This window comes from Comamonas sp. (genome assembly GCF_036643215.1).
Classification (GTDB): Bacteria; Pseudomonadota; Gammaproteobacteria; order Burkholderiales; family Burkholderiaceae_C; genus Comamonas.
Genome location: NZ_JAVXSJ010000003.1, coordinates 115,344 through 173,014, shown reverse-complemented (window position 1 = coordinate 173,014; position 57,671 = coordinate 115,344). Strand labels below are relative to the sequence as shown.

50 protein-coding genes (2 of these 50 cut by a window edge) are annotated in these 57,671 nt (G+C 61.8%); 29 read left to right on the top strand and 21 right to left on the bottom strand.

Annotated elements, in window-relative coordinates; translation table 11 throughout:
• Positions 1–497: the start of a porin gene (locus RSF91_RS03870; RefSeq protein WP_332567176.1), read on the bottom strand. Its footprint begins 589 nt before the window's first position; the window shows 497 of its 1,086 coding nt (coding positions 1–497); its start codon is at positions 495–497; the stop codon falls past the left edge of the window.
• 325 nt (positions 498–822) lie between these two features.
• Here RSF91_RS03870 and coq7 point away from each other — a divergent pair, with 325 nt between their 5' ends.
• Complete coding sequence (coq7, locus tag RSF91_RS03865; RefSeq protein ID WP_332567175.1) at positions 823–1,440, top strand: 2-polyprenyl-3-methyl-6-methoxy-1,4-benzoquinone monooxygenase; 618 nt, start codon at positions 823–825, stop codon at positions 1,438–1,440.
• A gap of 74 nt (positions 1,441–1,514) precedes the next feature.
• Here coq7 and RSF91_RS03860 read toward each other — a convergent pair whose 3' ends face one another.
• Positions 1,515–1,967 carry an OsmC family protein gene (locus RSF91_RS03860; RefSeq protein WP_332567174.1) on the bottom strand — a complete coding sequence of 151 codons (453 nt, stop codon included), beginning with the start codon at positions 1,965–1,967 and terminating at the stop codon, positions 1,515–1,517.
• A gap of 385 nt (positions 1,968–2,352) precedes the next feature.
• On the opposite strand from RSF91_RS03860, the gene ilvA reads away from it, so the two are divergent.
• Genes ilvA through RSF91_RS03845 form a run of 3 tightly spaced genes read left to right on the top strand, consistent with a single transcriptional unit; the run spans position 2,353 to position 5,352 of the window.
• Complete coding sequence (ilvA, locus tag RSF91_RS03855) at positions 2,353–3,906, top strand: threonine ammonia-lyase, biosynthetic (RefSeq protein ID WP_332567173.1); 1,554 nt, start codon at positions 2,353–2,355, stop codon at positions 3,904–3,906.
• Between the two features lie 55 nt (positions 3,907–3,961).
• Entirely contained in the window at positions 3,962–4,792 is an 831-nt protein-coding gene (locus RSF91_RS03850; RefSeq protein WP_332567172.1) for an adenosylcobinamide-GDP ribazoletransferase, read from the top strand.
• On the top strand, positions 4,789–5,352 hold the full coding sequence (locus tag RSF91_RS03845) for a histidine phosphatase family protein (RefSeq protein WP_332567171.1): 564 nt from the start codon (positions 4,789–4,791) through the stop codon (positions 5,350–5,352). Before RSF91_RS03850 ends, RSF91_RS03845 begins: the two co-directional genes overlap by 4 nt.
• On the opposite strand, the gene RSF91_RS03840 is transcribed toward RSF91_RS03845, so the two are convergent.
• Positions 5,345–5,806, bottom strand: a complete 462-nt coding sequence (locus tag RSF91_RS03840) for a type II secretion system protein N (RefSeq protein WP_332567170.1) — start codon at positions 5,804–5,806, stop codon at positions 5,345–5,347. The two genes, RSF91_RS03845 and RSF91_RS03840, sit on opposite strands and share 8 nt — an antisense overlap.
• Positions 5,807–5,852: 46 nt before the next feature.
• Between RSF91_RS03840 and gspG the strand changes: the two genes are divergently transcribed.
• The 17 genes from gspG to RSF91_RS03755 all read left to right on the top strand — a co-directional run bounded on the left by gspG (position 5,853) and on the right by RSF91_RS03755 (position 21,317).
• Entirely contained in the window at positions 5,853–6,305 is a 453-nt protein-coding gene (gene gspG, locus RSF91_RS03835; RefSeq protein ID WP_332567169.1) for a type II secretion system major pseudopilin GspG, read from the top strand.
• A 166-nt stretch (positions 6,306–6,471) separates the two neighbouring features.
• Entirely contained in the window at positions 6,472–6,912 is a 441-nt protein-coding gene (locus tag RSF91_RS03830) for a prepilin-type N-terminal cleavage/methylation domain-containing protein (protein ID WP_332567259.1), read from the top strand.
• Positions 6,909–7,262 (top strand): type II secretion system minor pseudopilin GspI, encoded by a 354-nt coding sequence (gspI, locus tag RSF91_RS03825; protein WP_332567168.1) that lies wholly within the window; start codon positions 6,909–6,911, stop codon positions 7,260–7,262. Before RSF91_RS03830 ends, gspI begins: the two co-directional genes overlap by 4 nt.
• A 3-nt stretch (positions 7,263–7,265) precedes the next feature.
• Complete coding sequence (locus tag RSF91_RS03820) at positions 7,266–7,952, top strand: prepilin-type N-terminal cleavage/methylation domain-containing protein (protein ID WP_332567167.1); 687 nt, start codon at positions 7,266–7,268, stop codon at positions 7,950–7,952.
• A gap of 137 nt (positions 7,953–8,089) precedes the next feature.
• Positions 8,090–9,016, top strand: coding sequence for a type II secretion system minor pseudopilin GspK (gene gspK, locus RSF91_RS03815; RefSeq protein ID WP_332567258.1), 927 nt, complete (start codon positions 8,090–8,092; stop codon positions 9,014–9,016).
• 42 nt (positions 9,017–9,058) lie between these two features.
• A complete protein-coding gene (gene gspL / locus RSF91_RS03810; RefSeq protein ID WP_332567166.1) occupies positions 9,059–10,285 on the top strand; it encodes a type II secretion system protein GspL in 1,227 nt (408 codons plus the stop codon).
• Entirely contained in the window at positions 10,282–10,824 is a 543-nt protein-coding gene (gene gspM / locus RSF91_RS03805; RefSeq protein ID WP_332567165.1) for a type II secretion system protein GspM, read from the top strand. The genes gspL and gspM overlap by 4 nt, the downstream gene beginning before the upstream one ends.
• A gap of 9 nt (positions 10,825–10,833) precedes the next feature.
• Positions 10,834–11,664, top strand: a complete 831-nt coding sequence (gene gspN, locus RSF91_RS03800) for a type II secretion system protein N (RefSeq protein WP_332567164.1) — start codon at positions 10,834–10,836, stop codon at positions 11,662–11,664.
• Between the two features lie 3 nt (positions 11,665–11,667).
• A complete protein-coding gene (gspD, locus tag RSF91_RS03795; protein ID WP_332567163.1) occupies positions 11,668–14,052 on the top strand; it encodes a type II secretion system secretin GspD in 2,385 nt (794 codons plus the stop codon).
• A gap of 9 nt (positions 14,053–14,061) precedes the next feature.
• Positions 14,062–15,423: a GspE/PulE family protein gene (locus RSF91_RS03790; protein ID WP_332567162.1), complete on the top strand. Its 1,362-nt coding sequence runs from the start codon at positions 14,062–14,064 to the stop codon at positions 15,421–15,423.
• A gap of 73 nt (positions 15,424–15,496) precedes the next feature.
• Complete coding sequence (locus tag RSF91_RS03785) at positions 15,497–15,781, top strand: hypothetical protein (protein WP_332567161.1); 285 nt, start codon at positions 15,497–15,499, stop codon at positions 15,779–15,781.
• Positions 15,782–15,827: 46 nt separating this feature from the next.
• Positions 15,828–16,829, top strand: coding sequence for an LLM class flavin-dependent oxidoreductase (locus RSF91_RS03780; RefSeq protein ID WP_332567160.1), 1,002 nt, complete (start codon positions 15,828–15,830; stop codon positions 16,827–16,829).
• Between the two features lie 8 nt (positions 16,830–16,837).
• Positions 16,838–17,524, top strand: a complete 687-nt coding sequence (locus RSF91_RS03775; RefSeq protein WP_099738822.1) for a helix-turn-helix transcriptional regulator — start codon at positions 16,838–16,840, stop codon at positions 17,522–17,524.
• Between the two features lie 110 nt (positions 17,525–17,634).
• Positions 17,635–18,291 carry a glutathione S-transferase family protein gene (locus tag RSF91_RS03770; protein ID WP_332567159.1) on the top strand — a complete coding sequence of 219 codons (657 nt, stop codon included), beginning with the start codon at positions 17,635–17,637 and terminating at the stop codon, positions 18,289–18,291.
• A gap of 333 nt (positions 18,292–18,624) precedes the next feature.
• Positions 18,625–19,848, top strand: a complete 1,224-nt coding sequence (gspF, locus tag RSF91_RS03765) for a type II secretion system inner membrane protein GspF (protein ID WP_332567158.1) — start codon at positions 18,625–18,627, stop codon at positions 19,846–19,848.
• Between the two features lie 15 nt (positions 19,849–19,863).
• Positions 19,864–20,781 (top strand): 5'-nucleotidase, encoded by a 918-nt coding sequence (locus tag RSF91_RS03760; protein ID WP_332567157.1) that lies wholly within the window; start codon positions 19,864–19,866, stop codon positions 20,779–20,781.
• 71 nt (positions 20,782–20,852) lie between these two features.
• On the top strand, positions 20,853–21,317 hold the full coding sequence (locus tag RSF91_RS03755; protein WP_332567257.1) for an EF-hand domain-containing protein: 465 nt from the start codon (positions 20,853–20,855) through the stop codon (positions 21,315–21,317).
• A 65-nt stretch (positions 21,318–21,382) separates the two neighbouring features.
• Here the strand turns inward: RSF91_RS03755 and RSF91_RS03750 are convergent, their stop codons facing one another.
• The 3 genes from RSF91_RS03750 to RSF91_RS03740 form a co-directional block, all read right to left on the bottom strand.
• Entirely contained in the window at positions 21,383–21,820 is a 438-nt protein-coding gene (locus RSF91_RS03750; protein ID WP_332567156.1) for a hypothetical protein, read from the bottom strand.
• A 208-nt stretch (positions 21,821–22,028) separates the two neighbouring features.
• Complete coding sequence (locus RSF91_RS03745; protein WP_332567155.1) at positions 22,029–22,520, bottom strand: cyanophycin metabolism-associated DUF1854 family protein; 492 nt, start codon at positions 22,518–22,520, stop codon at positions 22,029–22,031.
• A 3-nt stretch (positions 22,521–22,523) separates the two neighbouring features.
• On the bottom strand, positions 22,524–24,815 hold the full coding sequence (locus RSF91_RS03740; protein ID WP_332567154.1) for a cyanophycin metabolism-associated ABC transporter: 2,292 nt from the start codon (positions 24,813–24,815) through the stop codon (positions 22,524–22,526).
• A 225-nt stretch (positions 24,816–25,040) separates the two neighbouring features.
• Here RSF91_RS03740 and RSF91_RS03735 point away from each other — a divergent pair, with 225 nt between their 5' ends.
• From RSF91_RS03735 to RSF91_RS03720, 4 genes are all read left to right on the top strand, one after another.
• Positions 25,041–27,221, top strand: coding sequence for a cyanophycin synthetase (locus tag RSF91_RS03735; protein ID WP_332567153.1), 2,181 nt, complete (start codon positions 25,041–25,043; stop codon positions 27,219–27,221).
• A gap of 95 nt (positions 27,222–27,316) precedes the next feature.
• Positions 27,317–29,887 (top strand): cyanophycin synthetase, encoded by a 2,571-nt coding sequence (cphA, locus tag RSF91_RS03730; RefSeq protein WP_332567152.1) that lies wholly within the window; start codon positions 27,317–27,319, stop codon positions 29,885–29,887.
• Positions 29,888–30,079: 192 nt separating this feature from the next.
• The gene (locus RSF91_RS03725) at positions 30,080–30,463 is read left to right on the top strand and encodes a DUF2946 family protein (protein WP_332567151.1); all 384 of its coding nucleotides are present in this window, start codon (positions 30,080–30,082) and stop codon (positions 30,461–30,463) included.
• Positions 30,464–30,544: 81 nt separating this feature from the next.
• Positions 30,545–32,860 (top strand): TonB-dependent receptor, encoded by a 2,316-nt coding sequence (locus RSF91_RS03720; protein ID WP_332567150.1) that lies wholly within the window; start codon positions 30,545–30,547, stop codon positions 32,858–32,860.
• 32 nt (positions 32,861–32,892) lie between these two features.
• On the opposite strand, the gene RSF91_RS03715 is transcribed toward RSF91_RS03720, so the two are convergent.
• A complete protein-coding gene (locus RSF91_RS03715; protein WP_332567149.1) occupies positions 32,893–34,116 on the bottom strand; it encodes an MFS transporter in 1,224 nt (407 codons plus the stop codon).
• A gap of 312 nt (positions 34,117–34,428) precedes the next feature.
• Here RSF91_RS03715 and RSF91_RS03710 point away from each other — a divergent pair, with 312 nt between their 5' ends.
• Positions 34,429–34,932, top strand: coding sequence for a CreA family protein (locus RSF91_RS03710; protein ID WP_332567148.1), 504 nt, complete (start codon positions 34,429–34,431; stop codon positions 34,930–34,932).
• A gap of 81 nt (positions 34,933–35,013) precedes the next feature.
• Here RSF91_RS03710 and RSF91_RS03705 read toward each other — a convergent pair whose 3' ends face one another.
• Positions 35,014–35,235: a hypothetical protein gene (locus tag RSF91_RS03705; RefSeq protein ID WP_332567147.1), complete on the bottom strand. Its 222-nt coding sequence runs from the start codon at positions 35,233–35,235 to the stop codon at positions 35,014–35,016.
• Between the two features lie 159 nt (positions 35,236–35,394).
• Positions 35,395–36,309: a LysR family transcriptional regulator gene (locus RSF91_RS03700; RefSeq protein WP_332567146.1), complete on the bottom strand. Its 915-nt coding sequence runs from the start codon at positions 36,307–36,309 to the stop codon at positions 35,395–35,397.
• Between the two features lie 284 nt (positions 36,310–36,593).
• On the opposite strand from RSF91_RS03700, the gene RSF91_RS03695 reads away from it, so the two are divergent.
• The 3 genes from RSF91_RS03695 (at position 36,594) to RSF91_RS03685 (ending at position 40,364) form a co-directional block, all read left to right on the top strand.
• A complete protein-coding gene (locus tag RSF91_RS03695) occupies positions 36,594–37,694 on the top strand; it encodes a YeiH family protein (protein WP_332567145.1) in 1,101 nt (366 codons plus the stop codon).
• Between the two features lie 187 nt (positions 37,695–37,881).
• Positions 37,882–38,373: a MarR family winged helix-turn-helix transcriptional regulator gene (locus RSF91_RS03690; protein ID WP_332567144.1), complete on the top strand. Its 492-nt coding sequence runs from the start codon at positions 37,882–37,884 to the stop codon at positions 38,371–38,373.
• Positions 38,370–40,364, top strand: a complete 1,995-nt coding sequence (locus tag RSF91_RS03685) for an FUSC family protein (protein WP_332567143.1) — start codon at positions 38,370–38,372, stop codon at positions 40,362–40,364. Before RSF91_RS03690 ends, RSF91_RS03685 begins: the two co-directional genes overlap by 4 nt.
• A gap of 176 nt (positions 40,365–40,540) precedes the next feature.
• Here RSF91_RS03685 and RSF91_RS03680 read toward each other — a convergent pair whose 3' ends face one another.
• The 12 genes from RSF91_RS03680 to RSF91_RS03625 all read right to left on the bottom strand — a co-directional run.
• The gene (locus tag RSF91_RS03680) at positions 40,541–41,983 is read right to left on the bottom strand and encodes an NAD-dependent succinate-semialdehyde dehydrogenase (RefSeq protein WP_332567142.1); all 1,443 of its coding nucleotides are present in this window, start codon (positions 41,981–41,983) and stop codon (positions 40,541–40,543) included.
• A gap of 178 nt (positions 41,984–42,161) precedes the next feature.
• The gene (cobA, locus tag RSF91_RS03675; protein WP_332567141.1) at positions 42,162–42,986 is read right to left on the bottom strand and encodes a uroporphyrinogen-III C-methyltransferase; all 825 of its coding nucleotides are present in this window, start codon (positions 42,984–42,986) and stop codon (positions 42,162–42,164) included.
• 22 nt (positions 42,987–43,008) lie between these two features.
• Positions 43,009–45,864, bottom strand: coding sequence for a nitrate reductase (locus RSF91_RS03670; protein ID WP_332567140.1), 2,856 nt, complete (start codon positions 45,862–45,864; stop codon positions 43,009–43,011).
• A 79-nt stretch (positions 45,865–45,943) separates the two neighbouring features.
• Positions 45,944–46,342: a nitrite reductase small subunit NirD gene (nirD, locus tag RSF91_RS03665; protein ID WP_332567139.1), complete on the bottom strand. Its 399-nt coding sequence runs from the start codon at positions 46,340–46,342 to the stop codon at positions 45,944–45,946.
• 23 nt (positions 46,343–46,365) lie between these two features.
• Entirely contained in the window at positions 46,366–48,834 is a 2,469-nt protein-coding gene (nirB, locus tag RSF91_RS03660) for a nitrite reductase large subunit NirB (protein ID WP_332567138.1), read from the bottom strand.
• Positions 48,835–49,123: 289 nt separating this feature from the next.
• The gene (locus tag RSF91_RS03655) at positions 49,124–49,936 is read right to left on the bottom strand and encodes an ABC transporter ATP-binding protein (protein WP_332567137.1); all 813 of its coding nucleotides are present in this window, start codon (positions 49,934–49,936) and stop codon (positions 49,124–49,126) included.
• On the bottom strand, positions 49,933–50,925 hold the full coding sequence (ntrB, locus tag RSF91_RS03650) for a nitrate ABC transporter permease (RefSeq protein WP_332567136.1): 993 nt from the start codon (positions 50,923–50,925) through the stop codon (positions 49,933–49,935). The genes RSF91_RS03655 and ntrB overlap by 4 nt, the downstream gene beginning before the upstream one ends.
• 26 nt (positions 50,926–50,951) lie before the next feature.
• Positions 50,952–52,211 (bottom strand): CmpA/NrtA family ABC transporter substrate-binding protein, encoded by a 1,260-nt coding sequence (locus tag RSF91_RS03645; RefSeq protein ID WP_332567135.1) that lies wholly within the window; start codon positions 52,209–52,211, stop codon positions 50,952–50,954.
• Positions 52,212–52,469: 258 nt separating this feature from the next.
• Positions 52,470–53,747, bottom strand: a complete 1,278-nt coding sequence (locus RSF91_RS03640) for a nitrate- and nitrite sensing domain-containing protein (protein WP_332567134.1) — start codon at positions 53,745–53,747, stop codon at positions 52,470–52,472.
• A gap of 57 nt (positions 53,748–53,804) precedes the next feature.
• Positions 53,805–54,224, bottom strand: coding sequence for a ribosomal maturation YjgA family protein (locus RSF91_RS03635; RefSeq protein ID WP_332567133.1), 420 nt, complete (start codon positions 54,222–54,224; stop codon positions 53,805–53,807).
• Positions 54,225–54,276: 52 nt separating this feature from the next.
• On the bottom strand, positions 54,277–57,144 hold the full coding sequence (locus RSF91_RS03630; protein ID WP_332567132.1) for an Hsp70 family protein: 2,868 nt from the start codon (positions 57,142–57,144) through the stop codon (positions 54,277–54,279).
• 281 nt (positions 57,145–57,425) lie between these two features.
• Positions 57,426–57,671, bottom strand: the 3' end of a protein-coding gene (locus RSF91_RS03625) for an Hsp70 family protein (protein ID WP_332567131.1). The gene runs 1,734 nt beyond the window's last position; 246 of the gene's 1,980 nt are visible here — the last part of the coding sequence; the start codon falls outside the window, past its right edge; its stop codon occupies positions 57,426–57,428.

The following is a 57,671-nucleotide window of genomic DNA, read 5'->3' as shown; positions in this document are numbered from 1 at the left end:
GACACCATGTTGTTTGCACGGATGGTGTTGTCATCAGCGCCATAGGCTGCGCCCACGGTGCCGTTCCAGGCCTTGTAACCGTAGAACTGGCCGACACCAGTGGAGCTGAACAGGTCGTACTTGGAACCAGCACGGAAAGTGGGGGTTGTTTCACGACCCAGACGAACTTCACCGAAGTTGCCGGACAGACGCACTGTAGATTCACGCTTGAAGTCCAGGGGACCAGTAGCACCGGAGCCGGCACCAATGTCAGTACCCAGTTCACCTTCCAGCCAGAAGCCAGCCTTCAGACCGCCACCCAGGTCTTCGGTACCGCGCAGGCCCAGACGGCTAGTCTGGTTACCGCTGGTGTGCACGCCGTACTTGTTCACATCGCCAGTAGCGTTGTTCACGTAAGACACGCCAGTGTCAACGATACCGAACAGGGTCACGGAAGATTGAGCCATTGCGGCGCCGGAAGCGGCCAGCACTGCCAGGGCAATCAGGGATTTTTTCATTACGAGTTACTCCAAGGTTTAGAAGGGCGCCGGTCTATGGGAGAGAGACTTGAGCCTCGAGCTCCACCGGTTTCCCGCGCCAACCTCCTGGTGGGGAAGTTGGGTCTATTGCACCAGACCCCCGCACCCAGCGCAAAGGAATTCCCCCAAAAAGGCTCGATTCGGCGCGTTTTCGTTGCAGCACCGCAACAAACCTCTAGTACACACTCTTGGGTACACCCTTAAGGGTTCCCGCTTGGTATTGCCCCAGCACAAATGGCGGATGAGGCACTCTGGTGTACCTTACGCACATTGGCGCCCTCAGGCGCCGCACTGAGTTTTTTCCATGGATCAATTTCTGACCGCTGCCGATGCAGCTCTTCGTACTTTGTTCGCCGATCCGATCGCCGCTGAGCGCTCGCCTGCCACCGGTATTGCCGAAGCCGATTTGAGCGATGAGCAGCGTAAGCTGTCTGCCGCGTTGATGCGAGTCAATCATGTGGGCGAGGTCTGCGCACAGGCACTCTATAGCGCTCAGGCCATGGTGACCAAGGATGCCCAGCTGCGCGAGCACCTGCTGCACGCCGCGCGCGAAGAGATGGACCACTTGGCCTGGACGCGTGAGCGCTTGCATGCACTGGGCGATCGCCCTTCGCTGCTAAACCCGCTCTGGTTTGCTGGCGCGTTTGCCATTGGAACGATTGCAGCCAAGGTCAGTGATGCCACAAGCCTGGGCTTTGTGGTCGAGACGGAAAACCAGGTATCTGCTCACCTAGAAAGCCATCTGGGCCGCCTGCCCGAGGAAGATGAGGCCTCTCGCGCGGTTGTTGCGCGCATGAAGGACGATGAAGAGCGCCACGCCGCCGCAGCGATTGAGGAAGGCGCGATTCAATTGCCGCCCGTGGTGCAAGGCCTGATGCGCGTTGCCGCCAAAGTCATGACGACGACAGCACACCGCATATAAAACAGCTTCGTCCAAGAAAAACGGGCCGTTGAGGCCCGTTTGTGTTTTGCGAGTTGTTCTGTACGAAGCGCCGTTCAGGCTTCAACGATCTCGAAACCCGTCGTAATCTCAGCCGTATGGCCCAGCATGATGGTGGCCGAGCAATATTTGTCATGACTCATGGCGATCGCACGCTCCACCGCGCCGGCAGGCAGGCTCTTGCCGCTGACGGTGAACTGCATATGAATCTTGGTAAAGACCTTGGGGTCAGTCTCTGCACGCTCGGATGTCAGCTGCACGCTGCAGCCCTTCACATCGTGGCGGCCACGCTTCAAGATCAGCACCACGTCATAAGCCGTGCAGCCACCGGCGCCTGCCAGCAGCATTTCCATGGGGCGAGGAGCCTGATTGCGGCCGCCATTGGCAGGATTTTTTTCATCCGGCGCGCCATCCATGTTGACGATATGACCGCTACCGGTCTCCGCCACAAAACCCATGCCCGAGCGCATACCAGTGGTTGCGCCTGTCCAACTTACTGTGCATTCCATTGCTGCATCCTCTTGAAACTGTTGCAATTCTGCATCAAATCCAGAAAAACCCGAATCTTTTTTGCACGATAAAAACACATCCTCTACAATACAACCAAGCGTTACCTGCTGGGGTTTTACCCGCAGGCAGACTGCAGATTACTGGAAAGTCCTGATCTGTATCGCACCGTTTGTCTCCTCCACCTCCTCTAATGGTGGATTCAGCCCCTAGCTTCTTAGCTAGGGGCTTTTTTTCGTCCCTGCGCAGTGCAAGTTCGCAGACTAACAGGGCGCTCACTCTTGAGTGAGTACTGCAACGCAGCAAGCAAGCGCCTATCATGATCGGCTTCCCTGCACCCGGCTGACTGATTGCTCTGGCTCTGGTGCACTGCTTCTGAATTGCACCATGACTCAAGCCCTCACCCCTGCTGATTATCTGACTCGCATCCTTAATGCACGCGTCTACGACGTGGCCGTGGAGTCGGACCTGGATATTGCCAAGAACCTCAGACGCCGCCTGCACAACAAGGTATTGCTCAAGCGCGAAGACCAGCAGCCCGTATTCAGCTTCAAGCTGCGCGGCGCCTACAACAAGATGGCGAACCTGACGGCCGAGCAGCTACAAAAAGGCGTGATCTGCGCCAGCGCTGGCAACCACGCTCAGGGCACTGCTCTGAGCGCCAAGAAGCTGGGCTGCCGCGCTGTCATCGTGATGCCAACCACCACGCCGCGGGTCAAAGTGGATGCAGTGGCCGCTCTGGGCGGCGAAGTGGTGCTGATGGGCGACAGCTATTCCGACGCCTACAAGCACTCCATCAAGCTGCAAAAGGCCGAGGGCCTGACCTTTGTCCACCCCTTTGACGATCCCGATGTGATTGCCGGCCAGGGCACCATCGCCATGGAAATGCTGCGCCAGCTGCAAAAACTGGGCAGCCAGCGCCTGGACGCCATTTTTGTGCCGATTGGCGGCGGCGGCCTGATTGCCGGCATTGCCAATTACATCAAGGCCGTGCGCCCCGAGATCAAGGTGATTGGCGTGCACACCAAGGACTCCAACGCCATGATGCAGTCCGTGCAGGCTGGCGAGCGCGTGGAGCTGGCCGATGTGGGCCTGTTCGCCGACGGCACTGCCGTGAAGCTGGTGGGTGAGGAAACCTTCCGCGTCACCCAAGGCCTGGTGGATGACTATGTAACGGTGGACACCGACGCCGTCTGCGCGGCCATCAAGGATATCTTTACCGACACCCGCTCCATCGTCGAGCCCTCGGGCGCGCTGGGCGTCGCAGCTATCAAGCAGTACGTCGCCAAGAACAAGACCAAGGGCGAGACCTACGCTGCCATCCTGAGCGGCGCAAACATGAACTTCGACCGCCTGCGCTTTGTGGCCGAGCGCGCCGAGGTGGGCGAGGAGCGCGAAGCCCTGTTCGCCGTCACTATTCCCGAAGAGCGCGGCAGCTTCAAGCATTTCTGCGAAGTGGTGGGCAAGCTGCCCGGCGGCCCGCGCAATGTGACCGAGTTCAACTACCGCATCAGCCACGAGGACAAGGCCCATGTGTTTGTGGGCCTGACCACGCCGACCAAGGGCGAGAGCGAGAAGATCTGCAAGAACTTCCAGAAAAACGGCTTTGACGCCATCGATCTGACCTTTGACGAAATGGCCAAGGAGCATCTGCGCCACATGGTGGGCGGCCATTCCCCCCTGGCGCAGGAAGAGCGCCTTCTGCGCTTTGTCTTCCCCGAGCGTCCCGGTGCGCTGTTCAAGTTCCTGAGCCTGATGGCGCCCACCTGGAATATCTCGCTGTTCCACTACCGCAACCAAGGCGCGGACTACGGCCGCATTCTGGTCGGCATGCAGGTGCCGCCCAAGGACAGCAAGAAGTTCGACGCCTTCTTGAAAAACCTGGGCTACCCCTGGGTGGAAGAAACCAACAATCCGGCCTATCAACTTTTCTTGAAGTAAAAAAGGCCTCTAGCGCTTTATCCACAGGCGCTAGCAGCTCACTTTTTTGATATTCATGCAAGCCCTGCGTCACTATCTGCTGGCCATACAGTTCTTCAGCCGCATCCCCGTGACTGGACGGCTGGCAGCCTGGGTGGGCTGGAGCGCTGAGATGCAGCGCGCCAGCGCCGCGCATCTGCCGGGCGTGGGCTGGCTGGTGGGGCTGTGGGCGACGGCGCTGCTGACTCTGGTGCTGTGGCTGCTGCCCGGCTCGCCTTGGACGCCACTGCTGGCCGCACTCATCAGCACGGCAGGTACGCTGTGGCTGACGGGCGGGTTTCACGAAGATGGACTGGCTGATGTGGCCGATGGCCTAGGTGGCTTTGTGCCCGCAGAGCGCTCACTCGAGATCATGAAAGACTCGCGCCTTGGCTCGTATGGCGTGATGGCGCTGGTGATGGCACTGCTGACCAAGGTTGTGCTGTTGGCTGCCGTGGTGGACTCAATGACGCCTGCATGGGAGCCGGTGTCTGCGGCCATTCTGGTCGTCGCCATGCATGTGCTCTCTCGTTTTGCGCCGCTGGTGCTGATGCACACCCTGCCCCATGTCGGCCTGGCTGCCAGCAGCAAAACGCTGCACGTGGCGGGCAAACAATTGGGCTGGCGCGGCCTCATCACCGGCGCGATCTGGACTCTGCCGATGGTAGGGCTGCTGTGGTGGCTCGGCACAGGCTGGCTGATTCTCAAGATTGCCATTGCCTGCACCGTAACGACCTGGCTGCTGCAGCGCTGGCTGCGCAAACGCTTGGGCGGCATGACGGGCGACTGTCTAGGTGCCTGCCAGCAGCTCAACGAACTGGCTGTGCTGCTGGCGGTCGCCTTTCATGTACTGAGGCCTGTGCTGTGAAAACGCTCTGGCTCGTGCGCCATGCTCGCCCGCTGATTGACACAGACCGCTGCTATGGCCGTCTGGATATTGCTGCCGATGCGCAGGCCACCCAGCAAGCAGCGCAGGCGTTTCACAAGGCCTTGCTGCCGCTGCGGGGCGATCTGCAGCTCTGGCACTCACCACTACAAAGATGTGAGCAGCTAGCGCTTGATCTGAAAGCGCTGCAGCCTGATTTCACTGCAACACCCGACACCCGTCTGCTGGAGATGAACTTCGGCCACTGGGAAGGTCAGCGCTGGGATGACATAGGCGAACCCGCCATCAGCACCTGGGCGCAGAACCTGGCACTGCATGCGCCCGGCGATGGAGAATCTCTGGCGCAGATGCTGCAGCGCGTTTCACAGGCTTTGGAAGATGCTCGCCGCAACCCAAGCGCGCATATCGTCTGGATTTGCCATGCCGGCGTAGCGCGCTGCGTTGAATGGCTGGTGCAGCATGGCCAGCAACTGCCGCAAAGCCATGAGTGGACCTTGCCCGCCCCCGCTTACGGGCAGTGGGTGCAGATCCCGCTCAATTGAATGCCGCGATGGGCGGCTTGGGCAGCTGCAGCACGGTACTGACCGGGCCGTTGACCGGGCCAAGGCGCGCTTCACGCGCAGCCAAGGATTGCAGAATCAAGCCTTCGTCGACCGACTCACCCACACGCACGGCCTTGCTGCCTTTGCCTTCAATGGCAATCACCGCTGCGCCGCCGCCAGACTCATTACCCGCCAGCACACCCAGCAATGAGTAACGGCTGGCCACGGGCGCAGCAGCAGGCAAAGCAACGGCTCCCAAAGCCTTGGCTATCGCTTGGGCATTGGCCTGAACGGGCTGCGCTGCAGAGATCACAGGTAACTGCTCACTGGCGCTGCCAGTGAATCGCAGCGCCCAGAACACCACCACAGCGGCGGCTGCAGCCCACAACAGCAAGGTAGTGAGTTTGACCGGCATGGAAATGCCCTGAGCAGGATTGAAAGATTGCGTTCGCATTGGACGATTATGATGGCCCCGTATTGCGTTTCTAGTACAGAGCCACATGACATCTCATCGCCACCGTTCACTGTCTGCTATCCGCCACGCTGCATCGCGTGGTTTCACCCTGATTGAGCTGATGGTGGTACTGGTCATCATCGGTGTGCTGGCCGCACTCATCGTGCCCAATGTGCTGGACCGCGCCGACGATGCGCGCGTGACTGCCGCCAAGACCGATATCGCCAATATCAATCAGGCACTCAAACTCTACCGCCTCGATAACCAGCGCTACCCCACGGCCGAGCAAGGCCTGAAGGCACTGGTGACCAAGCCCACCGCCGGCCCCGCGCCGCAGAACTGGAAGCCTTATCTGGAAAAGCTGCCCAACGACCCCTGGGGCAATGCTTATCAGTACCTGAACCCCGGCGTGAAGGGCCCTATCGACATCATGTCTTTTGGCGGTGACGGCAAGGCCGGTGGCGAGGGCAAGGATGCGGATATTGGCAGCTGGCAATGACGTCTGCCCCCACGCTCCCTCACTTTGTGTGGTCGCTGCCCCCCGAGGGGGTCCTGACCGGCTTTGGCCGGTTTTCGTCTTGGGGCGGCCCGGCGACGAAAACTCACACCAGCCCATGCTCTGAAGCCGTCCTGCCACTAGCGCGCCGCTAGTGGCCTCTCTGCCCATGGCGCGCATCAAATCTGCGGGATTCACGCTGCTTGAGCTATTGGTCGTGATTTCCATCATGGCGCTGGCGACGGCTGGCGTGAGCCTGGCCATTCGCGACAGCGGCGATCAACAGCTGGAGCGCGAAGCCCAGCGGCTGGCCACGCTGCTGGAATCTGCCCGCGCACAAGCGCGCACCAATGGTGCACTGGTCGTGTGGCGACCTATGCCTCAGGGCTTTCGCTTTGAGGGTCTGCCTGCCAATGTGCAAATGCCCACGCAGTGGCTCAAGACTGCGGTGCAGATTCAGCCTAGCACGCCCGTGGTGCTGGGGCCAGAGCCATTGATTCCCCGCCAGAGCATTACCCTGTCGCTGCCTGGCAGCAACTCCGCGCCATTGCAACTGAGCACAGACGGCCTGCGCCCCTTCAGCATTCAGAACATGCAGGTGGCGCAATGAAGCAGCGCGGCTTTACGCTGATTGAAGTGCTGGTCGCCGTCGGCATCGTCGGCGTCACCTTGCTGGCTGGCCTGCAGGCCAGCAGCGCGCTCACGCGCAATGCCCAGCGCCAGGCCGATGTGATCCTCGCCCAGCTCTGTGCACAAAATGAGCTGGTGCGGCTGCGCCTTTTCAACCAGATGCCTGCTGTGGGCGACACCTCCACCAACTGCCAGCAGGCAGGTCGGCAGATGCAGGTGCAAGTCAGCGTGCGCCCCACACCCAACCCTAGCTTCAGGCGTGTGGATGCGCAGGTTTTTTCCGAATCTTCAGCCATCTTGCGTGTCTCCACCATTGTTGGCCGCTACTGAATCATGAGCAGCATGCGCACCAAGAATCTGGGCTTTACTCTGATTGAGCTGTTAGTCGCGCTGGCGGCCATGGCGCTGCTGTCCATCATGAGCTGGCGCGGCATTGATGGCATGTTGCGTGCGCAGGAGGTAACGCGGGCGCAGGGCGATCAGCACGCCATCATGCAGACCGTGCTGGCCCAGTGGAATACCGACCTCAACGCCCTTATGCCGCTACAAGGCCGCCAGGCGCTGGACTGGGATGGGCAGGTGCTGCGCCTGACCCGCAAGACCAGCGCCACCAATGACAACGGCGCACTGGTCGTGGCCTGGAGCCGCCGCAATGTGGACGGACTGCAGCAATGGGTGCGCTGGCAGTCGCTGCCCGCACGTACCGCCAGTGAATGGAATGACGCATGGAGCCAGGCCGCCCAATGGGGCCGCAACCCATCGAGCGACCAGATGCGGCGCGAAACCGTGCTGCTGCCGCTGGACCTGTGGCGCGTGTACTACTACCGCAGCAATGCGTGGACCAACCCGCTCTCCAGCGACCAGAGCAGCACCAGCAATGCCAACGGCGAAAGCGCCACCGCCATGCCCACGGTGCCCGATGGCATTCGCATCGAACTCACCTTACCCGCTGACAGAGCGCTGAATGGCGTGATGACGGTGGATTGGGTCAACCCGCTTCGCTCTAACTCACGATCATGACCCCCTGTGTCGCTTCGCTCCTTCCCCATACGGGGAAGACGCCTTCGCCGCAAGGCAGCTCTCGCTTGGCGTCTCTGGCCCCGGCAACCTCCCGCGCACAGCGATCGCCTCAACATGGCGCGGCTCTGCTGGCGGCCATGCTGACTGTGGTGCTGGTCGCCACGCTTGCATCGGCCGCACTATGGCAGCAGTGGCGTGATGTGGAGATTGAAACGGCAGAGCGCAACCGCGTGCAGGCCAACTGGCTGCTGCTGGGCGCGCTGGACTGGTCGCGTGTGGTGCTGCAGGAAGATGCACGCGCCAACCGCAGTAACCCAATTGATCACCTAGGCGAACCCTGGGCCGTGCCACTGCAGGAAGCGCGCCTGTCCACCTTTTTGGCGGCCAAGAACAATATCAGCCAGGTCGATGATGGAATGGCCGATGTGCAGGATGCTTTTCTCTCCGGCGAAATCATCGATCTGCAATCCCGCCTGAATCTGCGCAATCTGCTGAGTGGTCAAGACAAGAAGATTTCGGAAGAAAACCTCCAGCCCTTTATGCGCCTGTTCGAGCGGCTGGGCCTGCCCGGAAGCGCCGCCATACAGATTGCCACGGCCTTGCAGCAAGCCTCGCTCAGCAGGTCGCAAACCGCGCCACTGATGCCACGCACCGTGGGCCAGCTGGGCTGGCTGGGGGTTGATGCCCGCACCATCGCACGCCTCGAACCCCATGTCACCTTGCTGCCTCAGCGCACCACCGTCAACATCAACACGGCCAGTGCAGAAGTGATCTGGGCCAGTATCCCGGACCTGGACTGGGCCCGCGCCAACCAGCTGGTGCAGTTACGCAACACTTCGCCTTTTAAATCTTTGAGTGCGGCTGGCACGGCCATTGGCATGGCCAGCGCCTTCAATTCGAGCTCGCACTCCGTCACCACCGAATACTTTGAAGCACGCGGACGCCTGCGCCTTGGGGACAACGTCTTAAGCCAGCGCTCACTGATTGAGCGCAAGGACATGAACGTCAACACACTCTGGCAGGAGCGTGCCGACTGGGGTATGCCCGCAGTTCCGAGACCCTGACACCACGCCGTCATAACGCCCTCATAGAATGCGGCATCCTCCATGAGCACATTGCTAATACAGCTGCCAGCGGAAATCGCCAATTCCGCCGCAGAATATCTCTATATCGTCAGCGACGATGGTCAAAGCGCTCAGCGCAGCGGCCAGGCCAGCGCGACTCTGCTGCCCCCCTCGGGCCGCACGAATCAAGTCACTGCCGTCATCCCTGCCAGCCGCCTTTCCTGGCACAACATCACCCTGCCGCCGGGTCTGAACGTGCAAAGCCGTCGTCAGCAAGCGCGCTTGCGCGCTGTGCTTGAAGGTCTGCTGGAAGAAAAGCTGCTCGACGACGCATCAACCCTGCACCTGGCGCTGGACTCCGCACCGGCCGGTCAGAACTACTGGGTTGCCGCCTGCGACAAGCCATGGCTGCAATCGCATCTTCAACTGCTAGAAAGCAGCGGCCATCTCGCCAACCGGCTGGTGCCCGAGCAATGGCCCAGCGCCAGCGCACAGCTGCTGCTATGGGGCGACAACGGCAACGCCCAGCTCAGCGTGACCGGGCTGGATGGACAAGCCACGCTGGCCACCCTGCCGCTGCGTGCCGATGCCAGCTTGCTGCACCCCCTGCTATCGCGCCTGCCCGAAGACCTTCCCGTTCAGGCTGAGCCCCAGCTCGCCCGCGCGGCAGAAGCCTTGCAGCGCCCCGTCAACATCTTCACCGCCGCGCAGCGCCTGCTGCAAAGCGCAAGCTACCCCGGTGATCTGGCGCAGTTTGATCTGGACCTGGGTGGCAGCACGCGCGCCAAGCGCCGCTTGCTGGATGCCTGGCAAAGTTTTGCCAAAGCCCCGCAATGGCGCGCCGCGCGCTGGGCTACCGGCATTGCAATCGTGGCCCAGCTCATCGGCCTGAACGCCTGGGCCTTCAAAGAAAACCGCTCCATCGCCGAGCGCCAGCAGCAAGCCAAGCAGGTGCTGCAAACCACCTTCCCGCATGTGCCCGTGATTGTGGATGCGCCCGTGCAAATGCAGCGCGAGCTGGATGTGCTGCGCAGCAACTCTGGCGCGCTATCTGCCGCTGACCTGGAAGCCCTGCTGGCCGCCAGCGCCACCATCAGCAGCATGCCCAACGCCAAGAGCCTGCAGTACCAGGACAAGCAACTGCGCATCACAGGACTCGACCTGAACCCCGAAGCCCTGAGCGATGCACAGCAAAGCCTTGAAGCCAGCGGCTACCAGCTGCAGCGTGAAGGCACTGACCTCGTCCTCAGCGCAAAGACCCTGCCATGAAGCAAGACAACGCCTTGAACACCGCGCTTGCGCCACTGCGCCAGCGCTGGACAAGCCTCGCACAGCGTGAACAGAATCTGGTGCTGATTGCTGGCACTGTCGTGCTGCTGGCACTGGTCTGGTGGATTGCACTGGCACCTGCACTGCACAGCCTGCGCACCGCCCCCGCCCGCCACGCCGCCGCAGACCGTGAACTGCAAACCATGCTGCAAATGCAGTCGCAGGCCGAGCTACTGCGCCAGCAACCGCAAGCGAATAACGCCGATGTGCGCACGCAGCTGGAGCAATCCATCAAAGCCGACATGCCCGCCACGGCGCAAATGCAATGGCTGGGCAACCGCGCTCAAGTCACGCTCACCAATGCGCCCGCGCCGGCGCTGGCCCGCTGGCTTAGCCAGGTGCGTGACAACAGCCATGCATCCGTCGCGGAGATGAAGCTCAACCGCGCTCCTGCAGATGCTGCAGACACCTCAGCCAGCACACGCTGGAGCGGCAATTTGCTGCTGGACCTGCCCGGCCATGCAGGCGAGCCCAACTAAGCCCTTGCCATGAGCCTGCGGACATCACGCCCCTCCAGCAAAACCTCGCGCCAGCCGCGCGGGCTGGGCGCGCTGCATTCGCCGCGCCGCTGGGCTATTGGCGGTGCGCTGCTGGGCGGCTTGCTGACGGGTGCCATCTTCGCGCCTGCGGCATGGCTGGCGGCGGGTGTGCAATCAGCCACCGCAGGCCAGGTACAGCTGCAAGAAGCGCGCGGCACGGTCTGGAATGGATCAGCCCACCTGGTACTGACGGGCGGCAAAGACAGCCGCGATGCGACCACCCTGCCCACCCGCCTGAACTGGACTTTGCGCCCCGGCTTTGGCAGCGCCAGCCTGACTCTGCAAAGCGACTGCTGCACCAGCACGCCGGTGCTGGCCCAGCTCACGCCGGGCTGGAATGCCATGACGCTGCGCGTAAACGACAGCGCGCTGCAACTGCCCGCCGATATGCTGACCGGGCTTGGTACGCCGTGGAATACCGTGGCTTTGCAAGGCCAGTTGCGCCTGTCTACCACCGGGCTTGCGCTGCAATACAGCGCTGGCCGCGCCACCAGTCAGGGCCTGACCCGGCTGGAAGCACTGGCCGTGTCTTCGCGCCTGTCGCCACTCAAGCCACTGGGCAGCTACCGGCTAGATATTCAGGGCGGTGACAACGCCCAACTCCATCTGTCTACTCTCAATGGCGACCTTCACCTTAGCGGTCAGGGCCAGTGGGTGGGCTCCCGTCTGCACTTCAACGGCGAAGCTTCTGCCAGCCCCGAGCGCGAAGCCGCCCTGTCGAATCTGCTCAATATTCTGGGGCGCCGCCAAGGCACACGCTCCATCATCACTTTTGGTTGACCCATGACTCAGCGTAGTACTCTTAAATCAATAGCTGCTGCCGCAATACTGGTATGCGCCAGCAGCACTATTTATGCTCAAACTACGCCTAGCTTGCGACCCGGCGAACCCGTCACGCTGAACTTCACCAACGCCGATATCGAAGCCGTATCGCGCGCCATGGCCGCCATCACCAACCGCAACGTGGTGGTCGATCCGCGCGTCAAAGGCCAGATCACACTGCTGACGGACAAAGCTGTATCGCCTGCCACGGCCTACCAGCAATATCTGGCCGCGCTGCGCATGCAGGGCTTTACGGTGGTGGAGTCTGCGGGTCTGTTCAAGGTCATCCCTGAAGCCGATGCCAAGCTGCAGACCAATGAAGTGGCCGTGGGCCGCGGCAATCATGGCGGCGGTGGCATCGTCACGCAGATCTTCAAGCTCAACTACGAAAACGCCAGCAATCTGGTGCCTGTGCTGCGCCCGCTGATCAGCCCCAACAACACCATCAACGTCAACCCCGGCAATAACTCGCTGGTCATCACCGACTACGCGGACAACCTGCAGCGCATCTCGCGCATCATTGCCAGCACCGATGTCTCCAACGCCACGGATGTAGAAGTACTGCCGCTGCGCCACGCCATGGCCAGCGACATGGTGGCTCTGGTCAACCGCCTGATCGACGGTGGCTCAGCCACCGGCAGTGGCGTTCAGGCCGGCGCAGGCGCTGCAGCAGGCCAGACGGACACCGGTTTTCGCACCTCCATCCTGGCTGAGCCGCGCAGCAACTCGGTGCTGGTTCGCGCTGCCAACCCGGCCAAGCTGTCGCAAATCCGCTCGCTGATTGCGCGCCTCGACCAGCCTGCCATGACGGGCAATGGCGACGACGGCAACATCCATGTCGTGTACCTGAAGAACGCAGACGCCGTCTCGCTGGCCGCCACGCTGCGCGCCGCTATCAGCGCGCAGACCAGCGCCAGCCAGGCCCTGGGCGGCCAGGCTGGCATGACCAATACATCGGCCACCGGCACACCATCCATGGCGCAAGCCACTATTTCACGCGGCACGGATGGCAGCGCCACCGTGGGCCTTGGCGGCGGCAACACCGGCCCCAGCTCACGCTTTGGCACGGCGCAGCAACCATCCACCGGCGGTTTGATTCAAGCCGACCCCACGACCAACTCTCTAATCATCACCGCACCCGGCCCGCTGTACCGCCAGCTGCGCACCGTCATCGACAAGCTCGATGGCCGCCGCGCGCAGGTGCTGATCGAGGCATTGATCGTCGAAGTCTCGGCCGACAAGGCGGCACAGCTGGGCGTGCAGTGGAGCTCCATCATTCGCAACAATGGCCGCGTACTCGGCGTACTGGGCAATGCCACTTCCATCAACGGCATTCCCAATATCTTTGGCGTCGCCGGAGCCGTGGGCAATCTCGTCAACGGCACCGCACTCACGGACAGTCAGGCCGCAGCCATCGGTGGCATGAAGGGCATGAACCTGGGCTTTACCCAGACCGTCAACGGCAACACCAGCCTGGGTGCGCTAGTGAATCTGATGCAGGGTGATGGCGACACCAACATCCTCTCAACCCCTAACCTGATGACGCTGGACAACGAAGAAGCCAGCATCATGGTGGGCGAAAACGTCCCCTTCCCCACCGGTTCGTACACCAACACGGCGGGCTCCAACGGCTCCATCAACCCCTTCACCACCTACGAGCGCAAGGACGTGGGTACGCTGCTCAAGATTCGCCCGCAGATCAATGAAAACGGCACCATCAAGATGTCCGTCTATCAAGAAAACTCTGCGGTCAAATCCAACAACTCCAGCGCTCTTTCCGGCCCTACCACTACCAAGCGATCCATTGAGTCGAATGTGCTGGTGGAAGACGGCGCCATCATCGTGCTCGGCGGCCTGATTGCCGATGAATACGGCCAGACGCAGGAGCGCGTGCCGCTGCTGGGCGATATCCCCTTGATTGGCAATCTGTTTCGCAACACGGCGCGCTCCCGCAAAAAGACCAATCTAATGGTCTTCCTGCGCCCCACGGTGCTGCGTGATGCCAGCTCCACCAGCCAGTTCTCGCAAGACCGCTACGATGCCATTCGCGGTGTGCAGCAAGACAATCAACCCGACCCGAATGTGCTGATGCGCAATGTCAGTGCAGCACCTGTGCTGCCGCAGCGACTTCCTCCTGCTCCTCAGACCCGGGTCGTGCCGTCCGCGCAACCCGTGTCCATGGCCTTGCCCACTCCCCTGCTGAACGTGCCCGGCGGTAAGCCCGAGCTGGTGGACTTCAGCGACCCCCAGCACCCCAAGGTGAACGGCAATCCAGCCCCAGCGCCGTCCACGCTCTCATCCCTGCCAAAAGACATGAGCTCCATCATCCACGGCGCACCACAGTAAGAGATCCGCATGCGCTACCCACTGCCCTATGGCTTTGCTCGCAGCAGCCAGTTGCTGATTGAAGATGATGGATCGGAGCCCGTGCTCTGGCACAGCCCCCAGCCCGACTGGTCAGCCATCTCTGAAGTACAGCGCAAGCACGCCGTGCAGCGCTGGCAGGTGCTGGACAGCGGCGCGCTGGCGCACCGCATCAGCGCGGCCTATGCGCAAAGCGACTCCAACGCCGCCATGGTGGTCAGCGAAGTCGAGTCCGACGCCGACCTGACCCGCATGATGCAAGACCTGCCCGCCGTGGAAGACTTGCTGGAAACGGCAGACGACGCGCCCATCATCCGTATGCTCAACGCCCTGCTCACGCAGGCCGCGCGCGATGGTGCTTCGGACATTCATATTGAGCCCTACGAACGCCACTCCAGCGTGCGCTTTCGCGTCGATGGTGATCTGCGCGAAGTGGTGCAGCCCAACCGCGCCCTGCACGCCGCCTTGATCAGCCGCCTGAAGATCATGGCCGACCTGGACATTGCCGAAAAGCGCCTGCCGCAAGACGGCCGCATCAGCCTGCGACTAGGCACACGCGCCATTGACGTGCGTGTCTCCACCCTGCCCAGCGCCCATGGCGAACGCGCCGTGCTGCGCCTGCTGGACAAGAGCGAGAGCAAGCTCAGCCTTGAAGCCGTGGGCATGGGCGGCCAGACGCTGGAACGCTTTACCCACCTGATGGCACAGCCGCACGGCATCGTGCTCGTCACCGGCCCCACGGGCTCGGGCAAGACCACCACGCTCTACTCCGCGCTGCAGCGCATGGACGCCAGCCACAGCAACATCATGACGGTGGAAGACCCCATCGAATATGAGCTGGCAGGCGTGGGCCAGACACAGGTCAATGCCAAGATCGACCTGACCTTTGCCAAGGCCCTGCGAGCCCTGCTGCGTCAGGACCCAGACGTCATCATGATTGGCGAAATCCGCGACTTTGAAACCGCGCAGATCGCCATTCAGGCCTCGCTCACCGGTCACCTGGTGCTGGCCACGCTGCACACCAACGATGCGCCCAGCGCCGTTACACGACTGATCGACATGGGGGTCGAGCCCTTCCTGCTGTCCTCATCGCTTCTGGGCGTGCTGGCACAGCGGCTGGTGCGCAAGGTGGATCACAGCGAGCCCAGTGGCTACAGAGGCCGAACCGGCATTTTTGAAATGCTGGTGGTCGACGACACCATTCGCGCCCAGATTCACCGAGGTGCCAGCGAAGCCGAAATCCGCGAAACCGCACAGGCCTCAGGCATGCAACTCATGCGCGAGGATGGCGAACGCCTGGTGCGTGAAGGCATCACCACAGCCGCCGAAGTGATGCGGGTGACGCGGGACTGAGTCACAGGTCTGGGTACCGGCTTTTCATGGCCTGAGCGTGCAAAGCCTTTTTCGGCTTTGCAACAATGAACCCATGCTTGAAAACCTCCGCACCTCTGTCCAGCCCTATGGCGGCGATCTGTTCTTGTTGTTGATAGCGCTGGCCATCATCAGCTTTGCCGTCCTTTTCCAGCTCAAGAGTCGCTTTCCTGTCGGCCAGCTGCGCCGCATGATTCGCATGGCCGCGCTGGTGGCCCTGCTGGGCTCGGTCTTTGCCATGCAGGCGGGCACCACCTACTACGCCATAGCCGGTGTGCTGCTGGTCTGGGGCGTACTGGTTGCCGTGGTATTTGGTCGTGAAATTGGCCGCAAGCGCTGATTCAGCAAGCGCAAGCAGCTATCAAAATCATAAAAAGTTCATCGCCATGAAATCTCTGAACAACGTCAATCTGTCCATGCTGGACCTGGTCGCCGTACGCGAAGGCGGCACCGTGGCTGATGCGCTGAAAATTGCTGTGCACACAGCGCAGCATGCCGAAAAACTGGGCTTTACCCGTTACTGGCTGGCTGAGCATCACAACATGCCCGGCATTGCCTGCTCTGCTACGGCTGTGCTGGTGGGTCATATCGCCGGTGCTACGCAAACGATTCGCGTGGGCTCGGGCGGCATCATGCTGCCCAACCATGCACCGCTGGTCGTGGCCGAGGCCTTTGGCACGCTGGCTGAGCTATACCCTGGCCGTATCGACCTGGGCCTGGGCCGCGCGCCCGGCACCGATGGCCCCACCATGCGCGCCCTGCGCCGTGACCGGGTGGAAAGCGAAGAAGACTTTCCGCGTGATGTGCAGGAGCTACAACACCTGCTGGGTGAGGCGCAAGAAGGCCAGCGTCTGATCGCCATGCCCGGCGCAGGCACCAACGTGCCCATCTGGCTGCTGGGCTCCAGCCTGTTCTCGGCCCAGCTGGCCGCGCATCTGGGCCTGCCGTACGCCTTTGCCTCGCACTTTGCGCCGCGCATGTTGCACCAGGCGCTAGCGATCTACCGCCAGATGTTCAAGCCCAGCGCCACGCTGGCCAAGCCCTATGCCATCGTCGGTGTGCCTGTCATCGCGGCAGAAACTGACGAGCAAGCCGAATATCTGGCCAGCAGCACCCACCAGCGCGTGCTGGGCATTCTGACCGGCAACCGTACCCGCCTGCTGCCGCCTGTGGAAAACTTCTGGCAGCAGCTCGATGCCCGCTCCCAAGCCGCCATTGCCGACTTTCTGGCCGCAGGCGTGATTGGCGGGCCAGACACCGTGCAGCAAGGCCTGCAGAAGCTGGCCGATGAAACCCAGGCTGATGAATTCATGATCGTCAGCGATGTGTATGACGCCGACTTGCGTTTGCGCAGCCTGGAGATCACGGCGGATGCCATGAAGGCCTGATCTCTCGCATGAGCCGGTCCGCCCGTCTGCTGCAACTGCTCGATGCCCTGCGCTGCGCCCGCCAGCCGCAGTCCGGGCCACAGCTGGCCCAGTCTTTGGGCGTGAGCCTGCGCACCATTTACCGCGACATTGCCACCTTGCGTGCCCAGGGGGCGGACATTCTGGGCGACCCAGGTCTGGGCTTTGAGATGCGCCCCGGCTTTTTGCTGCCACCGCTGATGTTCAATGCCGACGAGCTCGAAGCCCTGCTGCTGGGTGCCAGCTGGGCCAGCCTGCAGGCCGATCCACAACTGGCACAGGCGGCCAAAGCCGCCATGGACCGCATCCGCAGCGCGCTGCCGCTGGAGTTGCGCATTGCCGTCGACACCAGCGGCCTGCTGGTCCCAAACATGCAGCAGTCGCCCCAACCCGAAACCTGGCAGACCGCGCTGCGCCGCGCCATCCGGGCCGAGCACATCGTAGTGCTGCACTACGAGGATCAGCATGGCACGCTGACAGAGCGCCGGGTGTGGCCTTTTGCCATGGCGTATTTCGAGCGCGCCCGCGTGGTCTCCGCCTGGTGCGAGCTGCGTCAGGAATTTCGCCACTTTCGCGCCGACCGCGTTCACGCCTTGCAGGACCTGGGCCAGCGTTATCCGCAGCGGCGCCAGACGCTGATACAGCGCTGGCTGGAGCAGACCGGCTACTCAATCTAGCCAGCGCAGCTGCCTGGCGTCTTGCTGCTGACAGAAACTGTCAGCCCCCGCTTCTACATTGGCTGCATGGCGTTTTGCCATTCCACAACAGCCCATCAAGGAGATCCGCCATGTCCACAGCACACCCGCCCAAGCTGCGCTTTTTCAGCAACCCCAGATCGCGTGCCCGCATGGTGCACTGGATGCTGCAGGAGTGCGGCGCAGACTATGAACTCGTGAACCTGGAGTTCGGCCCCGAGATGAAGACGCCCGAGTTCCTGGCCATCAACCCCATGGGCAAGGTTCCGGCGTTGCAGCATGGCGATGCCGTGATCACCGAGACCGGGGCCATCCTGGCCTATCTGGCTGAGCTATTTCCCGACAAGCAGCTAGCCCCTGCCATCGCCAGCCCGGAGCGCGCTAGCTACTTTCGTTGGCTATTCTTTGTTGCCGGTCCGGTAGAGGCCGCCACCACGGCCAAAAACGAAGGCTGGCTGAAGTTGCAAACCCATCAGCAAGCCATGTCGGCCGGCTTTGGCCACTTCGAAGATGTAGTGAACACGCTGCAGCAAGCGGTGAGCGGCAAGCACTATGTCTGCGGCGACCATTTCACGGCCGCTGATCTGTATCTGGCCAGCTATATCGGCTGGAGCATGATGGATGGCACTTTGCCGAAGCTGCCCGAATTCGAAGCCTATGCCACACCGCTGCTGCAGCGCCCTGCCTCGGTGCGGGCCGACGAGATCGACGGCGATATGCAAGCCGCCGCCACGGCTCCCATTATTTAAAGGTTTCTGGCCCACAGCGCCTGCCAGTCAAGCGCAAGGCCATCAAAATTTATAGCAATCCACGCCTGCTGCTACCTGTGGGCAACTTCTGGTCGCAGGCGTGATTGGCGGACCAGACACCGTGCAGCAAGGCCTGCGAAAGCGGGCCGTTGAAACGCAGGCTGATGAATTCATGATCGGCAGCCGTGTGTAGAACGCCGATCTGCGCCTGCGCAATTTGGAAATTACCGCGCAAGCCATGCAACAGTCTTAAGTGCCCCTTGCTCAAAGGTGATATGCGGTCATCAATAGTCGCTACCATCGCAGTAACTCGTTACAAAGCCACTGCAACGCATGCCCGCCTTTACCTTTGAAGCCCTGGATGCCCAGGGCCAGACCCGCAAGGGCATTCTTGAAGCCGATAACGTCCGTGCCGCTCGCAGCCAGCTGCGCACGCAGGCACTGGTGCCTCTGCAAGTCGAGCCCGTGGCGGCAGGCCAGAACAAAGGCGGTGCCTCGGTATCGAGCTGGCTCACACGCCCAGTCTTCAGCTCCACGAGTCTGGCCGTGTGGACGCGGCAAATCGCCGGTCTGGTCAGCTCCGGCCTGCCCATTGAACGCGCACTGGCTGCTCTGGCCGAAGAGGCCGATGACGAGCGCCAGCGCCAGCTAGTGGCCGCCTTGCGGGCCGAGGTTAATGCAGGCTCCAGCTTTGCACGTGCGCTGGAGCAGCACCCGCGCGAGTTCTCCGACATCTTCTGCGCCGTGATTGGGGCGGGCGAATCCAGCGGCAGCCTGGGCCCGGTGCTGGAAAACCTGGCCGACGATCTGGAGTCGCGCCAGGCGCTGCAGTCCAAGCTCATCGGTGCTTCGCTGTACCCGGCCATCGTCACGCTGGTGGCCATCGTCATCGTGATCTTTCTGGTCAGCTATGTGGTGCCGCAGGTTGCAGGCGTGTTCGCAGGCACCAAGCGCGCGCTGCCATTTCTCACCGTAGTGATGCTTAACGTCAGCGACTTTGTGCGCAGCTATGGCTGGTTCATGCTCGGCGTAATCGTTCTGGGCGCCATGGGATTTCGCATGGCGCTCAAGAACGAGGACTTTCGTGAAAATTTTGATGCCCAGTGGCTCAACCTGCCGCTGGTCGGCCGCCTCTCGCGCAGCTACAACGCCGCCCGTTTTGCCGGCACTCTGGCCATGCTGGCAGGTGCTGGCGTGCCCATCCTCAAAGCCTTGCAAGCTGCAGCCGAGACACTGAACAATCGCGCCCTGCGCGCGGATGCCATGGATGCACTGGTGCTGGTGCGTGAAGGCGCGCCGCTGGCATCGGCTCTGGCGCAAAAAAAGCGCTTTCCCGGTCTGGTCGCCATGTTCGCCCGGCTGGGTGAGCAAACCGGCCAGTTGCCGCTGATGCTGCAACGCGCAGCCACCCAACTATCAACCGAGGTGCAGCGCCGCGCCATGCATCTGGCCACCATTCTGGAGCCCCTGCTCATCGTGGCCATGGGCCTGATCGTCATGCTCATCGTGCTGGCCGTGCTCATGCCCATCATCCAGCTCAATCAGTTCGTCAAATAACAGGCTTTCCCACCTATGCCCGTGTCTCTGCAAGACCAGCTGGTCGTCGCCATTTCCTCGCGAGCCTTGTTTGATTTCGAGGAAGAAAACCGCCTGTTTGAAAACACCGACCCGGCCAGCTATCTGCGCCTGCAGCGCGAGCGACTGGATGTGCCCGCAGCGCCCGGCGTGGCGTTCTCGCTGGTCAAAAAGCTGCTAGCCTTCAACACCGCAGAGCAGCAACGGGTGGAAGTCGTGCTGCTGTCACGCAACGACCCGGTCAGCGGCATGCGCGCCTTTCGCTCGGCCAAGGCCCACGGCCTGCACTCCATTCAGCGCGGCGTATTCACGCAGGGGCGTGACCCGTTTGGTTATCTGCGCCCGCTGGGTGCGCAGCTGTTTCTCTCCGCCAATGCCGACGATGTAACGCAGGCGCTGCAACTGGGCTACCCCGCCGCCCATGTGTTCACCGACTCCATGCGCGCCAGCGGCAGCCACCCGCAGGAAGTACGCATTGCCTTTGACGGCGACGCCGTGCTTTTCTCCGACGAATCCGAACGCGTTTTTCAGGCCGAGGGGCTGGCCGCCTTTCAAAAGCACGAACAGGAAAAGGCTGCCCAGCCCTTGCCCGAAGGCCCGTTCAAGCCCCTGCTGGCCGCCTTGCACAGCCTGCAGCAGATTGAGGTGCCCGGCATGCGCATACGCACGGCCCTGGTTACTGCACGCAGCGCACCCGCCCATGAGCGCGCCTTGAACACGCTGATGGACTGGAAAATTGATGTGGATGAGGCCATGTTTCTCGGTGGCCTGGCCAAGGGCGAATTTCTGCGTGAGTTCGAGCCCGACTTCTTCTTTGACGACCAGACCAGCCATGTCCGCAATGCCGCCAGCCATGTTCCATCGGGCCATGTACGCAGCGGTATCGCCCACGACAAACCACCGATACATTCGTAAAGCTTGGCAAAGCCAGGAAAGCGAATGCAAAACTTGGGTGCTACAGCGGGCTTGCGGTTGAGAATGGCTGCATCGCCCTTATCTGTACCTCTATGCACTCAGTCAAAAAGAAAATCTCCATCTCCCGCAGCACCACCATCATGAAATCCGCCATGGGCGTGCTGCTGACCAGTGCTGTGCTGTTGCTGCCCACCGTGCGCGCCGAAGATAGCGCTGACAAATCAGGCGCCAAGAACAGCGCCCAGCTCTCCAAAGGCGAAATCAAGGCCCAGCAGCAATTCAAAATGCTGGACTTCAATCAGGATGGCAAGCTCAGCCGCAAGGAAGTCGCCATCATCCCCAAGCTGGCTGCCGCCTTTGACGAAACCGACACCAACAAAGACGGTTTTGTGACCTACGAAGAAGTCCGCGCCTACGCCGTCAAATACCGCGCCGAGCGCGAAAAGACCAAGGCCGCCGAAGCCGCTGCGAGCCATGCAGCGACTGAAAACGCTCACAAATCAGAAGCTGCAAGCGCTGATTCTGAAAGCAAGTAAACACCAAACATCGCTGAAGTGCTTAACTAGCAAGCGCTATCAGCTACTGAGTCAAGAGCAGTCCTTTATTTAGGGCCACCTGTGCGCTTGATACGAGGCTCGGAATAAGTCAGCGGCTCATTGCGCGCCGACTGCTTGTTCTGCAGCACATCCTCGGACTTGCTCACTTCCTGCGCCTGCTCCACCGCCTGCGCGCTGGCCCGCCACATGGACTGAATGAACTCGATGAGCTGCTTGGAGATAGGCTCCTTGGGCGGCTCCTCCACCTCTTCCTTTTGTTTGACCTCCTCGGCCAGCGTCCAGTCGCGGTTCTCGCTATCCGCGACGGAGGGCTTCTCAGGCTCGCGCACCGTGCGCCCCTCGCCAATCTTGTCCACAGACTCGCTCGCGTTCACCGCATTGACGGGTCGCACCGGCGCAGCACCCGAGGCACCTGTGGAATACAAATCCGCACCCTGCGTACGCCAGGGCGTCTGTGTCCGGTCTAGAGGAGGAATTTGCATGGCTTGGCCCTCAGGAGTTGAAAAAATTCAGGCGGAAAAACAGCTATCTCGCCTGCTTATCGACCACTCTTGAGAAAACTAAAGGATTATTTTCAATCCTGTTTTGATAGCTGTCAGCGCATTCATTCCAAGCTCCACAAGCCATTTCGGCATAAAAAAGGCCTCAACGCTGTCGCGTGAGGCCTGTGAATTTGTCTGAAATGAAGGCTTACAAGAAGCGCTCCAGCAGCTTGCGCGAATGGCGGTCCAGCTTGTTGCTGTCCGGAATGCGGTACTGCACGCCATCCTGACCCGTAATCTGCAGCTTGGTACGCCCCGCCAGCTTGCGGATATCTTCCTCGGCCTTGAGCACCATTTGCGTCATGCCTCGATCGGTCTGCAGGTCCCAGGTGCTGGGAGTGGAGAAGCTGGAGACCTTGAGGATGTGCTCAATCGTGGGAATGAATTCACGGACCGCCAGATCCTGCTCAATCAGCTGACGATGCTCGGGCTGCAGGTCCGCCATGCGAGAGACCCACAGCGCTTCTTTGCCATCAGCCGCAATCAGCGACAGGCCTTCCAGCGGCGCTTCAATAGGGAAGGCACGCACGGGCGTTACGCCTTCAAACACATGGCCGTTGGCCAGTGTCAGCACCAGTCGGCCATGGGCGTTGCGCGTCAGTTGCATGCCATTCAGATTGGATTGGGGAGCTTCAATCATCATTTATTCCTTGGTCTGCAGTGTCAGACCAGCGGCCTGCGCATCTTCTTCGGCACGGCGGGCCTGAGCGTCGTACAGGCGGAAGTAATGGCCCTTGAGCGCCATCAGCTCGTCGTGCGGGCCAACTTCCACAATCTCGCCACGGTCCATGACCACCAGACGGTCGGCCTTGCGCAGCGTGGACAGGCGGTGGGCAATGGCAATCGTGGTGCGGCCTTGCACCAGGTTGTCCAGCGCCTTCTGGATTTCCTTTTCAGTCTCGGTATCCACAGCCGAAGTCGCTTCGTCCAGGATCAGAATGCGCGGGTCAATCAGCAGCGCACGGGCGATGGAGATGCGCTGACGCTCGCCACCCGACAGGCCCTGGCCACGCTCGCCCACCAGCGAGTCGTAGCCGTGGGGCAGGCGCAGAATGAATTCATGCGCATGGGCCGCACGGGCCGCAGCCACGATTTCCTCACGGCTCGCTCCGGGCTTGCCGTAGGCCAGATTCTCGGCAATCGTGCCAAAGAACAGGAAGGGCTCTTGCAGCACCAGGCCGATATTGCTGCGGTAATCCGACACAGACATGCGGCGCACATCCACGCCATCGAGCTGAATGGAGCCTTCGCTTACGTCGTAGAAGCGGCAGATCAAATTGACTAGCGTGCTCTTGCCCGAGCCGCTGTGGCCCACCAGACCAATCATCTCGCCAGGCTTGATTTGCAGATTCAGGTGTTTGATAACGGAGCGGCTGCCGTAGCGAAAGCCCACGTTATCCATGGTGATGGCACCTTGGGCCTTGCCCGGCAGCTTCACGGGGTTGGCGGGCTCGGGCACGTTGCTCACATGGTCGAGGATGTCAAAAATGCGCTTGGCACCGGCAGCGGCTTTTTGCGTGACCGAGACAATGCGGCTCATCGAATCAAGACGCGTGTAGAAGCGGCCGATATAGGCAATAAAAGCGGTCAGCACACCCACGGTGATGGAGCCGCCAGCCACCAGATAAATACCAAAACCCCAGACGATCAGAATGCCGATTTCGGTCAGCAGCGTGACCGTGGGCGTGAACACCGACCAGGTTTTGTTGACCTTGTCGTTGGCCTGCAGGTTGACCAGATTGGCATCTGCAAAGCGGTCAGCCTCGCGCTTTTCCTGAGCGAACGCCTTGACCACGCGGATACCGGGGATGGTGTCGGCCAGCACATTGGTCACTTCAGACCAGACGCGGTCAATCTTTTCAAAGCCGGTGCGCAGGCGGTCGCGCACGGTGTGAATCATCCAGGCGATGAAAGGCAGCGGCACCAGAGTGACCAACGCCAGCCAGGGATTGATGGAGAACAGAATCGCCGATGTCATGACGATCATCAGCACATCGGTCGCAAAATCCAGCGCATTCAACGATAGAAACAGATTAATACGATCTGTTTCAGCACCAATACGTGCCATCAGATCACCGGTGCGCTTGCTGCCGTAAAAGTCCACCGACAGATTCAGTAAGTGGTTGTAGGTCGTGGTGCGCAGGTTTGAGCCTATGCGCTCGGACACCTTGGCCAGCACAAAAGTGCGCGCCCAGCCCAGAGCCCAGGCCAGAATCGCCGAAACCAGCAATGCGCCCAAGTAGAAGATCACCAGACTGGAGTCGATCTTCTCGCCGTTCTGGAACGGAATCAGGATCTTGTCCATCAGCGGAATGGTCAGATACGGCGCCACCAGCTGAGCCGCCGTCGTGGCCAGCGTCAGCAAAAAGCCCAGCAGCAGCTGGCCCTGGTAGGGCTTGGCAAAGCGCCACAGGCGCAGCAGCACCCAGGTAGAGGTCTGCGGCGCCTGCTGGCGGGCGCAGGCCGGGCATTCTTCGGTATCAGGTGGCAGGGCCGTGTGGCAGACCGGGCAGTGAGCGGTGTCCTCATCGGCGGCTGCGGTATAGGTCTCGTGGCGCGCAATGCGCTCGCGCTGGCGGTCAAACTGCTGGATCAGCTGCAGCATGGCTGCCTGATGGGTCAGCGTGATATGCCACTGCGCCAGACGGGCGTCATGGGTATGCAGCTCCAGATTGCCCACACCGCCGTGGTCCTGCAGGCGCAGGGACTGATCGACGGCCAGAGCCCACTCCTGCCACTGGTGAGTGATGGGGTCGCAGGCCAGAAGACGCTCCTGCGTCAAGGCCAGCAAGCCGTTGCCAAACTTCAAATCCGCACTCAGGTCAACCGGGACGATGGCTAAAACGTTCTCATGTTCAACGAGCTTTGCTCGCAGATCGCCCCCCAGGGGGCCTGCAAAGACGGCCGAGGCGTCCACAGTATGGTGATGTTGCATGTTGAGTTATTTTTCTCCGCCCTTGGCGGCTCCAGGAGTCATGCGGCTAACCGCTTCGGCATGGTAAACGTGGCTTTGCCCGACGTCCGATACACCCCAGTTAACGCGCGAGCCCGCCTTTAGGCTGACAAGCTTCACAATGCAGATTCTGGGCGCACAATGCCAACCCATCAGGGGCAGGAGTTTAAAAAAACCTGCTCTCCCCATTTTTATCCGCTGAGCAACATGGCGAAATTCAACGACATCCAACTCTTACGCACAACTTTCCTGCGCGGCCCCAGTGTCTGGACATACCGCCCGGTACTGGAAGTCTGGCTGGATCTGGGAGAGCTGGAAGACTACCCGTCCAACAAGATTCCCGGCCTCAACGACCGCCTGACTGCCTGGCTGCCCGACCTGATCGAGCACACCTGCGGCGTGGGCGAGCGCGGCGGCTTCATCCAGCGCCTGGAAGGCGGCACCTGGATGGGCCATGTGCTGGAGCACGTGATCATCGAGCTGCTGAACCTGGCCGGCATGCCTGCCGAGTTTGGTCAGACCCGTGAAATCTCCAAGCGCGGCGTGTACCGCATGGTGTTCCGCTGCCCCGAAGAAGCGGTGGCCCGCGTAGCGCTGGAGCATGGTCACAAGCTGCTGATGGCGGCCATCAACGATGAGCCGTTCGAGATCAAGCCCGCCATCCACGCCATCAAGACCGCGATCAATGACCGGTACCTCGGCCCATCGACCGGCTGCATCGTCGATGCCGCTGGCGAGCGCCGCATTCCCCATATCCGCCTGAACGACGGCAATCTGGTGCAACTGGGCTATGGCGCTGCGCAACGCCGCATCTGGACGGCCGAGTCCGACCAGACCAGCGCCATTGCCGAAGGCATTGCCCAGGACAAAGACTTCACCAAGCGTCTGCTGGCCGCCTGCGGCGTGCCCGTGCCTGAAGGCCAGATTGTCGCCACGCCCGAAGAAGCGTGGGAAGTGGCGCAGGACATTGGCTTTCCCGTCACCGTCAAGCCTTCCGACGGCAACCACGCCCGTGGCGTGACGCTGGAGCTGTACCAGGAAGCGGATATCAAGACCGCATTTGCGCTGGCCCAGCCTGAAGGCTCTGACGTCATCGTGGAACGCTTCATCGACGGTACCGAGCACCGCCTGCTGGTTGTGGGCGGCAAAGTCGTCGCCGCCACCAAGGGCGAAACCGTGTCGGTCTACGGCAACGGCACCGCCACGCTGCGCGAACTGGTCGCCGTACTGAATCTGGACCCCCGTCGCGGCCCCGAGCAGGAATACCCGCTGGACTGGATCAATCTGGACGCCGGTGCCGTCAAGCTGGAGCTGAACCGCCAGCATGTGACGCCCGAAAGCGTGATTCCTCAAGGCCAGGCCGTACTGCTGCAGCGCAATGGCAATATGGCCATCGACTGCCTGGACGACGTGCACCCCGATGTGGCGTACTACGCCGTGCTGGCTGCAAAAATTGTCGGCCTTGACATCGCTGGCATGGACATGATCTTGAAGGACGTCTCACAGCCCATGCAGGGTCAGGGCGCGATTCTGGAAGTCAACGCCGGCCCCGGCCTGCTGATGCACCTCAAGCCCACCAGCGGCGCACCCCGCCCCGTGGGCATGGCGATTGCCGACCACCTCTTCCCGCGTGAAGATGGCCCCGGCGCGGGTCGCATTCCCGTCGTCGGCATTGTGGGCACCAGCAACAACGCCTTCATCTCGCGTCTGGTGGGCTGGCTGCTGCAGCTGTCTGGCAAGCTGACCGGCGTTGCCAGCAGCGAAGGCATGTATCTGGCCAACCGTCAGACACAAAAGACCAATACCGCCAACTGGGCTGGCGCACACCGCCTGCTGACCAACCGTCTGGCACAGGCCGCCGTGATTCAAACCACAGCCCGCTCCATTCTGGAAGAGGGTCTGGCCTATGACCGCTGCCTGGTCGGTGTTGTGACCGACATGAACGGCTTTGAACAACTGGCTGACCACGATGTGCTGGAAGCGGGCCAGATGCGCCGCGTCATGCGCACCCAGATCGATGTGGTGCTCGATGGCGGAGCTGGCGTGCTGAACGCTGACCTGCCCGAAGTGGCTGATCTGGCCGAGCTGTGCGACGGCGAAGTGGTTCTGTACTCCACCGACGCCGCCAACGAATTCGTGGCCGCCCACCGCGCCAACACCGAAGTTCAGCACGAAGGCGGCCGCGCCGTGTTCGTCAAGGGCAACAATGTGGTGCTGGCAACGGGCGCGCAAGAACGCGTTCTGGGCACGCTGGATGCACTGTCTCTGGCCGGTGGCAAGCGCCCCGACACTCCCGCGCTGCTGGCCGCCATTGCCACGGCATGGGCGCTGGATATCACGCCCGATCTGATCGGCGCGGGCATCAAGACCTTTGAATACCAGGCTTGAGCGCCCGTCAAAACGCTTCAATAAATATAGCTGCTGGCGCTTGCAGGGCAAGTGCCAAGCCAAGAAATAGCTTGATATTCAGCTGAAAGAACACTATGCAGATCACCCGCATCCGAGCCTTGCGTGGCCCCAACCTCTGGACCCGCAGCACCGCCTTCGAAGCCATCGTGCACTGCGAAGACAGCGAGTTGCGCTACACCGCCATGCCCGGCTTTGAAGACAAGCTGCGCGCACGCTTTCCCACCATTGGCACGCTGCAACCCCATGGTGCCAACCAGCACCTGTCGCTGGCCCATGTGCTGGAAGTAGCCGCCCTGTCGCTGCAGGCGCAGGCTGGCTGCCCCGTCTCCTTCAGCCGCACGCATGAGACTGTGGAACACGGCACCTTTCAGGTCGTTGTGGAATACACCGAAGAAGCCGTGGGCCGACTGGCCATGGAGCAGGCCGAAGCCTTGATCCTCGCGGCCCTCAACGACACGCCTTTTGACAGCGACAAGGTCATCGCCCAGCTGCACGATCTGGACGAAGACGACCGCATCGGTCCTTCGACCGGCGCCATCCTGGATGCAGCCGTGGCTCGTGGCATTCCTTATCGCCGCCTGACTACCGGTTCGCTGGTGCAGCTGGGCTGGGGCTCCAAGGCCCGCCGCTTTCAGGCTGCAGAGCTGGACTCCACCAGCGCCGTGGCTGAATCGATTGCACAGGACAAAGACCTGACCAAGCGCCTGCTGCACGCCGCTGGCGTGCCTGTGCCCATGGGCCGCCCCGTGACAGATGTGGAAGACGCCTGGGTCGTGGCGCAAGAAGTGGGCCTGCCCGTCGTGGTCAAGCCACAGGACGGCAACCAGGGCAAGGGCGTGGTGGTCAATATCACCAGCCGCGAAGGTCTGGAAGCTGCCTACAAAGTAGCCAGTGAGTTTGGCGACGAAATTCTGGTCGAGCGCTTTTTGCCCGGCCACGACTTCCGCATGCTGGTCGTCGGCGGCCAGCTGGTAGCTGCTGCCCGCCGCGAACCACCCCAGGTGCTGGGTGATGGCACCCACACCGTTCGCCAGCTGGTCGAAATCGTCAATCAGGACCCACGTCGCGGCTCGGGCCACGGCACGGCGCTGACCAAGATTCGTCTGGACGACATCGCCATTGCCCGCATTGCCAGCGAAGGTCTGACACCCGACAGCGTGCCCGCACAGGGCCAGCGCGTGGTGTTGCGCAACAACGCCAACCTGTCCACCGGCGGCAGCGCCACCGATGTGACCGACGACGTGCACCCCGAAATCGCCGCCCGCGCTATTGAAGCGGCCCAGACCATCGGCCTGCACATCTGCGGCGTGGACGTGGTCTGCGAAACCATGCTCAAGCCGCTGGAAGAGCAAAGCGGCGGCATTGTGGAAGTGAACGCGGCCCCCGGCCTGCGCATGCACCTGGCACCGTCTTTTGGTCGCCCTCGCAACGTGGGCGTGCCCATGGTCGATGAACTGTTCGCCCCCGGCGATGATGGCCGCGTCCCCCTGGTTGCCGTCACCGGCACCAACGGCAAGACCACTACCACCCGCGTGATTGCCCACCTGTTCACATCGCACGGCTGGCGCACAGCCATGACCAACACCGATGGCGTGTGGGTCAACAACCGCCAGATCGACAGCGGCGACTGCTCCGGCCCCAAGAGCGCCCGCAACGCGCTGGCCCACCCCGAAACCGATGCAGCCGTGCTCGAATGCGCACGCGGCGGCATTCTGCGTGAAGGTCTGGGTTTTGACCGCTGCCAGGTTGCCGTGGTCACCAACGTGGGCGAAGGCGACCACCTGGGTCTGAACTTCATCACCACCAAGGAAGACGTGGGCGTTTTGAAGCGCGTCATCGTGCAAAACGTCGCCACTGATGGCTACGGCGTGCTCAATGCTGCCGACCCACTGGTCGCGGCCATGGCATCCGTTTGCCCCGGCAAGGTCATCTTCTTTGCCGCCGATCGCCACCACCCCATCATGGCCACGCACCGCGCCCAAGGCAGCCGCGTGGTCTATGTCGATGGCGACTCTATCGTGGCCGCCGAAGGCTCATGGCGCGAAACCATTGCGCTGCGCGACATCCCCATCACCCGCAACGGCACCATCACCTTCCAGGTTGAAAACGTGATGGCATCGATTGGCGCGGCATGGGCGGCTGGCCTGCCCTGGCAGACAATCCGCCGCGGCCTGGCTGGTTTCCTGAACGACACCGGCAACGCGCCCGCGCGCTTTAATGTGATGGATTACAAGGGTGCCACCATCATTGCCGACTACGGCCACAACCCGGACGCCATGCGCGCCCTGGTGCAAGCCGTGGAAGCCATGCCGGCCAAGCGCCGCAGCGTAGTCATCAGCGGTGCAGGCGACCGCCGCGATCAGGACATCATCGAGCAGACCCAGATTCTGGGCAAAGTGTTCGACGACGTGATCCTGTACCAGGACGCAGCGCAGCGCGGCCGCAAAGATGGTGAAGTACTGGCCTTGCTGAAGCAAGGTCTGGAGGGTGCCATCCGCACGACTTACACCACTGAAATCCACGGTGAATTCATCGCCATCGACCACGCTTTGAGCCGCCTGCAAGCCGGCGACCTGAGCTTGGTGCTGGTCGATCAGGTGGAAGAAGCGCTTGAGCACCTGCGCAAGCATGTGGCAGGGCAGTAAGCCCCTGAGGCGCTAAAGCAGCCGTTTTTCACTGCTTGCGCTCCTGCTACTCAGACCCGGCCTTGCGCCGGGTTTTGTTATTAAAAACAGAGCATTGAGCGCAGATGGTAAAAGCACTAGCGGCGGTTTTTACGCATAGTCGCCCGTGGCAAACGCCGTATGATCCGGACAGCTGTCACCATCATCCGCCTCATGACTTTGCACGCACTTCGCCGCATTGCCACCTGCCTTCTGGGCCGGTGTGTGCTGGCATGGTTTGCATTGTCCATAGGCGTGGCAAGCGCTGCACCGCTGATTCAGTCTCAGGGTTTTGAGCTGATTTGCACCAGCACCGGTGCCATGAAGATGGTCGCCATTGGCGACGACGGCGGCAGCGATCACACGGCGTTGGGCGCAGGTCATCTTGACTGCCCCATGTGCCTGCCCCACGCGGCCCCCCCACCTCCGGTGCTGCAACTGACTGCGCCCACCCAGTCTCCACTGCGCCATGCGCTGCAGCCGGTAGAGCGGGCGCGCATTGCAGCCATCACGGCGGCACCTCTGCCCGCACGCGGGCCACCCTCGGCGACTTCTTGAACTATTTCCGGCTCAAGCGCAGGCATTGCTTGCGTTAGCCGCTATCAGATTCATAGGAGCTAAACGCTCCGGGGTAGATCAATGAAAACGTATTTTTTGCCACTCGTGGTGAGTGGTATCGCATGGCCGTGCCTGGCCCAGACTTCGCCTGATATCTCCAACCAGCCAGAGCGCAGCCGCGCTCTTGGCGTGGTCACTGTCAACGGTGGCCAGCCCAGCTCGCTGCCCACGCAGATTCCGACCACCATTGAAGGCATCACCCGCGAGGAAATCGAGACCCGCATCAACGCCACGGACAGCGAAGACGCCCTCAAATACCTGCCCAGCCTGCTGGTGCGCAAGCGCTATATCGGCGATTACAACCACGCCATCCTCTCCACCCGCGCATCGGGCACGGGCAATAGCGCGCGCTCTGCGGTGTATGCGGACGGGATTTTGCTCTGCAACTTTCTGGGCAACGGCATCGCCAACGGCAGCAACTACGCGCCTCGCTGGGGTCTTGTCACGCCTGAAGAGATTGAACGTGTGGATGTCATGTACGGCCCGTTTTCTGCTGCCTACCCCGGCAATTCCGCAGGTGCCGTGGTGGACTATGTGACGCGCATGCCGGACAAGCTGGAAGCCCATGTGGCCGCTGGCTATTCATCCCAGCCCAACCAGCTCTACGGCACCAACAGCACCTTTAACAGCTGGAACAGCAGTGCCTCCATCGGCAGCCGAAGCGGCGACTGGTCGTTCTGGATCAACCTCAACCACACCGACAGCAACGGCCAGCCGCTGACCTTCCCTACCGTGCTGCAATCCGCAGGCGTGGCGGGCAATGCTGGCACGCCCGTCACCGGCGCGGTGGCAGGGCTCAACGTCACCAATCAGCCATGGTTCATTCTGGGCGCGGGCACGCAATACCGCACGCAGCAAGATCACGCCAAGATCAAGCTGGCCTATGACATCACGCCCACGCTGCGCGCCAGCTACACGCTGGGCTGGTGGCAAAACGATGCCAAGGGCCGATCAGAGAGCTATCTCAAGGGGCCGAACGGCCAGCCGGTCTACAGCGGCCCCATCAATATCGGCGGCAAGACCTACAACCTCTCGCCCACGGCGTTTGGCCTATCGAATGACAGCCAGACGCACACCATGCATGGCGTATCCCTCAAAAGCCACACGCAAGGCAGCTTTGACTGGGAACTGAGTGCCAGCCTGTACGACTACGGCAAAGATCAGCAGCGCGTACCCACGATTGCCCTGCCAGCGGCAGCCAGCGGTGGCAACGGCACGCTGCAGGACCAGAACGGCACCGGCTGGAACACCTTGGCGGCCAAAGGCACCTGGCGCCAGAACGGTCTGCTGGGCATGCAGGGCGCGCATATCGTGGACTTCGGTCTGGGTCGCGATGCCTACCACCTGGACATCCGCAAATTCAACGTGGCAGGTGACTGGCAATCTGGTCCTGCCAACGAGCAATCGCTGGTCAGTCAGGTCGGTGGGCGGGCTGAAACTCGCTATGTCTGGGCGCAGGACAGCTGGCAGTTAGCCAAAGACTGGAAAGCTGTGCTGGGCCTGCGCTGGGAAGACTGGACTGCCAGCCAGGGCCGCACAGCCACCGCCAGCAGCCAGTTGAATTACGCACAGCGCAGCGAATCACATTTTTCACCCAAGGCCGCACTGGCGTACCAGCTGGCGCGCCACACCACGCTCAAAGCATCGCTGGGCCGCGCCGTGCGTTTTCCAACCGTGGGCGAGCTGTATGGAGCGACATCGGGCGGCGTGCTCTCGTTCATCAACAACCCGAACCTGCGCCCCGAAAAATCGTGGACCAGTGAGTTGAGTGCCGAGCAAGACCTAGGCAATGGCCTGCTGCGCGCCACGCTGTTTCACGAAACGACCAAAGACGCGCTTTATAGCCAGCTGATTCCGGGTACCACTACATCCGCCGTGCAGAACGTAGACAAGGTACGCACCACGGGGCTTGAGCTGGCTTACTCCGCGCAATCGGTGCTGGTGCGTGGACTGGATCTGGGAGCCAGCCTGACCTTTGCCAACTCGAAGACTGTGGCCAATGCCGCCAACCCGGCCAGCGTCGGCAAGTGGCAGCCCCGCGTACCGCGCTGGCGTGCCACGGCCTATGCCACTTATCAGCCCACAGACCGCTGGGCACTGACGGTGGCGGCGCGCTACAGCGGCCGCCAGTACTCGAATCTGGACAACAGCGACGTCAATGCCGACACCTATTTCGGGGCCAGCAAATACTTCAGCGTGGATCTGCGCGCCCGCTATCAGATCGACAAGCAGCTGTCGGCAGCGTTTGGCGTGGATAACGCCAACAACGCACAGTACTGGAACTTCCACCCTTACCCGCAGCGCACCTACACGGCGTCACTGCGCTGGGATATGTAGGCGCATTTAGTAAGCGCGTTTAGTAGGCGTATTTAGTGAGCTGCCATGGGCTGCTGCAGCCCATGGCTTTTGCGCATGCGAAACGTTTCCAGCGCAGCCATCAATGCCAGCGCCACACCCAGTGCGCAAGCACCTTGCCAGCCGTTGATGCGCCAAGCCAGTGTGCCCAGCGCAGAGCCTGCAGCAGCACCCGTAAAGTAACCTGTCATATAGACCGCATTCATGCGGCCTCGCGCCACCGGCATCAGTTGCGCCACGGTGGCCTGGTTGGTGATATTCAGGCATTGCAGGCCCAGATCAATCACCACCATACCCAGCACAAACCAGCCCAGGTGGGAGCCGCCCACCCACAGCATGGGCCATGAAAGCAGCAACGCCAGCGCACCAATGGCACAGCTCACTCGGCCCAGACCTTTATCCACCAGTCGCCCGGCTTGCGTGGCCACCAGCGCACCCGCCGCACCGGCCAGACCAATCAGGCCAATCTGCCCGTCACCCAGCCCCAGTGGTCCGCTGGACAGCTGCAGCGCCATGGTCGAAAACAGCACGCTGACCGAAGCAAACGCCAGTGCGCTGACCAGCGTGCGCTGGCGCAAACCCGGCTGGCTGCGCAGCAGGCTCCACATGCTGGAGAGCACCTGACCGTAGCTCACCGGCACCGGGTTGCGCGAAGCAGGCAGCGCCTTCCACAACCACAGCGCCACCACCGCCATCACCAGTGACGCACCTTGGTACACGGCCTGCCAGCCCCATGCGCCAGACACCATGCCCGCCACACTGCGCGCCAGCAAAATGCCCAGCAGCAAGCCACTCATCACCCAGCCCACGGCACGCCCGCTTTGCCCCGGCTGGGCCAGCGCCGCAGCCATGGGCACCAGTACCTGCGCCGCCACAGAAAACAAGCCAGCCAGCAGCGTGCCCAGCAAAAACATGGGCAGATTCTGAGAAAAACCGCACAGCGCCTGCCCCACCGCCGCCAGCAGCATCAGGCTGACAGCCAGACCACGGCGCTGCAGCTTGTCGCCCAGCGGAGCCAGTAGCAGCAAGCCGCCGGCATAGGCAACCTGCGCCAGCGTCACGCTGGTGGCGGCGGCAGATTCGCTGACCGAGAAATGCCCGGCAATCGAGTGCAGCAAGGGCTGATTGAAGTAATTACCACCCGCACACAGACCGCAGGCCAGCGCCATCAGCAGCAGGGAAGATGCGCTCAGACCGGGCGTGGCATCAGAGGTAGAAGCAGAAACGGAAACCGACATAGAAACTCGCCACACCCGGCGAGGGCATGACGCTTAAAGAGAGCAAAGCCGAAAAAGCGCCTGCCAGAAAAGCAGTCGCTACGAGCAACAAGGAAGTCAGAAATCGGCATTCGAGGCTGAATGCCAGCACAGGCCGCAGGCCTGCTGAACTTTCTGCATCTGTGAATAAAACAGAAGGCGGCGGAACAGGACAATGCATGATTGCAATCTCCGCCAGCAGGTCTGCATTGTCGCCAGAGCGCATCGCCCACGATGCACCGCGGCAACAATGCCCTGCGATAAAACAAGGGTTAACCCTTAATTTCACTCTCCATGCGAACCACCATGAAATTGCTATCCGCCGTTCTGGCCGTTGCGGCCGCTGCCGCAGGCACCATGGCCTTTGTCGGAATGAGCCATGCCGAGCAAATCGGCGCCGTGGACACCGTCTTCAAATGGATTGGCCCGGACCACAAAATCGTGGTCGACGCCTATGACGACCCCAAGGTGCCCGGCGTGACTTGCTATGTCTCGCGCGCCAAGACCGGCGGCATCAAGGGCGGACTGGGTCTGGCCGAAGACCGCTCCGAAGCCTCTATCGCCTGCCAGGCCACGGGCACTCTCCAGTTCCCCGCGCCCCTCAAGCAGCAAGAAGATGTGTTTACTGAACGCACCTCGCTGCTGTTCAAACGCCTGCGCGTGGTGCGCATGGTCGACACCCAGCGCAACGCCCTGATCTACATGACGTATTCAGACCGCGTGATTGAAGGCTCACCCCAGAACAGCGTAGCCGCCGTGCCGGTGCCGCAGAGCACGCCTATCCCGGTCAAGAAGTAAAAACCAGAGCAGGCTGCACAAGTGCAGCCTGGAGTTGATTGGGTTTTCAGCGCTGTGAAGGCAGCGCCCACTCGCTTTGCCTTACTGGCTGAGCGCAAGGCCTTGCGCATCCAGCGCCGGTGGCCGCAGCAAATCCTCGTTCACGCCCATGGCCTGACTAGCGCGCTCCACGGCCTGCCACAGAGGGGCGGGCATTTGCAAAATGGCTTCGGGGGAAGGCGCTTCGTCGATCCAGCTGCTGATCTGCAAATGCTGCTCTTCGGTGAGAAGGTCCAGGTGCAGCATTTCGTCTATGGTTTTCATGGTGTTCCTCCCTGCGGATACAGCCCGCCGCTGCATGATGGTTTGCGGGCTTGTCTATGCAATATAGGGCCAAAAACCTCTGCCGCAAGTGAAACGATGGTTAAAGAAAACCATAGCTGTCATCTTCAACAACTCAAGCGCTAGCGCTTGTTTTCACACTTAATCCATGGGTGGCTGCAAGCTGGCACTGCAAGCATCCACAAACGCCTGCAGCGCCGGAGAGCGCCTTTTGCCCGCGCGCTGCACCAGTGAGAAGTTGCGCCACATGCGCGGCAAGGTGGTGGGCAAAATATCCAGCACCTGGGCTTGCAGCTGAGATTGCACCAGCACTCGCGAGAGGCAGCTGATGCCCAGCCCCTGCTCCACACAGCGGGCAATGGCCTCAGAGCTGCCCAGTGTGGCGGCGGCGGGCAACTGGTGCAGATGCGGCAGCAGCGCGTGCTCCACCATCTCACGCGTGCCAGAGCCCGGCTCGCGCAGCAGCCAGGCGGCTTTGCGCAGCGCAGCCACGCCCAGTGGCTTGCTTTTGGCCTGCTGAGCCAGCGGGTCGCTCGGCGATGCGACGATGACCAGTTCATCGCGCAGCCAGGGCTCCACCTCCAGCCCCTGCCAATGGCTGCTGCCTTCAATCAGGCCCATATCGACCTCCATGGCCAGCACGGCTTCGCCCACCTCTTGGGTGTTGGCGATTTGCAGGTCTACGCGCACCAGCGGGTGCGATGCAGCCAGCCGCGCCAGCACTTCAGGCAGGGCGTAGGTGCCGATGGTGGTGCTGGCCGCCACGCGCAGACGCACGGGCATATTGGCCGCCTTGGCAGAGAAAGCCTGCTCAATGCCGCGCGCCTGCTCCAGCACGGCCAGCGCCTGCGGCAAGAGAGCCCGGCCCGCGTCGTTAAGCACCAGCCGTTTGCCCACGCGCTCAAACAATTGCACGCCCAGACCGCCCTCCAGCTGCTGCAGCGCGGCACTGGTGGCAGATTGCGAAAGCGCTACGGTTTCTGCAGCAGCTACCGTAGTCCCGTTCTGGGCTACAGCGCAAAAGATCTCGAATTGACGCAGGGTGAGGTGCAGCATAGAGGTGACCTAGGCATCTATAAAGCCGACGAAAGATTTGAGCCAATGAATTGAGCAATGGGCAGATCAACATGCCTTGTCTTCAGCAGCGCCGCCAGCGCATCTGCTTGCGCTGCCAATCAAATCAATGACTTAGTCAAATCACAAGCGCTACGGAGATTAATCTACCTATTTTATCGATTGATCTTACAAAAACTATTCGTTATACAAATATAACTAACAAATCTAAAGTGATCCTCAAGCTGTCAGGCAAACCTGTTTTTCGCCTCTAGCAAAAGGTCACGATGAACACTACAACACTCAAGAACTCCGCACCCTCGCACGGCTGGCTGCACAAGACCGGCGGCATGGTTCCCGGCCTGCTGCTGGCGGGCACCATCGCCGCCGTGGCTACATGGGCTGCGCAGTTCCCCATCATCAAGAGCAACGGTCTGAGCGCGCTGACGCTGGCCATCATCATCGGCCTGGTGATTGGCAATACCGTCTATCCCTCTATCGCCAGCCAGTGCAGCAGCGGCATCGCCTTTACCAAGGCTCGCCTGCTGCGCGCCGGTATCGTTCTCTACGGCCTGCGCCTGACGTTTCAGGACATTGGCCAGGTGGGCATGGCCGCTGTGGTGATTGATGCGCTGGTGCTATCCAGCACTTTCTTGCTGGCGCAATGGATTGGCCAGAAGCTGCTGGGCATGGACAAGCGCACCACCTTGCTGGTGGGTGCGGGTGCCTCCATCTGCGGTGCCGCTGCCGTGCTGGCCACCGAGCCCGTGGCCAAGGGCCGCGCTGAAGATGTGGCTGTGGCCGTGGCCACCGTGGTGGTGTTCGGCACCATTGGCACTTTCCTCTACCCCGCGCTGTTCCACTGGAATGCAGAGTACGGCTGGATCGACACCACCATGCAGCAGTACGGCGTATTCGTCGGCTCCACCGTGCATGAAGTGGCCCAGGTGGTGGCCGCTGGCGAAGCGATTGGCAGCCAGGCCGCCGATACCGCCGTCATTGCCAAGATGGTGCGCGTGATGATGCTGGCCCCGTTTCTGCTGATTCTGTCCATGTGGCTGTCGCGCAGCGAACGCCAAGAAGGCATGAAAAGCGGTGTGAACAACGGCCAGCAAGGCAAAAAGATCACCATCCCCTGGTTTGCTTTGGGTTTTGTGCTGATGGCCGGTATCAACTCGCTGGGCGTGCTGCCCAAGGAAGTGGTCAGCGTCGGCATTCAGCTGGACAACGCACTGCTGGCCATTGCCATGGCCGCGCTGGGCCTGACCACCCACATCCGCGCCGTGCGGGCTGCGGGTACCAAGCCGCTGATTCTGGCTCTGGCCCTGTTCATCTGGTTGCTGGTCGCAGGTCTGGCTCTGAACCTGTGGATTCCCACTCTGTTTTGATAGCAGCTTGCGCATGATCTGAATAATCAATAAAACACAAACAGGGGTCAAACCCTTTAAAGGAGAGCGTTCAGCGCTCTCCTTTTTTATTGCCCACTGGAAATAACAAAGGGAATACCCTATACATCAATGCAGACTCAATTAGTTTGAATTGCAAATTAATTGTATGAGCATCAAAATAAGACCTATGTCTTTTGCTGATGCTCCCTCCCGCGACCGCCTGGGCTTTCTCATGGTCACCCTCACCCGCCAATGGCGCCGCTTTGTCGAAGAGCAACTGGCCGCCAACGGCCTGACCGACGCCACCTGGACGCCGCTTTTGCACCTGCGCGCCTGGGGCGATGGGGTCACGCAAAAGGAGCTGGCCGAGCGAGTGGGCCTGGACGGATCCAGCCTGGTACGCCTGCTGGACATTCTGGAAGGCAAAGGCTGGGTGGAGCGCCGCGCCGATGCGGCCGACCGCCGCAGCAAGCGCATCTTTATCACCGCCGAAGGCAATCAGGCCGTGGACCAGATTCGCGCCACCATGCTGGAGGCCGAACGCAGCCTGCTGCAGGACCTGGATGAAGCCGAGGTCGAAGCCATGCTGGGCAGCGTCAACAAGGTTCGCGCCCGCATCGAGCAAATGCATGATCAGCGCTGCACGCAAACGCATCCTGAAGTTGAGGAGCGCGCATGACCGTGGCTGTCTACGATAGATTTTTAGCGCGCGCCGCCCACTGGGGTTTTGACAGTGCCCGCCTGCGCCAGCATCTGCGCACGGCTTTTGCGGCCTGTATTGCCGTGTTGGCCGCCTGGGCGCTGGGACTGGAACACCCGCAATGGGCGGGCATGACGGTCTGGGCCGCATCCCAGCCACTGCGCGGCCAGTTGCTGGAGAAAAGCTTTTTTCGTACCACTGGCACCATCATTGGCACTGCCGCCGGTGTCGTGCTGGTGCTCGTCGCCAATGGCGATCTGCTCTGGCTGGTCACTGGTCTGGCCGTATGGATGGGCATTTGCGCCGGACTGGGCAATCTGCAGCGCAGCTTTGCCTCTTACGGCACCATGCTGGCGGGTTACTCGGCCTCCATGGTGGCCCTGCTGGACAACGGCAACCCAGCCCATGTCTATGACCTGGGCTGGGACCGCTTGTTTACCGCGCTGACAGGCGTAGCTGCGGCTCTCATCGTGGGCTGGCTGTTTACGCCCGTGGGCGCTGAAATCCCCGGTGACGACAAGGTGCGCCGCCTCTGCGCCCGTCTGCTGCGCGACATTGCAGCGGCATCACAAGCCGCAGCGCGCGGGCAAAGCGCACTCAGCCCCAAAGATATGGCCGAGCGCCTGGCTGTCATGGCCGCCATTGAAGAAGGGCTGGACCCGCATGCCGCAGGCTCGCAGCGCTCACGCCGCGCCGTGCGTGCGCTGCGCCGCCTGATCAACACGCAAATCTCCGCCCTGCTCTGGCTGCGTGACAGCACAGGCAAAACCATCACCCCCAAATTCACAGCCGAGCAAGCCCAGGCCATGACGGCAGCGCTGGAGCAAGCCGCCAAGCTGCTGGAAACCCAGCCCGCACCGCTGGCTGCCATTAACGCCATTGCCACAGCGCGCGAGGCCGCCGCAGGCTGGGGTCATGCCAATGAAATTCTGGGCAATATCGGTCTGGCACTGCAGGCCCACTTTGTCGCTGCCAGCGATCTACCCCTGCCCGCCAACCACCGTGCCCGCCAATTGCCCGTGGTGCTGCACAGCGACTGGGTGGGCGCACGCCGCGCCATGCTGCGCGCCTTCAGCGCCATCTTTGCCGTCGGCCTGATCTGGGTGGTCACCGGCTGGCATGGCGGCACCTACATGCTGTTGGGCCTGTCGGTGATGATCACCGTGTTCTCCTCCTTCGAGAACCCGGCCTTCACCATGCGCTTTGTCATTCTGGGTCAGGCCATGGGTGCCGGCGTGGCACTGGCCTGCCAGTGGTTTGCCTGGCCGTTTGCCAGCAGCCAGTTGCAGATGGTGCTGATGATGCTGCCCTTCATCTTTCTCGGCGCCTTGCTGCTCAGCCACCGCCGCACCACTCTGTACGGCTTTGACTGCAATATGGTGATTTTGCTGGCGCTGTCGCCCCATTTCCCTTACCAGCTTGATGTAGGTCACTCACTGTCCATGGCGTTTGCCATCGTCACCGGGCCGCTGGCGGGCTGGCTGGCCTACCGCTTCATCCTGCCCGTCACCGTGCAAGGCAGACTGGACGGCCTGCGCGCCATGATGGTTCATGAGCTGCAGGACATGGCAGCCACCCCGCTGCATGCCCGCGATGTCCGCGTCTGGCGCGCGCGGCTCTATCACCGCCTGCTGCGCCTAGTACGCGCCTCCGAAAAAATCAACGCGCCGACTGTGCAGGAAGCCGCAGACTGCGGACTGGCCGCCTTGCGCGTGGGCAAGGCCGTGCTCATACTGCACTCCCTGGAGAATGACCTGCTTTTATCCGACAGCACCTTACGCAGCGTGCGCAGTGCGCTACAAAGACTGCAGCAACTGCCCACAGCCCCGGCCAAGGCTATCCCTTTGCTGATGGGCGTGGCCCAGCGCATACAGCAGCGTCAGCCCGAGCAAGCCCTGCAACTGCAACTGGCCGCGCAGGACATTGGCGAGCATCAGCGCTTTTTTGCCAGCACTGCCAAGATTGCTTGAACACCATCACCCATAAAAAAAGCCGCTGCAAACACAGCGGCTTTTTTTTACTGAAGCTGGAACTCAAACCAGGCATGCGCCAACTCATAGACGCCGAGCAAGAGCCGCCTCGCGGCGATGGCGTCGTCCCCCTCCCGAAGAGAGGGGGAAGCCGCGCAGCGGCTCAGGGGGTGAATTTACACACAAGTGATTGCCACGGCCTTGGAAACCAGATAAGCCTCCAGCGCCTCAGGCCCACCTTCAGAACCGTAGCCCGAATCCTTGATGCCGCCAAACGGCAGCTCAGCCGATGGCAGCGCGGGCTGGTTCACCCACAGCATGCCCGCCTCCACATCCTGCGCCAGCTGGTGCGATGTCTTGAGCGAGCGCGTGAAAGCATAGGCGGCCAGACCATACGAGAGGCGGTTGGCCTCTTGAATCGCATCTTCAATCTTGTCAAAACCGCGAATCGCCGCGACGGGACCAAAGGGTTCCTGATTGAAGATATCAGCCGTCAAAGGCACATCCGCAAGCACCGTGGGGGCAAAGTAGTTACCGGCATCGCCAAACGATGCGCCGCCCGTCAACAGCTTGGCACCGCTGTGCTCGGCGTTCTGAATCAGCTGGGTCAGCGCCGTCACCCGGCGCGGATTGGCCAGCGGGCCCATCTGCACGCCTTGCTCCAGACCATTGCCCACCTTCAGCGCCTCGGCATGGGTCACCATGGCGCGCGTGAATTCCTCGCGCACGCTGTTATGCACCAGAAAGCGCGTGGGCGAGATGCAGACTTGCCCCGCATTGCGGAACTTGGCCGCACCTGCCGCCTTCACGGCCAGTGCCACATCAGCGTCTTCTGCGACGATGACCGGGGCGTGGCCACCCAGCTCCATGGTGCTTCGCTTCATGTGCTGGCCCGCCAGCGCTGCCAGCTGCTTGCCTACGGCGGTAGAGCCAGTGAACGTCACCTTGCGGATCACCGGGCTGGCAATCAGATACTCGGAAATTTGTGCCGGGTTGCCATAGACCAGACCCACAACACCGGCAGGAATGCCAGCATCGACAAAGCACTTGAGCAGCGCTGCGGGTGAAGCCGGAGTTTCCTCGGGTGCCTTGCACAAAAAGGAGCAACCCGAAGCCAGGGCCGCGCCAATCTTGCGCACGATCTGGTTGACAGGGAAGTTCCAGGGCGTGAAGGCCGCCACAGGGCCCACAGGGTCCTTGATCACCAGTTGCTGCTGCTCGGGGCGGCGGGAAGGAACGATGCGGCCATAGACGCGCAGCGCCTCGTCGGCAAACCATTCGATGATGCCGGCACCGGCAATGATTTCGCCCTTGGCCTCGGCCAGCGGTTTACCCTGCTCCTGCGTCAGCAGCGCAGCGATCTCGTCGGCACGCTCTTTGAGCAGCGCCGCCGCACGGCGCATGATGGCACCGCGCTCGTGCGCAGAGACCTTGCGCCAGACCTGAAAGCCCTTGTCCGCAGCGGCGAGGGCACGGTCCAGGTCAGGAATATCGGCATGCGCCACGCGACCAATGACTTCGCCCGACGCCGGGTTACGCACATCAATCGTCTTGCCGCTGGCTGCCACCTGCCACTGTCCATCGATCAAAAGCTGGGTATCGGGGTATGCAGTGCTCATCACTTATCTCGGTGTGCCGACCCTCATCCCCCTGCAGATGTAAAGGGCCGGGCGTGGTGAATGTTCAGGGCGTACAAAATTCTAGCTACACATGCTAGCGCCTCATGACAAGTGCGGGACGTTGGCAATGGCTCATTGCGCTCAGGGGATCATGAAAATCCCAACATTTCCCAACCACTCACACCCCGACAGCGCGGCGCAGCTCCATCTCCCCCAGCCATGCCCCAAACCCAGCCTGACTCGCTGCCGCCTGTTTGACGACTTGCCCGATCACAAAGACGCACGGACTCCCCAAACCGCTGCTGACGAGCGCTGTGGACATCTCCCCCAGTTGCGTGATGACCTGCTGCTGCGTGGGCAGGCTAGCGCTTTGCACCAGCGCCACAGGCGTGCTGGCGGGCAGGCCGCCGGCCAGCAGCTCGGCCTGTATATGCGGCACAGAACTCACGCCCATATAGACCACCAGCGTCAAGCCCACGACATGAGCCGTCTGCCCCAGCTGACGCCAGTCGTTTTGCACACCGCCGGGCTTGGGGTGGCCGGTCACAAACACCACGCCATGCGCATGATCGCGGTGGGTGAGTGAAACGCCCAGACTGGTGGCTGCTGCCAGCCCTGCGGTAATGCCATTGACCACCTCCACCTGCACACCTGCAGCGCGCAGATGCTCAACTTCTTCACCTCCTCGGCCAAAGATGAAAGGGTCGCCGCCCTTGAGCCGCACCACGACCTCTCCCTGGCGCGCGGCCATGATCATCAGCTTTTCAATGAACTCCTGCGATGTGCTTTCGCGCCCGCCGCGCTTGCCCACGGCAATCACACGGGTCTGGGGACTGGCTAGCTTGACGATTTCAGCCGACACCAGATCATCAACCAGCAGCAGGGTGGCGCTCTGAATCAGCTTGAAAGCCTTGATGGTGAGCAGTTCCGGGTCACCCGGCCCAGCCCCTACCAGATAGCAGCAACCCGAGGAGGACAGAGAGTTCGCACGGCGGGAAGTCATGGCAGACCTTTCAGCTAAAGACTTATGCAGCAACCATCTGGGTGACAGGCGGCACCGCCTGCACCAGTTGCTTGATCGTGGGAATGCAGGAGCCGCAGCGCGTACCGCAGCCCAGCGAAGACTTGAGCTGCGCCAGCCGCTCATCGGATGAACCGCTGCACTGGCCTAGCTGAGCGGTAATGCTGGCCTCATCCACATTCATGCAGGCGCAGACCTGTGGCGAGCGCGCAGCCATCGCGGCAGGCGGCTTGCTGCCAGACGACAGCAACATCCGGCCAAAGCTTTGGGTCGATTGCTCATCGCGCAGCACGGGGGACAGCCACTGGCCAGCACTGGCGTCACCACACAGCAAAAAGGCATTCAGCACTGGCTCGGCATCTTGCTGACCTATGGCCATGGCACGGCTGTATTGGCGGCGAGCATCGACATAACGCAGCGCCTGCGCTCCATCTAACTGCAGTAGCTCGTGCAGCCTTCGCAATACCTCGGCGCTCGGCGCTTCATACGCAGCGGCGCGAAACTGCACGCCGGTGCGGCCTTCGCTGGCCTTTTCCAGCGGTACAGAACGGCCAAACAGCACGCAGCTGGCAAAGTCGAACTCCGCCATGAGTTCTGTCAAAGCTGCGCGCGTAGCCAGCACCTGCGAGTCATCCAGCCAGGCCATGCCCATGCAAGTCCAGGGCATCTCGGCCTTGAGCAGTCTCACAGCAACATGCTTGAGCTCTGGCTGCTTGGAGCGCGGACAGAACTCAGGGGTGGTCAGCGCATTCACACCCGCTAAACGCTGGCCTTTAGAGCTGCGTCCACTCAGATACATACCGCCCCAGTGCATGGGCAAATACAGCTGCGCGGGCTGCAGTCCCTTTTCCGCCTGCACGGGCAGCACGATGGCACCGTAGCGGTTGGAGACATGAACCAGATCGCCATCCCGCAGTCGCAGGCGCTGCATGTCTTGCGGGTGCACTTGCAACTGCGGTTCGCTCACATGGGCAAACGAACGGCCCAGCTGGCCGGTGCGTGTCATTCCATGCCACTGATCGCGCAGGCGACCGGTGTTCAGACTGAAGGGGTGGCGCGCATCGCGCTGCACGGCCACAGGCTTCCAGGGCTGCGCATCAAAGCGGGCGCGGCTGTCATCGGTCACGAACCGGCGGTCGGTGTACAGGCGCTGCGTGCCTTGCGCTGCCCCGCTGGGCACAGGCCACTGCTGCGGCCCCTTATCGTCCAGCATTTGCCAGCTCAGGCCGGTGATGTCCAAATCTCGCCCACGCGTGGTTTCACGGTGCTCGTTCCAGATCGCCTCGGCTGCTGTTTCAGCGCGACTGATGTCATAGCCAAACAGCGAAGGCTTGTCGAGGCGCACCAGGGGCTCCAGCCGCTGCGCCAGCTGCACGCCAATCTGCCAGTCGTGGCGCGCCAGACCGGGCGCAGCCAAGGCAGCACGCACGCGGGAGATTCGGCGTTCGCTGTTGGTGACCGTGCCCAGCTTTTCGCCCCAGGTCGTGGCGGGCAGCAACCAGTCGGCGTAGGCCGTGGTTTCGGTCACGGCAAAGGCTTCTTGCACCACCACCAGCTCGGCGCGCTCCAGCGCGCGTCGCACCATGGTTTGGTCGGGCATGCTTTGCGCGGGGTTGGTACAGGCAATCCACAGCGCTTTGACCTGGCCATCGGCGGCCGCCTCAAACATCTCTATCGCAGACTTTCCGGGTGTCGATGGAATACTTTCCACACCCCACAGCTGCGCCACCTCTTCGCGGTGCAAGGGGTTGGACATGTCGCGGTGGGCGCTGAGCAAGTTGGACAATCCACCCACCTCACGCCCGCCCATGGCGTTGGGCTGGCCGGTGAGCGACAACGGCCCCGCACCGGGCTTGCCAATCTGGCCTGTCGCCAGGTGCAGATTGATAAGTGCCGCGTTGTTCGCTGTGCCGCTGGCGCTCTGGTTCAGACCCTGGCAGTAAAGGCTCAGCGTGGGCTGGCGTGGCGCACTGCCTGCACTGTATGCACCCCCCAAGGCAATCCAGCGGGCGGCCTTGTACAGATCTTCTGTGGACACGCCACAAATGGCCGATGCCTTCTCGGGCGTGGCTTCGCGCACCAGCTCTTTCAGTGCTGCAAAACCGCTGGTGTGCTCAGCGATGAAAGCGTTATCCGTCCAGCCTTCCCACAACATGATGTGCAGCAAGCTGTGGAACAGCATCACATCGCTGCCCGGCAGCAAAGGCAGATACAGATCGGCTAGCTCTGCGGTCTCGGTCCTGCGCGGGTCGGCCACGATGATTTTGAGCTGCGGGTTGCGCGCCCTGGCCTCTTCCACACGGCGAAACAGAATCGGGTGAGCCCACGCCATATTGCTGCCCACAATGAACATGCAGCTGGCCAAGTCGATATCCTCATAGCAGGCGGGCGGCGCATCGGCACCCAGCGTGGCCTTGTAGCCCGCCACAGCGCTGCTCATGCACAGGCGGGAGTTGGTGTCCAGGTTATTGGTGCCCAGCAGACCTTTGGCCAGCTTGTTGAAAACGTAATAGTCCTCAGTCAGCAACTGGCCGCTGAGGTAAAAACCCAGCGCGTCCGGGCCATGGTCGGCATGGATCTGCGCCATGCGGCCTGCCACATCGTCCAGCGCTGCATCCCAGCTCACCGGTTTCGGGGCTGATGTCCTATCGAATCTGCGCATTGGCTGCAGCAGCCGCGATTGCCGGGCGTGCACGGGCGCTGCCGTCAGGTGCAACGTACTTCCCTTGGTGCACAAGCGCCCCCAATTGGCAGGGTGATCGGGGTCCCCCCGCACGCCGGTGATTTGCACGCCATCCGACTCAATGATGACGCCACAGCCAACGCCGCAGTAGGGGCAGGTGGATCGGGTCTCAGGCATGGCAGGCTTTCAGTGTTTTGGGGCTATGGCGCTCATCCGATGAGCGCCACTAGCTATTACATCTATAGCAAAAAAAAGCTTAGGCAGCAGCGCAGGCTGGTTTGCCGCTGCAATGCGCAGGGCCTGCATGGGGCCGCGTCTGCTCCAGTGCACGACTGGCCAGCTCATCGGCACGCAGCTGTACTTCACCGTCCTCCACCCGCACGCTGAAGTACGGCGTGCAGCCTTCGTCGGGTGCAGCGGCCTCGCCACTGCTCAATGCGATCGTCCAGTTGTGCAGCGGGCAGGCCACGCTGCGGCCAAACACAATGCCTTGCGACAGCGGACCGCCCTTGTGCGGGCAGCGGTCCAGCAGGGCAAACACTTCGTTTTCGGCGTTGCGGAACACGGCCACATCCAGCCCTTGCGCACGCGCCACGCGGCGGGCGCCCAGCATGGGGATGTCGTCAATCGTGCAGATAGAAATCCATTCACTCATTTCAGGCTCCTCGGTGCTTTTGATCAGGCGCTGACGCTGGCCGTTTGCGCAGCCGTTAACGGCTGGAACTGGCGCGTATCCACCGCCGCCTTGTCGGTTTCAAACCAGGGATCGGGCTCGCCTTCCAGCGCAAACTGCAGCTCCTCCCACAGCGCCTTGCGGCCTTCTGCATCGTCCAGAATGCGCTTCTTCACATGGTCCAGACCCACGCGGTTGATGTAGTGCACGGTGCGCTCCAAATACCAGCCTTCCAGCCGGTACAGCTGCATGAAGGCACCCGTGTACTCCATCACTTCTTCGGCGGTCTTGAGCTTGGCGAAGAAATGCGCCACCTCGGTCTTGATGCCGCCATTGCCGCCCACATACATCTCCCAGCCAGAATCGACGCCGATGATGCCCACGTCTTTGATGCCGGATTCCGCACAGTTGCGCGGGCAGCCGCTGACGGCAAATTTCACCTTGTGCGGGGCATACATGCGCCACATGGCACGCTCCAGGTCCTTGCCCATCTGGGTGCTGTCTTGCGTGCCCATGCGGCACCATTCGCTGCCCACGCAGGTTTTGACGGTACGCAGCGCCTTGGCATAAGCGTGGCCGCAGGGCATGCCTATGTCGTTCCACACGCCTTGCAGGTCTTCCTTCTTCACGCCCAGCAGGTCGATGCGCTGGCCACCCGTGACCTTCACGGTAGGAATGTCGTACTTGTCCACCACATCGGCAATGCGGCGCAGCTCACTTGCTGTGGTCTCGCCGCCCCACATGCGCGGAATCACGCTGTAGGTTCCGTCTTTCTGGATATTGGCGTGGCTGCGCTCGTTGATGAAGCGGCTTTGCGGGTCGTCCTTGGCATCCTTGGGCCAGGTGCTGATCAGGTAGTAGTTGACCGCCGGGCGGCACGATGCACAGCCATTGGGCGTGCGCCATTCCATGAAGCGAAACACCGCATCCGTGGTCAACAGCTTGTGGGTGCGAATCACATCGCGCACGGCCTGGTGACCATGGTCTGTGCAACCACACATGGCCTTGGTCTTGGGCGATGCGGAGTAGTCACCACCCGCCGTGAACATGATGATCTGCTCGACCAAACCCGTGCAGGAGCCGCAGCTGGCACTGGCCTTGGTGTGCTTGCGCACGTCTTCCAGCGTGAACAAGCCCTTGTCCTTGATGGCCTTGCAAATGGCTCCCTTGGTCACGCCGTTGCAGCCGCAAACCTCGTCGCTATCGGCCAGCGCAGCCGCTTTGTTCTGGCCCTGGTGGCCGGTATCGCCCAGATTGGATTCGCCAAACATCAGCTTGTCGCGAATGTCGGCCACGCTGCGGCCTTCGCGCAGCAGCTTGAAGTACCAGCTGCCGTCCACCGTGTCGCCGTAGAGGCAGGCACCGACCAGCTTGTCGTCCTTGATGACCAGCTTTTTGTAGACGCCCGCATAGGGGTCGCTCATCAGAATTTCTTCGGTATCGCCGCCGCCCTGAAAGTCGCCCGCCGAGAACAGATCGATGCCCGTGACCTTGAGCTTGGTGGACGTGAGCGAGCCCAGATAGCGGCCAATGCCGAACTCGGCCAGATGGTTGGCCAGCACCTTGCCCTGCTCAAACAGCGGTGCTACCAGGCCGTAGGCAATGCCGCGATGCGCCGCGCACTCGCCCACGGCGTAGATGCGCGGATCGGTCACGGTCTGCAAGGTGTCGCTGACCACAATGCCGCGATTCACATGCAGATGCATGGACTCGGCCAGCTCGGTATTGGGGCGTATGCCCACGGCCATGACCACCAGATCGGCAGGCACTTCGCTGCCGTCTTTAAAGCGCACCGCACTCACGCGACCTGCGGCGTTGCCCACCAGCTCTTGCGTCTGCGCTTTCATGCAGAACTGCATGCCGCGCTCAGCCAGCGACTTTTGCAGCATGCGGCCCGCCTGGTCGTCTAGCTGGCGCTCCATCAGCCAGTCGCCCACATGTACCACGGTGACTTGCATGCCGCGCTTCATCAGACCGTTGGCCGCCTCCAGCCCCAGAAGGCCGCCACCGATCACCACCGCGTGCTTGAGCGTTTTGGCCGCTTCAATCATGGCTTCGGTATCAGCAATATCGCGATAGGCCAGTACGCCTTGCAGGTCCTTGCCGGGAATGGGCAGGATGAAAGGATTGGAGCCGGTGGCCATGATGAGGCGGTCGTATTCGGCGCTGATGGTTTCACCCTGCGCATTGGTGGCATGCACGGTGCGGCGGGCGCGATCCACGGCCGTGACCGTATAGCCCGCGTGCAGCAGGATGTGGTTGTCCTGGTACCAGGCCCAGTCGTTGAGCACGATATCGGCCAGCGTCTGTTCGCCCGCCAGCACCGGCGACAGCAGAATGCGGTTGTAGTTGGGGTGTGGCTCGGCACCAAACACCGTGATGTCGTACAGCTCGGGGGCAATGGTCAGCAGCTCTTCCAGAGCACGCACACCTGCCATTCCGTTACCAATCATGACCAGTTTGGATTTTTTCATCTCAGTCCCCGTGGGCTTGCAAAACGCAAAAAAGACGCCTCGCGCTTCATGACTCGCATGAGCGCGCAGACGTCTTTGTCTTTGGGATCTGGTCCAGCCTTGCACCATCACCCTGTGGCCCACCTTGGCCACAACAAGAACCATGCAATTGCTGTGCCAGCTTCCTTGCCCTGCTCAATGTCACAGGAGCCCATCAGCACGCACCATTTCCGTGCAGTCGCGCTTTATCGCAGTGCATCAAAACAAACATGGCGCCCGAAGGCGCCATGCAGCGGCAGAGAAAGCAGACTCAGGCTGCCTTCTCCACATGCCCTTGGCGGGTGTAGAGAAAGTCGATCACGGCTTTGCGGTAGCCCTGGTACTGCAGGTCTTCGGCCAGCGCTACGCGGCTGCGCGGGCGGGGCAGTTCTACATGCAGCACCTCGCCAATGGTGGCCGCAGGCCCGTTGGTCAGCATCACGATCTTGTCGGACAGCAGCACGGCCTCGTCTACATCGTGCGTCACCATGACCACCGTGCTGTGCGTGCGCGCCACGATCTCCAGCAACTCGTCCTGCAGCTTGGCGCGGGTCAACGCATCCAGCGCGCCAAACGGCTCATCCATCAGCAGCACTTGCGGCTCCATGGACAGAGCCCGGGCAATGCCCACGCGCTGTTTCATACCGCCAGATATCTCGCCGGGGCGCTTTTGTGCAGCGTGTGTCAGGCCCACCATGGCCAGTGCGGCATCGGTGCGCTCGGCCAGCTGCGCCTTGGTTTCGCGCTTGGCAAAGACACGCTCCACGGCAAGGTGCACATTGCCCCAGCAGGTCAGCCATGGCAGCAGCGAATGGTTCTGGAACACCACGGCACGCTCGGGGCCCGGGCCTTTGATTTCCTTGTTGGCGCACAGCAGTGCACCACTGGTGGGCACCGTCAGCCCCGCAATCAGGTTGAGCAAAGTGGACTTGCCGCAGCCTGAGTGGCCGATGAGGCTCACAAACTCGCCCTTGGCGATATTGAGATTGATGTCACGCAGCGCAGGAAACAGGCCTTTGGAGGTCTTGAAGGTCTGCTCTACATCGTGGATCTCGATGTACTTGGTGGACAGCGATGCGTTCATGATTTCACCTCTTCAAACGTAAAGGCCGAAGCCAGCTTGACCAGCGCCAATTCCAGCAACAGGCCCACGATGCCAATCACGAAGATGGCGATGATGATGTTCTTGACGTTGAGGTTGTTCCACTCGTCCCAGACCCAGAAGCCAATGCCCACGCCACCGGTCAGCATCTCGGCGGCCACGATCACCAGCCAGGCCGTACCCACGGCCAGACGCACACCCGTCAACATATAGGGCAGCACGGCGGGAAAGAGGATGGTGGTGGCGATCTTCCATTCCGACAGGTTCAGCACCCGCGCCACGTTCATGTAATCCTGCGGCACACGCTGCACACCGACGGCGGTGTTGATGACCATGGGCCAGATGGAGCAGATGAAGATGGTCCAGGTGGCGGCTGGATTCGCCCCCTTGAACACCAGCAGGCCAATTGGCAACCAGGCCAGCGGCGATACGGGACGCAGCAGGCTGATCAGCGGGTTGAACATGCGTGAGAGAAAGTTGAAGCGCCCGATCAGAAAGCCTGCAGGAATGCCTACCAGCGCCGCCAACCCAAAGCCCAGCGCCACGCGCTGCAGCGACGACAGCACGTTCCAGCCCACGCCCTGATCGTTGGGGCCGTTGCGATAGAACGGGTCGCGAAAGACCTCGACCGCCTGCGTCCAGGTCTCGGCCGGGGTGGGAATACTGTGGCCCGTGGTGCTGGAGACGATGGACCACAAGCCCACCAGCAGCGCCAGCCCCAGCAGCGGCGGCAGCACCGTGCCGATCAGACCTTCGGCACGCTGGCGCCAGCGGTTGGGCGGTGTCGCAACGGGTGCAGCAGGTGCGGCTTTAATTTTTGAGTCTTTTTTCACTGTAGCCCTTGCAGGTTCTGCGCTATCAGCTATCTCTTTGGAAGCATTCAAGCGGGCATCGTTGGCCGCCTGTATGGCCAGCTGCGGATCGTGGGGAGGGTCCAGCTCAAGACGGGATGGAAGTACGGCACTGACCATGGTGAATCTCCTTGGGGGTGTCGGCCTCAGGCCTTGATCTTGAAACTGTCGGCGTACTGGCCGGGGTTCTTGCCATCCCACACCACGCCATCCATCAGCTTGCTGCTGCGCAAGGCTTCCTTGGGCACGTTCACCTTCAGCTGGCTCGCGGCCTGCGTGTACAGGTCAATGCGGTTGATCTGCTTGGCCACAGCCAGATAGTCGGGGTGACTCTTGAGCAGGCCCCAGCGCTTGTGCTGGGTCAGAAACCACATGCCATCAGACAGATAGGGGAAGTTCACCGCACCGTCGTTGAAGAACTTCATGTGGTTGGGGTCGTCCCAGGTCTTGCCCAGACCGTTCTGATAGCGGCCCAGAATGCGCTGGTTGATGGCGTCCACGCTGGTATTGATGTACGACTTCTGGGCCACGGTCTCGGCCATCTTCATCTTGTTTTGCATGCTGGCGTCAATCCAGCGACTGGCCTCCAGAATCGCCATCATCACGGCGCGGCAGGTGTTGGGGTTCTTGCTGGCAAAGTCGCCCGTGGTGCCCAGCACTTTTTCGGGGTGATCCTTCCAGATGTCCTGCGAGGTGTTGGCCGTGATACCAATGCCGTCCATGATGGCGCGGTGGTTCCAGGGCTCGCCCACGCAAAAGCCGTCCATATTGCCCACGCGCATATTGGCCACCATCTGGGGCGGGGGCACGGTGATCAGCTTGGCATCCGTCACCGGATTGATGCCCGCCGCCGCCAGCCAGTAATGCATCCACATGGCATGGGTTCCGGTGGGGAAGGTGCCCGCAAACGTGTATTCGCGCTTTTCCTTAGCCATCACTTTGGCAAGGCTTGCGCCATCCACAGCGCCCTTGTCGGCCAGCGCTTTGGACAAGGTGATGGCCTGACCGTTGTTGTTCAGGTTCATCAGCACAGCCATGTCTTTTTTGGGGCCGCCAATGCCCAGATGCAGGCCGTAGACCAGCCCGTACAGCACATGCGCAAAGTCCAGCTCGCCATTCACCATCTTGTCGCGCACGCTGGCCCAGCTCGCTTCCTTGCTGGGGACGATCTTCACGCCATATTTCTGATCGAAACCCAGCACCGACGCCATGACCACGCTGGCGCAATCGGTCAGCGGGATGAAGCCAATTTTGACTTCCTTCTTCTCGGGCGCATCAGAGCCCGCAGCCCAGACGCCGTGGTGACCTAATGCCCCGTAGAGTGCGGCACCACCTGCAACGCGCAGAAAGTCTCGGCGGCCAGACTCCAGAGAATGAACTGGGGAGGGGAAAAGGCGCTTGCTCATGAGAAAACTCCATCAAGAATCGTGGTGAAGGCGATCCGGAAAACAAAAAGGCGCCCTTCCCTCCTCGGGTGAGAGGAGAGAAGGACGCCGTTGTCCCAGGTCACTCGTAATAACGCTTTAAGCGCGACCGCCTTTGGTCTGCTTGACATCAAAAGTCATGCACAAACCGTGCCAAACCTTTCGCCACTGGAAAGAAGATGACTTGCGCACGATTTCAGCCCGACTTTGGTGCGCCGCAGCAATCAATACGACCCAATGCTACGAATTGGTGCTGCCAGGCAGCAGGTCTACCGTCGCCAGAATGGCCTCGGCCACATCCAGCATGCGCCGGTTCTGGTTCATGGCTGTCTGGCGGATCAGCTTGTAGGCATCGCCCTCGCTCAACTGGCGGTAATTCATCAGCACACCCTTGGCTCGTTCTATAGTCTTGCGCTCCTTCAGCGTGGAGCGCGCCTTGTCGATCTCGGTCTGCATATCCTGCAGCCGCGCTGCCTGCTCCTGCACCAGGCCCACAATGCTTTTCTCCAGCTGCAGCCCATAACTGCCTTCCGCAGGCAGGGCTGCGCCAGACTTCGCAGAACCAAGGATGAAGGCCGCAGCAGCCTCTGCGCGAGCCGTAGACTCCGGCATGGACTCCAGCAGCGCCTGCTGCTGGGCTAGGGCAGCACCCGCCTGGTCGAGCTTCTTCAGGCATTGCGCCTGAAGCTCCAGCGCCAGAAATGCCTCAATCTGGTGCATGGCATCGAGCCGGCTGGAGCAGGCCTCAAACCAGGGTGAGCTCAAGCTGCTATCCAGAGGCGCGCCATGCCCTGCCGTGCAGCCGATGCGGCGCAGGCGATCGATCACCGCCATATCAGGACAGCTGCCGCACTGCAGTTGCCAGCGCTCTACGCCTGGCGCGCTGGCGAAATCCGCAAACACCTGAAAGCAGCGGTCCTGCGATTCGATCAGATGCAGCCAATGGCGCTGGCGCTCCGGCTTGCTGACGCCACTGGTAAACGCCGCAGCGCCCGTCGCGCGCTCCTGCCCAGCCAGCTCCTTGCCCTGCATGAAATGAAACAGCGCCACCAGCAGTCTTGCGACATCGGGGTCGCTTGCACTGTCTGCTGCCTCGAACACCACGGTCAGGCAGGCGGCAATCATGCGGATCAACGCCTGCGTGCAATCCTCGGCACTCAGCTGAAGCGCATCGCGCTTGCGGCGCAGCAAGGGCAAAGCCTCGAAGCCCTGCAGCGCATTCGCAATCGCATTGAACAGCCGCGCTCCATGCGCGCCCGGGGAGCGTTCTCCCAGTGCATCCAGCACCCCGCAAACACGGGCCATGGCCTGATCCACCTGCGGCAGATGCGCCTGCAAGACCTGCTGCGCCTGGGCCCCGCCGCTGGCCAGAAAGATATTGGACAGCCCGCGCTCCTTCTGCAGCGCGTGGACGAGCTCGGACATGCTGGCCACCAGCGTGCTGGCGCGGCTGATCTGCTCCAGCTCGGCCATCTCGCTTTGCCGAGCCGCCACCAGATAGTGCAAAGGCGTTTTCATGGGGTAGTGCTTTTCATCATGCTTATGCGCTAAAAAAGCAGCACGATTCATGCCATCTCAGCCCCTGCGCAGGCGTGCCTTCTCCCAACCACGATCGACCGCAAGACCCAGAGCAATTCCTGCGACATAAGCCACCAGATCCAGCGGATCAAAACCATTGCCCAGAACCAGATACGCCAGTTTGTTGGTGCGCAGCGCCTGCATCCAAGGGGCTTGGTAGAGCTGCAGAAACTCGATGGCAAAGGCGATCAGCAGCGACCAGCCCGCCAGCTTGGTCCGAGCAATGCTAGGCCGCACCCAGGCCACGCACAGCAACACCACCCAGGCCCAGAGCGCATCACCGGGGTAATTGCCCAGCACCGCAGGGAAGGGCACATAGCCCCGGCGAGAGGCAAGGCCGACGGCGATAACCAGCAGAATAAGAATCGCAAGCCAAAAACGGGAGCGACGGAACGGGGCAGCGGTGTTCAAAGGCATCAGGCAGAAAAAAGAAGATCAATCGTTGGGGGGCTCAGTCGTTCGAGCGACTTCACAGCAGCACCAACCCCGGCGGCAGGCTGTCGCCAAGACTGCGTTTCTGGTCCTCGGCCTGCATCTGCACCACCTGCTCGACCATGGCGATCCAGCGCTCGGGGGCTCCGCTGCTTCCCATCTTCTCCAGCACCTGCGCGCGCACCTCATCAGGCAGGTCGCGGGCGCGATCACCGGTCAATCTCGCCATTTGCACGGCAGCGAACATGGCGGTCTCGTTCTTGCGCCAATCCTGCTCCAGCGTGGCGTCAAGAAACTCCTGCACAGCATCGGGCGGCATGACCAGATGGGCGTTCGCGGCTAGCGACTGGCGGGAGGCCAGACGGCCTATGGCCCACCAGGTCTGCACGGTTTCACCCTCGCGCTTCAGGCGCTGCAGCATCCACTGGCCCATCTCCTGGCGGTACTGCCAGGGAACGGCCTCCATAGCCGCGAACAGGCGCAGCATGTCGTCGTAACTGCCATGGCTGCTCTTGCCGCCTGATCTTGTGGTCTGCTGCACGGCCTTTTGCATATGACCGGCTACGTCTTCCAGCAATTCCATCTGCTGGGCCTCGTTCAAGCCAGCGGCCACGCGGCGCCAGAAGACCCACCATTCCGTCCAGTTGGCAGACTCTTTGGCATGGCCCAGCCCTGCGCCGTATAGCGCCCAGACCTGGGTGATGCGCCAGGCATCCAGCTCGGCACCCACGCCGGGGCGCAGGCACCAGCCTGCGAGGTTGAGCCACACGCGCTCATGGTCGGCGGTGCGGCGGCGGCGTTTGGCACGGGCCAGCAGCGCATCAAACAAGGCGCGCAGCAGACCCACATCCCAGCCATCGCGCGGGCCCAGAATTTTTTCCAGCGACGGGCGTAGCTTCCGCACTTCCTTGCCAGTAACTTCTTGCGCCTGCGTGCCAAAAATGCGGTCAATCAGCGCCACGGCTTCGGGCAATTTGGCGGCCAGAGAGTTCAAGCCTTTTGGGGCTTCAGCGCTTGATAAATCTTCGCTATCCGCTATGGTTTCCGCAGTGACAGCACCGCGCACCGTGAAGGGCAGCAGCCATGACTGCGCAGCATCCTGCACCGCAACGCAGCGCACTTCCAGCGTGCCTACCTCGCTCATGCAGGCCTGCAACTGCACCTCGACCTGCGCAGCAGCCACGCCTTCTGGCGCAGGCAGCACGGTCGCCAGCGGCGGCAGCTCTACCCAGCCATCACCCGTAAGCGGCGCAATCTGCCCGGCCTGCACGGGGGCGTGACTCTGGCTGTTGGCCAGTAAATTAAAGCGCACGGCCTGCCCCAGCTTGAGGGCAAAGCGCCGCCCGGAGAGCACGATGCGCACGCCCTCTTCCGTGCCGCGTGGCAGCAGGCAAAGGCCTTGGGGTGCTTCGCCCTTCTTGCCGGGCAGCAGCAGCCAGTAGCTGCGCGCTGCGCCGCCGCCAATGCGGGGCATACTATTTTTGATAGCTGCTGGCGCTTTCTGTGCTTGCGCTGCAGGCTGATTTACCTCTGATTTCGCTTGCAGCTCAGCCTGCACCCGCGCCAGCCCATAGGCCGCCGCGCCACGGGCCACGGCCCAATCAGGATGCGGGTTGTGCAACACCCGCACGGGGCGGCCGCGCCAGCTGCTGAGCAAGTCGGTCAGCCGCTGCACCAGCGCATGGGCATGGAACACGCCACCATTGAGCAGCACGGTGTCTGGCAACGCCCCATCCGTATGCAAACTCAAAAATTGCGCCAGATGGCGGCTGATGGCTGCATCAGCCGGGTACGGCAGGCCAAAGCCGCGCAGTGCGCCTTGGCGCTTGTTGGGCATATCGCTGATCTGGGCGGGTGGCAAAAAGCCTTCAACCACCTGCTGCTGCACCTGCGCACGGGTCAGCGTGGCCGTCTGCGTTGCGGCCAGCAAACGGCTGCCGCCGCCCAGCAAGGTAATGCTGACTTGCTCGGGTGCATCAGCGGCCAGCAGCTGCTCTTTGGCCATGCGACAGCGCTGCACCAGCTGTGCAAAGCGCTGCGCGGGCAGACGCAGGCCTTCGCCCGCAAAGGCGGGCTCCAGCTGATGGGCCAGCGCCAGATCCATGTTGTCGCCGCCCAGCATCAAATGCTCGCCCACGGCGGTGCGGGTCAGCGTGGGCAGGCCGTCGCCCACTGCTTCTTCAACACGAATCAAGGTCAGGTCGGTCGTACCGCCGCCCACATCGACCACCAGCACCAGCCGGCTATCGGCCAGTTGCAGCGCGAGTTGCTCGCCTTGCAGCACCAGCCAGTCGTGGAATGCGGCCTTGGGTTCTTCCAGCAGTTGCACGCCGGGCAGGCCCGCCAGTTTCGCGGCCTCCAGCGTCAGCGCGCGGGCACCTTCGTCGAACGAGGCAGGTACCGTCAGCACCACGCTTTGCTGGTGCAACGGTGCTTCAGGATGCGCCCTGTCCCATGCGGCTTTGACATGGGCCAGGTATGAGGCCGACGCTGCCAGCGGCGACACCTTGGCTACATCATCCCCAGCGCCCCACGGCAGGATAGGCGCGCTGCGGTCTACACCGGTGTGCGAGAGCCAGCTTTTGGCACTAGCCACCAGCCGCCCCGGCACAGCAGCACCCAAGTCGCGCGCCCAGCGCCCGATGACGGCGGGGGCTTGCGCATCAGCGCCTTGCGGCGGCCAGGGCTGTTGCCAGGCATCGCCCAGCTCGCCGGGTGCCGCCTGGTAGCGCACCGAGGGCAGCAGGGGCTGTGAAATCACCTCGCCCGCCGTGCTGCGCTGCGCAATGTTGAGCAACTCAATATCTGCCGCAACCCCAGCCACCGCCACGCTGGCGGCCACGGTATGGCTGGTGCCTAGGTCTATGCCGACGATGTAAGCGGGCTGAGTGGAGGTGACAGTCATGAAAGCCAAGGGACGATGCGCTAGGGAGGTGGCCGATCGTAACAATTGGCAGCAAGGACTGCGGAGTGCAGTTCTTTTCGCCTGCGACCTTGTTTGGGAGATTCACCCATCTCCGCCCGCCCTCTTTCACCTTAAAAAGCTGCCTTGAGTCATATCCAAAATGAATCAAAAACAATAGCTTGAAGCGCAGGCAGTAAAAGCATCAGAGCCATCTTTAGGCCATAAAAAAGCCCGCCAACCATCCGGTCAGCGGGCTTTCGCCTTCAAGCGGTTAAACCGCTTTACTCAGCAACGTCAGCCGAAGTCTCGGCGCGCACATCAAACTCCACCTTCCAGCGGTCAGTGCCACCCACGGGCACGGCATTGAGTTCCAGCGTGCCGATATCGGTCACACGCGCTTCCAGCGTGACAGGAACCACTTCACCCGCTGCACGGCCAGCCGCTGGCAGGTTCAGTTCAATCTCTTGCAGCTCAACCAGCTCTTCAGGGCCCCAGAAGTCCAGCATGGTGCCGACCTGATCGGCGCG

Coding starts and splice junctions, on each gene's coding strand:
- coq7 (WP_332567175.1), top strand. CDS start 823: ATGGATCAATTTCTGACCGCTGCCGATGCAGCTCTTCGTACTTTGTTC.
- RSF91_RS03860 (WP_332567174.1), bottom strand. CDS start 1,967: ATGGAATGCACAGTAAGTTGGACAGGCGCAACCACTGGTATGCGCTCG.
- ilvA (WP_332567173.1), top strand. CDS start 2,353: ATGACTCAAGCCCTCACCCCTGCTGATTATCTGACTCGCATCCTTAAT.
- RSF91_RS03850 (WP_332567172.1), top strand. CDS start 3,962: ATGCAAGCCCTGCGTCACTATCTGCTGGCCATACAGTTCTTCAGCCGC.
- RSF91_RS03840 (WP_332567170.1), bottom strand. CDS start 5,806: ATGCGAACGCAATCTTTCAATCCTGCTCAGGGCATTTCCATGCCGGTC.
- gspG (WP_332567169.1), top strand. CDS start 5,853: ATGACATCTCATCGCCACCGTTCACTGTCTGCTATCCGCCACGCTGCA.
- RSF91_RS03830 (WP_332567259.1), top strand. CDS start 6,472: ATGGCGCGCATCAAATCTGCGGGATTCACGCTGCTTGAGCTATTGGTC.
- gspI (WP_332567168.1), top strand. CDS start 6,909: ATGAAGCAGCGCGGCTTTACGCTGATTGAAGTGCTGGTCGCCGTCGGC.
- RSF91_RS03820 (WP_332567167.1), top strand. CDS start 7,266: ATGAGCAGCATGCGCACCAAGAATCTGGGCTTTACTCTGATTGAGCTG.
- gspK (WP_332567258.1), top strand. CDS start 8,090: ATGCTGACTGTGGTGCTGGTCGCCACGCTTGCATCGGCCGCACTATGG.
- gspL (WP_332567166.1), top strand. CDS start 9,059: ATGAGCACATTGCTAATACAGCTGCCAGCGGAAATCGCCAATTCCGCC.
- gspM (WP_332567165.1), top strand. CDS start 10,282: ATGAAGCAAGACAACGCCTTGAACACCGCGCTTGCGCCACTGCGCCAG.
- gspN (WP_332567164.1), top strand. CDS start 10,834: ATGAGCCTGCGGACATCACGCCCCTCCAGCAAAACCTCGCGCCAGCCG.
- gspD (WP_332567163.1), top strand. CDS start 11,668: ATGACTCAGCGTAGTACTCTTAAATCAATAGCTGCTGCCGCAATACTG.
- RSF91_RS03790 (WP_332567162.1), top strand. CDS start 14,062: ATGCGCTACCCACTGCCCTATGGCTTTGCTCGCAGCAGCCAGTTGCTG.
- RSF91_RS03785 (WP_332567161.1), top strand. CDS start 15,497: ATGCTTGAAAACCTCCGCACCTCTGTCCAGCCCTATGGCGGCGATCTG.
- RSF91_RS03780 (WP_332567160.1), top strand. CDS start 15,828: ATGAAATCTCTGAACAACGTCAATCTGTCCATGCTGGACCTGGTCGCC.
- RSF91_RS03775 (WP_099738822.1), top strand. CDS start 16,838: ATGAGCCGGTCCGCCCGTCTGCTGCAACTGCTCGATGCCCTGCGCTGC.
- RSF91_RS03770 (WP_332567159.1), top strand. CDS start 17,635: ATGTCCACAGCACACCCGCCCAAGCTGCGCTTTTTCAGCAACCCCAGA.
- gspF (WP_332567158.1), top strand. CDS start 18,625: ATGCCCGCCTTTACCTTTGAAGCCCTGGATGCCCAGGGCCAGACCCGC.
- RSF91_RS03760 (WP_332567157.1), top strand. CDS start 19,864: ATGCCCGTGTCTCTGCAAGACCAGCTGGTCGTCGCCATTTCCTCGCGA.
- RSF91_RS03750 (WP_332567156.1), bottom strand. CDS start 21,820: ATGCAAATTCCTCCTCTAGACCGGACACAGACGCCCTGGCGTACGCAG.
- RSF91_RS03745 (WP_332567155.1), bottom strand. CDS start 22,520: ATGATTGAAGCTCCCCAATCCAATCTGAATGGCATGCAACTGACGCGC.
- RSF91_RS03740 (WP_332567154.1), bottom strand. CDS start 24,815: ATGCAACATCACCATACTGTGGACGCCTCGGCCGTCTTTGCAGGCCCC.
- RSF91_RS03735 (WP_332567153.1), top strand. CDS start 25,041: ATGGCGAAATTCAACGACATCCAACTCTTACGCACAACTTTCCTGCGC.
- cphA (WP_332567152.1), top strand. CDS start 27,317: ATGCAGATCACCCGCATCCGAGCCTTGCGTGGCCCCAACCTCTGGACC.
- RSF91_RS03725 (WP_332567151.1), top strand. CDS start 30,080: ATGACTTTGCACGCACTTCGCCGCATTGCCACCTGCCTTCTGGGCCGG.
- RSF91_RS03720 (WP_332567150.1), top strand. CDS start 30,545: ATGAAAACGTATTTTTTGCCACTCGTGGTGAGTGGTATCGCATGGCCG.
- RSF91_RS03715 (WP_332567149.1), bottom strand. CDS start 34,116: ATGTCGGTTTCCGTTTCTGCTTCTACCTCTGATGCCACGCCCGGTCTG.
- RSF91_RS03710 (WP_332567148.1), top strand. CDS start 34,429: ATGCGAACCACCATGAAATTGCTATCCGCCGTTCTGGCCGTTGCGGCC.
- RSF91_RS03705 (WP_332567147.1), bottom strand. CDS start 35,235: ATGAAAACCATAGACGAAATGCTGCACCTGGACCTTCTCACCGAAGAG.
- RSF91_RS03700 (WP_332567146.1), bottom strand. CDS start 36,309: ATGCTGCACCTCACCCTGCGTCAATTCGAGATCTTTTGCGCTGTAGCC.
- RSF91_RS03695 (WP_332567145.1), top strand. CDS start 36,594: ATGAACACTACAACACTCAAGAACTCCGCACCCTCGCACGGCTGGCTG.
- RSF91_RS03690 (WP_332567144.1), top strand. CDS start 37,882: ATGTCTTTTGCTGATGCTCCCTCCCGCGACCGCCTGGGCTTTCTCATG.
- RSF91_RS03685 (WP_332567143.1), top strand. CDS start 38,370: ATGACCGTGGCTGTCTACGATAGATTTTTAGCGCGCGCCGCCCACTGG.
- RSF91_RS03680 (WP_332567142.1), bottom strand. CDS start 41,983: ATGAGCACTGCATACCCCGATACCCAGCTTTTGATCGATGGACAGTGG.
- cobA (WP_332567141.1), bottom strand. CDS start 42,986: ATGACTTCCCGCCGTGCGAACTCTCTGTCCTCCTCGGGTTGCTGCTAT.
- RSF91_RS03670 (WP_332567140.1), bottom strand. CDS start 45,864: ATGCCTGAGACCCGATCCACCTGCCCCTACTGCGGCGTTGGCTGTGGC.
- nirD (WP_332567139.1), bottom strand. CDS start 46,342: ATGAGTGAATGGATTTCTATCTGCACGATTGACGACATCCCCATGCTG.
- nirB (WP_332567138.1), bottom strand. CDS start 48,834: ATGAAAAAATCCAAACTGGTCATGATTGGTAACGGAATGGCAGGTGTG.
- RSF91_RS03655 (WP_332567137.1), bottom strand. CDS start 49,936: ATGAACGCATCGCTGTCCACCAAGTACATCGAGATCCACGATGTAGAG.
- ntrB (WP_332567136.1), bottom strand. CDS start 50,925: ATGGTCAGTGCCGTACTTCCATCCCGTCTTGAGCTGGACCCTCCCCAC.
- RSF91_RS03645 (WP_332567135.1), bottom strand. CDS start 52,211: ATGAGCAAGCGCCTTTTCCCCTCCCCAGTTCATTCTCTGGAGTCTGGC.
- RSF91_RS03640 (WP_332567134.1), bottom strand. CDS start 53,747: ATGAAAACGCCTTTGCACTATCTGGTGGCGGCTCGGCAAAGCGAGATG.
- RSF91_RS03635 (WP_332567133.1), bottom strand. CDS start 54,224: ATGCCTTTGAACACCGCTGCCCCGTTCCGTCGCTCCCGTTTTTGGCTT.
- RSF91_RS03630 (WP_332567132.1), bottom strand. CDS start 57,144: ATGACTGTCACCTCCACTCAGCCCGCTTACATCGTCGGCATAGACCTA.